53 protein-coding genes, 1 riboswitch and 1 other annotated feature (1 of these 55 running past the window's edge) are annotated in these 57,671 nt (G+C 44.7%); of the genes, 41 read left to right on the forward strand and 12 right to left on the reverse strand.

Annotation, left to right across the window (positions count from 1 at the left end; all coding sequences use genetic code 11):
* The coding region (locus AB4114_RS26095) for a transposase (RefSeq protein ID WP_441991143.1) at positions 1-130 on the reverse strand (130 nt) is incomplete at its 3' end.
* 500 nt (positions 131-630) lie between these two features.
* On the opposite strand from AB4114_RS26095, the gene AB4114_RS26100 reads away from it, so the two are divergent.
* Positions 631-1,968, forward strand: coding sequence for an ABC transporter substrate-binding protein (locus AB4114_RS26100; RefSeq protein WP_441991087.1), 1,338 nt, complete (start codon positions 631-633; stop codon positions 1,966-1,968).
* A gap of 83 nt (positions 1,969-2,051) precedes the next feature.
* On the opposite strand, the gene AB4114_RS26105 is transcribed toward AB4114_RS26100, so the two are convergent.
* The gene (locus AB4114_RS26105; protein WP_441991088.1) at positions 2,052-2,900 is read right to left on the reverse strand and encodes a helix-turn-helix domain-containing protein; all 849 of its coding nucleotides are present in this window, start codon (positions 2,898-2,900) and stop codon (positions 2,052-2,054) included.
* A gap of 177 nt (positions 2,901-3,077) precedes the next feature.
* Between AB4114_RS26105 and AB4114_RS26110 the strand changes: the two genes are divergently transcribed.
* Positions 3,078-4,562 carry a tagaturonate epimerase family protein gene (locus AB4114_RS26110; RefSeq protein ID WP_441991089.1) on the forward strand — a complete coding sequence of 495 codons (1,485 nt, stop codon included), beginning with the start codon at positions 3,078-3,080 and terminating at the stop codon, positions 4,560-4,562.
* Between the two features lie 61 nt (positions 4,563-4,623).
* Here AB4114_RS26110 and AB4114_RS26115 read toward each other — a convergent pair whose 3' ends face one another.
* Positions 4,624-4,935 (reverse strand): hypothetical protein, encoded by a 312-nt coding sequence (locus AB4114_RS26115; protein WP_441991090.1) that lies wholly within the window; start codon positions 4,933-4,935, stop codon positions 4,624-4,626.
* Positions 4,936-4,987: 52 nt separating this feature from the next.
* Positions 4,988-5,281: a DUF3055 domain-containing protein gene (locus AB4114_RS26120; protein ID WP_056609472.1), complete on the reverse strand. Its 294-nt coding sequence runs from the start codon at positions 5,279-5,281 to the stop codon at positions 4,988-4,990.
* Between the two features lie 205 nt (positions 5,282-5,486).
* Between AB4114_RS26120 and AB4114_RS26125 the strand changes: the two genes are divergently transcribed.
* Both AB4114_RS26125 and tyrS read left to right on the forward strand, forming a co-directional pair.
* The gene (locus AB4114_RS26125) at positions 5,487-6,500 is read left to right on the forward strand and encodes an HRDC domain-containing protein (protein WP_441991091.1); all 1,014 of its coding nucleotides are present in this window, start codon (positions 5,487-5,489) and stop codon (positions 6,498-6,500) included.
* A gap of 65 nt (positions 6,501-6,565) precedes the next feature.
* Positions 6,566-6,828, forward strand: a binding site (T-box leader).
* A gap of 61 nt (positions 6,829-6,889) precedes the next feature.
* Positions 6,890-8,146: a tyrosine--tRNA ligase gene (gene tyrS, locus AB4114_RS26130; protein WP_441991144.1), complete on the forward strand. Its 1,257-nt coding sequence runs from the start codon at positions 6,890-6,892 to the stop codon at positions 8,144-8,146.
* Between the two features lie 87 nt (positions 8,147-8,233).
* Here the strand turns inward: tyrS and corA are convergent, their stop codons facing one another.
* A complete protein-coding gene (gene corA / locus AB4114_RS26135) occupies positions 8,234-9,172 on the reverse strand; it encodes a magnesium/cobalt transporter CorA (RefSeq protein ID WP_441991092.1) in 939 nt (312 codons plus the stop codon).
* Positions 9,173-9,474: 302 nt separating this feature from the next.
* The gene (locus AB4114_RS26140; RefSeq protein ID WP_171630034.1) at positions 9,475-9,702 is read right to left on the reverse strand and encodes a hypothetical protein; all 228 of its coding nucleotides are present in this window, start codon (positions 9,700-9,702) and stop codon (positions 9,475-9,477) included.
* Between the two features lie 242 nt (positions 9,703-9,944).
* Positions 9,945-10,071, forward strand: a riboswitch (SAM riboswitch).
* Between the two features lie 113 nt (positions 10,072-10,184).
* Between AB4114_RS26140 and metA the strand changes: the two genes are divergently transcribed.
* The 9 genes from metA (at position 10,185) to AB4114_RS26185 (ending at position 21,800) form a co-directional block, all read left to right on the forward strand.
* A complete protein-coding gene (gene metA, locus AB4114_RS26145) occupies positions 10,185-11,129 on the forward strand; it encodes a homoserine O-acetyltransferase MetA (RefSeq protein ID WP_441991093.1) in 945 nt (314 codons plus the stop codon).
* Positions 11,130-11,164: 35 nt separating this feature from the next.
* Positions 11,165-12,334: an aminotransferase class I/II-fold pyridoxal phosphate-dependent enzyme gene (locus tag AB4114_RS26150; RefSeq protein ID WP_441991145.1), complete on the forward strand. Its 1,170-nt coding sequence runs from the start codon at positions 11,165-11,167 to the stop codon at positions 12,332-12,334.
* Positions 12,331-13,509 carry a trans-sulfuration enzyme family protein gene (locus AB4114_RS26155; RefSeq protein ID WP_056609485.1) on the forward strand — a complete coding sequence of 393 codons (1,179 nt, stop codon included), beginning with the start codon at positions 12,331-12,333 and terminating at the stop codon, positions 13,507-13,509. Before AB4114_RS26150 ends, AB4114_RS26155 begins: the two co-directional genes overlap by 4 nt.
* A gap of 136 nt (positions 13,510-13,645) precedes the next feature.
* Positions 13,646-14,782: a cyclic dehypoxanthinyl futalosine synthase gene (gene mqnC / locus AB4114_RS26160; protein WP_056609487.1), complete on the forward strand. Its 1,137-nt coding sequence runs from the start codon at positions 13,646-13,648 to the stop codon at positions 14,780-14,782.
* 543 nt (positions 14,783-15,325) lie between these two features.
* Positions 15,326-16,273: a putative sporulation protein YtxC gene (locus AB4114_RS26165; protein ID WP_441991094.1), complete on the forward strand. Its 948-nt coding sequence runs from the start codon at positions 15,326-15,328 to the stop codon at positions 16,271-16,273.
* A gap of 445 nt (positions 16,274-16,718) precedes the next feature.
* Positions 16,719-18,653 carry a threonine--tRNA ligase gene (gene thrS / locus AB4114_RS26170; protein ID WP_441991095.1) on the forward strand — a complete coding sequence of 645 codons (1,935 nt, stop codon included), beginning with the start codon at positions 16,719-16,721 and terminating at the stop codon, positions 18,651-18,653.
* 140 nt (positions 18,654-18,793) lie between these two features.
* Positions 18,794-19,492, forward strand: a complete 699-nt coding sequence (locus AB4114_RS26175; RefSeq protein ID WP_441991096.1) for a 3D domain-containing protein — start codon at positions 18,794-18,796, stop codon at positions 19,490-19,492.
* A gap of 325 nt (positions 19,493-19,817) precedes the next feature.
* A complete protein-coding gene (locus tag AB4114_RS26180; RefSeq protein ID WP_441991097.1) occupies positions 19,818-21,341 on the forward strand; it encodes a methyl-accepting chemotaxis protein in 1,524 nt (507 codons plus the stop codon).
* 78 nt (positions 21,342-21,419) lie between these two features.
* A complete protein-coding gene (locus tag AB4114_RS26185) occupies positions 21,420-21,800 on the forward strand; it encodes a hypothetical protein (RefSeq protein ID WP_441991098.1) in 381 nt (126 codons plus the stop codon).
* A 45-nt stretch (positions 21,801-21,845) separates the two neighbouring features.
* Here the strand turns inward: AB4114_RS26185 and AB4114_RS26190 are convergent, their stop codons facing one another.
* Entirely contained in the window at positions 21,846-23,135 is a 1,290-nt protein-coding gene (locus tag AB4114_RS26190; RefSeq protein WP_441991099.1) for an ammonium transporter, read from the reverse strand.
* Between the two features lie 271 nt (positions 23,136-23,406).
* Between AB4114_RS26190 and liaF the strand changes: the two genes are divergently transcribed.
* The 23 genes from liaF (at position 23,407) to AB4114_RS26305 (ending at position 48,385) form a co-directional block, all read left to right on the forward strand.
* Positions 23,407-24,465 (forward strand): cell wall-active antibiotics response protein LiaF, encoded by a 1,059-nt coding sequence (gene liaF, locus AB4114_RS26195; protein ID WP_441991100.1) that lies wholly within the window; start codon positions 23,407-23,409, stop codon positions 24,463-24,465.
* Between the two features lie 9 nt (positions 24,466-24,474).
* Positions 24,475-25,515, forward strand: a complete 1,041-nt coding sequence (locus AB4114_RS26200) for a HAMP domain-containing sensor histidine kinase (RefSeq protein ID WP_056609502.1) — start codon at positions 24,475-24,477, stop codon at positions 25,513-25,515.
* Positions 25,512-26,162: a response regulator transcription factor gene (locus AB4114_RS26205; protein WP_441991101.1), complete on the forward strand. Its 651-nt coding sequence runs from the start codon at positions 25,512-25,514 to the stop codon at positions 26,160-26,162. The genes AB4114_RS26200 and AB4114_RS26205 overlap by 4 nt, the downstream gene beginning before the upstream one ends.
* Before the next feature lie 102 nt (positions 26,163-26,264).
* Complete coding sequence (locus tag AB4114_RS26210; protein WP_441991102.1) at positions 26,265-26,678, forward strand: YugN family protein; 414 nt, start codon at positions 26,265-26,267, stop codon at positions 26,676-26,678.
* Positions 26,679-26,816: 138 nt separating this feature from the next.
* The gene (locus tag AB4114_RS26215; RefSeq protein WP_441991103.1) at positions 26,817-28,403 is read left to right on the forward strand and encodes a S1C family serine protease; all 1,587 of its coding nucleotides are present in this window, start codon (positions 26,817-26,819) and stop codon (positions 28,401-28,403) included.
* A 115-nt stretch (positions 28,404-28,518) separates the two neighbouring features.
* Positions 28,519-29,208 carry a response regulator transcription factor gene (locus AB4114_RS26220; protein ID WP_441991104.1) on the forward strand — a complete coding sequence of 230 codons (690 nt, stop codon included), beginning with the start codon at positions 28,519-28,521 and terminating at the stop codon, positions 29,206-29,208.
* 1 nt (position 29,209) lies between these two features.
* Complete coding sequence (locus AB4114_RS26225) at positions 29,210-30,700, forward strand: sensor histidine kinase (RefSeq protein WP_441991105.1); 1,491 nt, start codon at positions 29,210-29,212, stop codon at positions 30,698-30,700.
* 46 nt (positions 30,701-30,746) lie between these two features.
* Complete coding sequence (locus AB4114_RS26230; protein WP_441991106.1) at positions 30,747-31,703, forward strand: 4-hydroxy-3-methylbut-2-enyl diphosphate reductase; 957 nt, start codon at positions 30,747-30,749, stop codon at positions 31,701-31,703.
* 36 nt (positions 31,704-31,739) lie between these two features.
* Complete coding sequence (locus AB4114_RS26235; RefSeq protein WP_441991107.1) at positions 31,740-32,279, forward strand: DUF2062 domain-containing protein; 540 nt, start codon at positions 31,740-31,742, stop codon at positions 32,277-32,279.
* A 154-nt stretch (positions 32,280-32,433) separates the two neighbouring features.
* Positions 32,434-33,477, forward strand: coding sequence for a 3-deoxy-7-phosphoheptulonate synthase (gene aroF, locus AB4114_RS26240; RefSeq protein WP_056609517.1), 1,044 nt, complete (start codon positions 32,434-32,436; stop codon positions 33,475-33,477).
* 239 nt (positions 33,478-33,716) lie between these two features.
* Complete coding sequence (glnA, locus tag AB4114_RS26245; RefSeq protein WP_171630017.1) at positions 33,717-35,141, forward strand: type I glutamate--ammonia ligase; 1,425 nt, start codon at positions 33,717-33,719, stop codon at positions 35,139-35,141.
* A 95-nt stretch (positions 35,142-35,236) separates the two neighbouring features.
* Positions 35,237-35,791, forward strand: coding sequence for an NADPH-dependent FMN reductase (locus AB4114_RS26250; RefSeq protein WP_441991108.1), 555 nt, complete (start codon positions 35,237-35,239; stop codon positions 35,789-35,791).
* A gap of 116 nt (positions 35,792-35,907) precedes the next feature.
* Positions 35,908-37,236: a DUF1800 domain-containing protein gene (locus AB4114_RS26255; protein WP_441991109.1), complete on the forward strand. Its 1,329-nt coding sequence runs from the start codon at positions 35,908-35,910 to the stop codon at positions 37,234-37,236.
* A gap of 12 nt (positions 37,237-37,248) precedes the next feature.
* The gene (locus AB4114_RS26260) at positions 37,249-38,481 is read left to right on the forward strand and encodes a DUF1501 domain-containing protein (RefSeq protein WP_441991110.1); all 1,233 of its coding nucleotides are present in this window, start codon (positions 37,249-37,251) and stop codon (positions 38,479-38,481) included.
* A gap of 18 nt (positions 38,482-38,499) precedes the next feature.
* Positions 38,500-39,009 carry a G/U mismatch-specific DNA glycosylase gene (gene mug / locus AB4114_RS26265; RefSeq protein WP_441991111.1) on the forward strand — a complete coding sequence of 170 codons (510 nt, stop codon included), beginning with the start codon at positions 38,500-38,502 and terminating at the stop codon, positions 39,007-39,009.
* Positions 39,010-39,089: 80 nt separating this feature from the next.
* Positions 39,090-40,178 carry a 3-phosphoserine/phosphohydroxythreonine transaminase gene (gene serC, locus AB4114_RS26270; RefSeq protein ID WP_441991112.1) on the forward strand — a complete coding sequence of 363 codons (1,089 nt, stop codon included), beginning with the start codon at positions 39,090-39,092 and terminating at the stop codon, positions 40,176-40,178.
* 590 nt (positions 40,179-40,768) lie between these two features.
* Positions 40,769-41,128 carry a class Ib ribonucleoside-diphosphate reductase assembly flavoprotein NrdI gene (gene nrdI, locus AB4114_RS26275; protein ID WP_056609533.1) on the forward strand — a complete coding sequence of 120 codons (360 nt, stop codon included), beginning with the start codon at positions 40,769-40,771 and terminating at the stop codon, positions 41,126-41,128.
* Positions 41,115-43,199 carry a class 1b ribonucleoside-diphosphate reductase subunit alpha gene (gene nrdE, locus AB4114_RS26280; RefSeq protein WP_441991113.1) on the forward strand — a complete coding sequence of 695 codons (2,085 nt, stop codon included), beginning with the start codon at positions 41,115-41,117 and terminating at the stop codon, positions 43,197-43,199. Before nrdI ends, nrdE begins: the two co-directional genes overlap by 14 nt.
* A gap of 21 nt (positions 43,200-43,220) precedes the next feature.
* Positions 43,221-44,207, forward strand: coding sequence for a class 1b ribonucleoside-diphosphate reductase subunit beta (nrdF, locus tag AB4114_RS26285; RefSeq protein WP_441991114.1), 987 nt, complete (start codon positions 43,221-43,223; stop codon positions 44,205-44,207).
* A gap of 485 nt (positions 44,208-44,692) precedes the next feature.
* Positions 44,693-45,322 (forward strand): YhbD family protein, encoded by a 630-nt coding sequence (locus AB4114_RS26290; protein ID WP_441991115.1) that lies wholly within the window; start codon positions 44,693-44,695, stop codon positions 45,320-45,322.
* A gap of 12 nt (positions 45,323-45,334) precedes the next feature.
* Positions 45,335-46,015, forward strand: a complete 681-nt coding sequence (locus tag AB4114_RS26295; protein ID WP_441991116.1) for a polymer-forming cytoskeletal protein — start codon at positions 45,335-45,337, stop codon at positions 46,013-46,015.
* Between the two features lie 24 nt (positions 46,016-46,039).
* Positions 46,040-46,780 (forward strand): hypothetical protein, encoded by a 741-nt coding sequence (locus tag AB4114_RS26300; RefSeq protein WP_441991117.1) that lies wholly within the window; start codon positions 46,040-46,042, stop codon positions 46,778-46,780.
* A gap of 54 nt (positions 46,781-46,834) precedes the next feature.
* Positions 46,835-48,385, forward strand: coding sequence for an MDR family MFS transporter (locus tag AB4114_RS26305; RefSeq protein ID WP_441991118.1), 1,551 nt, complete (start codon positions 46,835-46,837; stop codon positions 48,383-48,385).
* Positions 48,386-48,462: 77 nt separating this feature from the next.
* Here the strand turns inward: AB4114_RS26305 and AB4114_RS26310 are convergent, their stop codons facing one another.
* Positions 48,463-49,176 (reverse strand): response regulator transcription factor, encoded by a 714-nt coding sequence (locus tag AB4114_RS26310; RefSeq protein WP_056624673.1) that lies wholly within the window; start codon positions 49,174-49,176, stop codon positions 48,463-48,465.
* A gap of 142 nt (positions 49,177-49,318) precedes the next feature.
* Here AB4114_RS26310 and trmL point away from each other — a divergent pair, with 142 nt between their 5' ends.
* Both trmL and AB4114_RS26320 read left to right on the forward strand, forming a co-directional pair.
* Positions 49,319-49,783: a tRNA (uridine(34)/cytosine(34)/5-carboxymethylaminomethyluridine(34)-2'-O)-methyltransferase TrmL gene (gene trmL / locus AB4114_RS26315; protein WP_236289492.1), complete on the forward strand. Its 465-nt coding sequence runs from the start codon at positions 49,319-49,321 to the stop codon at positions 49,781-49,783.
* A gap of 194 nt (positions 49,784-49,977) precedes the next feature.
* Positions 49,978-50,232 (forward strand): AbrB/MazE/SpoVT family DNA-binding domain-containing protein, encoded by a 255-nt coding sequence (locus tag AB4114_RS26320; protein ID WP_441991146.1) that lies wholly within the window; start codon positions 49,978-49,980, stop codon positions 50,230-50,232.
* 313 nt (positions 50,233-50,545) lie between these two features.
* Here AB4114_RS26320 and AB4114_RS26325 read toward each other — a convergent pair whose 3' ends face one another.
* The 4 genes from AB4114_RS26325 to AB4114_RS26340 are packed head-to-tail and all read right to left on the reverse strand — an operon-like array spanning position 50,546 to position 55,532.
* Complete coding sequence (locus tag AB4114_RS26325) at positions 50,546-51,619, reverse strand: phosphodiester glycosidase family protein (protein ID WP_441991119.1); 1,074 nt, start codon at positions 51,617-51,619, stop codon at positions 50,546-50,548.
* Complete coding sequence (locus tag AB4114_RS26330) at positions 51,619-52,050, reverse strand: hypothetical protein (protein ID WP_171630002.1); 432 nt, start codon at positions 52,048-52,050, stop codon at positions 51,619-51,621. The genes AB4114_RS26325 and AB4114_RS26330 overlap by 1 nt, the downstream gene beginning before the upstream one ends.
* A gap of 52 nt (positions 52,051-52,102) precedes the next feature.
* The gene (locus AB4114_RS26335) at positions 52,103-53,731 is read right to left on the reverse strand and encodes a response regulator (protein WP_441991120.1); all 1,629 of its coding nucleotides are present in this window, start codon (positions 53,729-53,731) and stop codon (positions 52,103-52,105) included.
* Between the two features lies 1 nt (position 53,732).
* Positions 53,733-55,532, reverse strand: coding sequence for a cache domain-containing sensor histidine kinase (locus tag AB4114_RS26340; RefSeq protein WP_441991121.1), 1,800 nt, complete (start codon positions 55,530-55,532; stop codon positions 53,733-53,735).
* 199 nt (positions 55,533-55,731) lie between these two features.
* On the opposite strand from AB4114_RS26340, the gene AB4114_RS26345 reads away from it, so the two are divergent.
* The 3 genes from AB4114_RS26345 to AB4114_RS26355 form a co-directional block, all read left to right on the forward strand.
* Positions 55,732-56,601: a carbohydrate ABC transporter permease gene (locus tag AB4114_RS26345; RefSeq protein WP_441991147.1), complete on the forward strand. Its 870-nt coding sequence runs from the start codon at positions 55,732-55,734 to the stop codon at positions 56,599-56,601.
* Positions 56,601-57,437 carry a carbohydrate ABC transporter permease gene (locus AB4114_RS26350; protein ID WP_171629999.1) on the forward strand — a complete coding sequence of 279 codons (837 nt, stop codon included), beginning with the start codon at positions 56,601-56,603 and terminating at the stop codon, positions 57,435-57,437. Before AB4114_RS26345 ends, AB4114_RS26350 begins: the two co-directional genes overlap by 1 nt.
* Before the next feature lie 159 nt (positions 57,438-57,596).
* Positions 57,597-57,671, forward strand: partial view of an ABC transporter substrate-binding protein gene (locus AB4114_RS26355; RefSeq protein ID WP_441991122.1) — the 5' portion only. Its footprint extends 1,248 nt past the window's final position; the window shows 75 of its 1,323 coding nt (coding positions 1-75); it begins with the start codon at positions 57,597-57,599; its stop codon lies off the right edge, out of view.

Below are 57,671 nucleotides of genomic sequence, written 5' to 3' on the forward strand. Positions count from 1 at the left end.
ATTGATGAAGCGTTCCCGCAGGAATGTTAAGTTCTTCAGCTATTTCCGTTACCGATTTCGTTTGTTCTTGAATAAATTTTACCGTTTGTTGTTTAAATTCATCATTGTACCTTTGCCGTTGTTCACCCATTGTGAACACCTCCTCGTTATGTCTATTATCTTAAATCTGTTAACGAGGTGTCCACTTTTTATTCTAGCTGCAAATCTACAGTTAATATTGCCGATTTATCTGAAATTTAATGAGTAGATGGAAAAAGTACATTTAAATTGAGGAAGATTGATAGTTTGGTGGTTTTTAGCAGTCATTAACTACAGGAAATCCAGCTATTGCTCCCAAATAGCGAGAATCAGCAAAAATAACAACATAAAATCCATTTAATTTGTTTGTGGCGGTGGAGATAGGTTCGGCTGTTGAAATAGGAGTAGGAGTAGGAGTAGGAGTAGGAGTAGGAGTAGAGGTAAGAGTAGGAGTAGAAGCGGGAGTAAGTTTGCTGAGTTTACACGTAGCGGAAACTGAAAATTGAACAAAGATGACGGTTTTTTTGATTACCGAATGTTAATTTTTAGCAGATAATAGAAATGTAAGCGATTACGGTTTCCGAAAATGTACGTAAAAAGGGGAGAAAAACCATGAAAAAGGCAGTAGTCACATTAATGTCATTATCCATGATTTTCACAGCAACCGCTTGTTCTTCGGGTACTTCTAGTAACCAAAGTGGAGGAGCTACAACAGCGCCAACAACAACGACTCCTAGTGCAACTGTCAGTGCAAGTAAGGATCCAGTAAAGCTTCGCATGGCCTGGTGGGGCGGTCAAGCGCGCCACGATTATACGCTGAAAGTTATCGAAATGTATGAGAAATCACATCCGAACGTGAAAATTGAAGCTGAATATGCAGCTTTTGATGATTATTGGAAAAAGCTAGCTCCTCAGGCTGCGGCTAACCAACTGCCAGATATTATACAAATGGATATCTCGTATTTAACACAATACGGTGGAAGAAACCAATTGGCGGATTTGACGCCTTTTACGAAGAGTAAAATATTGAACGTGGACGATGTTAGTCCAAATGCAGTTTCAGGTGGTCAAGTAGGCGGGAAGCTTGTCGCTATGAACTTAGGGGTTAATGCTTTGACCAGCATCATGGATTTCGAGATGTTGAAAAAGGCAGGTATTACGCCTCCTGAAAAGAACTGGACATGGAATGATTTGGATGCAATTACGGCCAAAGCAAAAGCTGCGGGCAAAATCACGGGCGGCTTTCGGGATGACGTTTTCTTCCCCTATTACCTGCGTACACTTGGTCAAAAAATGTATAACGCAGAAGGCACAGCCCTTGGTTATACCGATGATAAGCTGTTTGTTGACTATTTCAATCGCTCTCAGAAATATTATGACGCTGGAAGTGTACTGGCGCTTGATAAAGCTGCTCAAAAGAAAGGCACACCGGAAGATGACGAGTTGACATTGGGTAATTCCATTTCATCCAATGGTTGGTCTAATCAATTCATTGGTCTAGCTACAGCATCTAAGCGTGAGCTTGTGCTTCAGCCAATGCCAGGTCCTGATGCAAACAAAGGGTTATTCTTGAAACCAAGTATGTACTGGTCCGTATCAAGCAGTTCCAAAGTACAAGAAGAAGCTGCTAAATTTATTGATTTCTGGATCAATGATATTGAAGCAAATAAAATTATTAAAGGCGAGCGCGGCGTACCTGTTGCTTCTAAAGTGAAAGAAGCTTTGAAACCGCTGTTAACCCCGAATGAAATCAAAGTATTTGACTATGTCGCATGGGCTGAGAAAAACAGTGCGCCAATGGATCCTCCGAACCCAGTTGGTTCCATCGAAATCGAGAAGCTGCTTAAAGATACAGCTGAGAAAATCATGTACAAGAAAATAACGGTTCAAGAAGCGGCGGTCTCTTTCCGTAAGGATGCTACAGCAATTTTGGACAAAAACAAAAAGTAATACGTGATTCTAGTAACAGGTACTCATAATCGGATACTTCCTTAAGTGTTCAGATTGTGGGTACTTGTTTTTGTTCTACCTCACTATCGCACAACAGCTGACTGTCGATAACGCAACGGCGTCATTTTCGTCATTTGACGGAAAACCCGCCCGAATTGCACGAGGGAGCCGAAACCTACTTGCTCGGCGATCACGATGACTTTTAGCCTCGTCGTTGCCAGCAGCCTCTGAGCTTCTTGCACCCGAACGAGATTCACATATTCAACGAGTGAAAATCCGGTGATTTCTTTGAACATCCGACTTAAATAGGCGGGGCTGATTTCAAATTGTTCGGCAAGATCTTCCAGTCGCACCGGTTCATCGAAATGGGTGTTGATAAAACGCACGATGGTGGATATTTTCCGGTGTAAGGGCGAGACGTGTTCAGGTGAAATGATAGGATGTATGCGAACGAAACGTGCTGTGAATAACAGCAATTCAATTAGAAAGTGTGTGATGGCGAAAGTTTGTCCAATATGGGGATCCTTCGCTTCATGAATTAATTTGCCAAGAATATCTTCGACGAGTCTTCGAGTAGGCAGATCCAACCGCAGAACAGGCGTAGCATGTGTGAAGGCATCTAGCAGGAATGGAGCCTCTTCTTTCGTGTGGTCCAATAGGCTATCGCTAAAATTAATGACAACTCGCGCATGACCTAGTTTATCTGAATCTGAGGTGGCGTGAAGCTCACGTCGATTAATGAGGACCAAATCTCCTGGGAGAATGAGATACGATCGATCACGGATAAAATACATGCGTTCTCCTTCGTATAAATAATACAGCTCGTACATATCATGCATATGCTGAGTCCTCTCGAAAGGGCCCGAACGATGAATATGCTGAATGTAAAAAGGGCCTTCATCTTCATTGCCGAAGGTAACGGTACGCGACATATAGGGCAACTCCTTATTTGGAAATGAGGTAACTGAAGTATATCATGAAATTAGTGAAAAATATGAATAGTTTTTACTTGAAATAGGAATAGATGAAGAGAAAACGCTCCATACTTGCGATAAAATGAAGCTATAGTTTGATTAGCAAACGCTTGCACAAATAGGAGGAAATTTAATATGAACGCACTTATAGAGGCAGTACGCGCAGGACAAGTAAACGAGTTCTCATCCGATGTCATTAAAATTTATACATCTTCCCTAACGCAAGTGGGAGATACGACTCTGCTTATGGTACGTACAACAGAAGGTAAGCAACTAATCGTCGTAGGCTCAGGAGAATTGTTTGACCAACTGCAAGGTGAAGTTGTAGAAGGCGGTAAAGTAGCTCCTTTAACACATGCAAATCGACTGGTTATCAATCAATTTTTGCCTTATACAGCTCCTCAAGCCTTCGGTACACAAGTAGCGACTATGGGCTTAGGTGATCGACTTGGGATTGCAAGTCCTGGCCATATCCAAACGATCCGCGGCAAAGACATTCGTCCTGTTCTAGCGCAACAAAGTATTCGTGAGCTTGCTTTGACGGGCCGCACGTATGAGGATGTATTGGATGCAGCAGCTTATGCCGTTCTGCAAGAGGGCTACACAGATGGTTACGGCGCTGACGGCGACCACTTGAAGAAAGAAGAGGACATCGAGTACGCGTTGCGTCTTGGTTTTACGATGTTGACACTAGATTGCTCCGAGAATATCGACAACACGATTGAATCCATGAGCGAAGCAGAAATCGCGGCGAAATATGAGCAACTGCCTGCTAGCTTGCGCAGCCGCTATGAAGAGCGCTACCTTCAAACAGCACCCAATGTACCAGGAGCTACTCTTGCCTATACAGCAGAAGCTTTGAAGAAAGATGTATTGATCTATGATGCAGCTATTAATTTCATGGAAGCGATCTACCGCAAGTATATCGTTACACTTGATCGTGCGGTTGATTTCGAAATTTCCATTGATGAGACAGCGACGCCAACTTCCCCTGAGGCACACTATTTGGTAGCGAATGAGCTTCGTGATCGCGGCGTTGTGATTTTCAGCATGGCGCCACGCTTCTGCGGCGAATTCCAAAAAGGGATCGACTACATCGGAGATATCGCGCAATTTGAGCGTGAGCTAGCTAGTCATGCAGCGATTGCTGTTCATTTTGAATACAAGCTAAGCATTCATTCCGGCAGTGATAAATTCAGTGTGTTCCCATTGATCGGTCAATACACGAATGGCCTGTTCCATATCAAAACCGCGGGTACAAACTGGCTCGAAGCGGTACGTGTTGTAGCCAAAGTGAATCCTACACTTTATCGCCGCATGCACCAATATGCACTTGATCATTTTGTCGAAGCAACAGCTTACTACCATGTAACGACAGACATTAACGCTATCGCTCCACTTAGCGATGTAACCGATGCGCAGCTGCCTGATTACATGGAAGAAAATAATGCACGTCAATTGCTGCACATCACGTATGGTTTGCTTCTTCAAGCGAAGAATGAAGACGGAAGCCGCACGTTTGCGGATGAGTTTTTCCAAACTTTGGCGGATCAAGAGGATACCTTTGCAGAAGGACTTCGTCATCATATCGGCAGACACTTGGAATTGCTCGGTAAATAATGAAGTGAAAAAACGCCACAAACATCCCATTTAACGGGTGTTCGTGGCGTTTCTCATTTACCTAGGACAAGCCCTCGGTAGACTCTCCCATAGCATCATCTGCTCCAGGATAGTCCCTTGTAATACCTTCGTGCAGCTCACGATTCTCATAAGCAAAACGGTTGGTAGGGCGTTGATCCTCTCGCCAAGGGGTACTTTTCCCAAGGGATTCTGACAACATACTTGTGCCATAAGGCCCCTCGGGAAATTCCTCGGGGATCATGTCATTACGCTGTGATTCGACCGACTTGAGGTCTGTGTACGCAGCGAGGCGGTCTTCTGAGAGGAAGCCTAATCCCTCTACATTGTTGATGTGTGGTGACTTTTTACGCATGGATAAGCCTCCTTTTCAGGTTTTGCTTTTTCCAGTGTCCCCCGACAAACCCTTAAATATCCGTAAAATGTATGGATCCAATAATTTGGGATAAAAATTCGGTAAGCTCTTGAGCTTGTTCTTCGTTGATCTTGAATACATGCTCGAGGTAGCCTTCTTCGTTCAAATCGTCCGGTCCAATAACAGCACTGCGTCCCGATTGCAAATCGATGACCAGCTTCTTGCCATAATAGCGGGTAGTGGTCATGATCGCGAGGTCAAAACGGTGTAAAGCATTGCCAACGAAACAGACAAAACGCGTTGTTGTTTCTTCTTGATGATCATATAAAAAGTCATAATCAGACATGAGGGCCCTCCATTCTCTTTCTAGTATGGATCTATTATAACCGATAAGGGTCTGGGGGCAAAACGGTTCTTGCGCCTAACTGACAAACATGGTATGATTTGGATATTAGAAATGGGAAGCACCTTTTCTGTCCTGCGGGCAGAAGAGGTGCTTTTTCGTTTTTCTTAAACCTATTTCATATCAACGTCTGGAGGCATGGAAAGAGATGAACATTGTATTTCTGAACACGTTAGAGAAGAATTCAGGGGATCAGCAAGTGATTTCCGCACAGGTTTCGATTGTCGAAGAACAAGGGATTTGGAGTGTGTACTGGAGTGAACCTGACTTGACGGGTAAGCTGGAGCAAGACGAATGGTTCCAAGGAATAAGCTGGGATGAGATGCTTTTTGCTTTCCGTCAAGGCTTACGCGAGAAAATCAGAAGCGGCTTCCGTCCGTTGGTACACACAGAATTAGATCTTACGCAAGGACTTTCAGGTAAAGCGAAAATGACCCAAATGCTAACGTATTTCTGCGAGGAGAATCCGAATGAAGAGGTGTTCGAATCACTGCGTGCATGGCGCCGTGAGCAGGCTGCACGTGAGAAGAAGGCACCATACATCCTTGCTACGAACCGTGTCCTACGGATGATTTCAGTGTTCCTGCCGCAGACCAGGGAAGAGCTTCAGCAAATTCCTGGGTTTGGCGAGCAGAAAACGGCGCAGTACGCTGATCAATTGCTTGGACTGATTGGCGAGTGCATACGCACGAACGGATTTCCTTTAGATTGGGTTGCCAATTATGTGGATACGATGAAGTTTGAGGGTTGGCTGCTTGCTCAGAAGGAGCAGAAGCTGCGAATCGAGCTTGATCGTGAAGTCAGCAAACGCAAGCTGTTAGAAATCGTTGCTGGAGGCGGGAACTTGGCCGATCTTCAGGCGAATCTGACGATGCCGCGGAGAGAATTGCTGTTGTGGGTGGAAGATTTGGATCGTGAAGGCTACGATATGGATCCTCTCGTGGAAGCTGAACTTGCTTCGATTCCTGAGGAGGAGCAAATTAAAGCATGGAATGCGTATGAATCTGAAGGTGATCGCTATTTAAAGCCCGTTCTTAAGAGTCTCATCGGGACGGAAGAACTGAAGGGGAAAGAGTTAGACCGTGCCTATGAATGGCTGCGTTTGCTTCGGTTACGTTTTCGCAGAGAGAAGGAAAGAAATTCGATCCAAGCAGCTAGTTAATGTGCATTGACAAAGGCCTGTGGGATATGATTAAATGGTCAATAATCTAATATCCGTCAAAGCGATGACGAACATGGGTGAAGCCCGAAGTAGGAGAAATGCCGCTGCTGCAGAGAGTCGGTGGAAGGTGCGAACCGATGCAAGCATATTGTCCGAATTACAGTTCTGAGTTGGTGGAGGGAACATGCTCTATCGAGCACTAGTAGCTTACACCCGGCAAACTATTTGTCGTTAATTTTCTAAGTGAAAGAGAAGTGGCATGCCAGTAGGCGTGCAACCAATCTCTTTAATTAGGGTGGTACCGCGAGACAACCTTCTCGTCCCTTTGTGGGCGTTGAGGTTGTCTTTTTTGTATTCTTTTATAACTAATCGAATGGAGGGATCGTATGTTGTCATGGGAAAAGCTTACTGAGGAGCAGCAGCAACAAGTTGAGCATCAATGGGGTATCCTCAAACGCGGCGCAGCGGAAATCGTGCCGGAAGAAGCGCTGAAGATGAAGATTATGAAGGCGGTAGTGACAGGGACGCCGCTGAAAGTAAAGCTAGGATTGGATCCATCTGCACCGGATATCCACATTGGACATACGGTCGTCCTGCACAAGCTTCGTCAATTCCAAGACTTGGGACATGAGGTACAGCTGATTATTGGTGATTTCACGGGGCGCATCGGCGATCCGACAGGGAAATCCGAGACACGCAAACAGCTGTCGGAGGAAGACGTGAAGCATAACGCGCAAACGTATCAGACCCAGCTAGCCAAGGTATTGGATCTAAACAAAACATCCTTCTACTATAACTCCACATGGCTGGGTGAACTGCGCTTCGATGATGTGCTAAGACTTGCTGGTAAAGTGACGGTTGCTCGTATGCTGGAAAGAGATGACTTTGCCAAACGATATGCGGCGAATCAGCCGATACATGTGCACGAATTTTTCTACCCGCTTATGCAAGGCTACGACTCGGTTTCTTTAGAAAGTGATATTGAGCTCGGTGGAACCGATCAGACTTTTAATATTTTGATGGGGCGTACGCTTCAAGGGGCCTATGAGATCAAAGAGGGTCAGGTAGCGATCCTAATGCCTCTGCTAGAAGGGCTGGATGGCGTTCAGAAGATGAGCAAAAGCTTGCGCAACTACATCGGTATCGATGAGCAGCCGAATGACATTTTCGGCAAAACCATGTCCATCCCGGATACGCTCATGCTCAAATATTTCGAGTTAACGACAGGTTTGTCGAATGCCGAAATGGAAGAGCTGAGGCAAGGACTCGAAGCCGGTACGATCCATCCAAGAGATGCCAAGCTGAGGCTGGCGAAATTGTATGTTGAGATGTACCACGGTGTGGAAGCAGCTGAGGAGGCGGAGAAGCATTTTATTACTGTTTTTCAACAGCGCGCTTTGCCAGATGACATTGAGGAAGTAAATCTCGACAGTAGCCATCTGGAAGCAGGAAGCATGTCCATTATCAAGTTGTTAGTCAGCTTATCCTTGCAATCGTCGAATGGGGAAGCTAGACGGAGCGTGGAGCAAGGAGCTGTGAAAATCAACGAACAGAAGTTGACGGATATTCATGCGCAAATTACACCGGTGGATGGCGATATTCTGCAAGTCGGGAAACGGAAGTTTGTTAGAATCAAGCTATTGTAAGTTGAATGCCAAAAAGGGTGACTCCTCAGCAGATTTGCTACGTTTCTGCTTGAAGTCACCCTTTATCTATACATCGATCTGAGTCGATCATAGCCATTCTTTCTTACGGAACAGGACATACATGGCAATGCCGAGGACGCCCATAAAGGCGAGCACGATTTCATCCCCATGAGGGGTTAGGTGCAGCCCGAGAATATTATCGAAATTCATCCCGAAAACACCGGTAATGAAGGTCAAGGGCATGAAGATCGTTGTTAACGCGGTAAACACGCGCATGATATCATTGGCGCGGTTCGCGAGACTGGATTGATAAGCTTCTCGTAAGTTCCCCATCAGATCGCGCAGCGTATCGAACGTATCAACGATTTTGACGGCATTCTCATAAATGTCGCCGAAATACTTCTGGAGCTGATGATCGATCAATCGGAGCTCTTTTTTACCGAGCGTCCCAATGACGTCACGTTGAGGCGCAAGCACCTTTTTCAACCACAAAATTTCAGAACGAAGACCGATAATCTCATTCAAATGCGACTTCTTCGTCGCCATCAGAATATCTTCTTCCAGTTTCTCAATCTTGGCTTCAATTCGGTCACCGACCGCCACATAGTTATCGACGACGAGATCGACCAAATGATATAAGAATCGATCGGCACTGTTAACTTCTTCCTCCCAGAGGAAAGGTTTGAGTGCGCGCAGCTCATTAATTTTTTGTCGTGTTACCGTAATGATCACATGTTTGCTTAGAAATAGATTAAGTGCGCGTAAGAAAATTTCTTCATCATCGAACCGAATACTATTAATGACTATGAAATAATGAGAATCATAAAATTCAATCTTAGGACGCTGTTCTTCCTCACTAAGGCAATCTTCTACGGCCAAATCGTGCAAATGGAAAAGAGGCTGAAGTAATTCCAAATCCTCTATTCCCGCATCAATCCAATAGAAGCCTTGGCTTGGAGGTGTAAGCGCAGCAGTAACATCATCAACTAACGTAAAAATACCATTTTGAACCAACCGTGTTTTCATCTGCCCACCCCTTTGAATGGAATCAGCCGGTTAGTACATCTAGAAGAGCAATGCCCTGGATGATGGATTAACCGACTTCATTCCTACACTTTGAAATTGTTTATTCGCCTTGCAGGTTCTACTCCTCGGTTCTCCGTCCAAGCGTATGCCCTCCTTTTCCGTCCGTGTCGAATACTTGTCTAGTATACCTGTTCATATACCCTGTTTCAAGCCAAAAAGTTTGATGCAATAAGGGGAATTGTCGATAAGTTAGCTTATGGAGAATAGGCAAAGTCTGTGCCAAAAAAATAAACCGCCAAAACTTACTTGGCGGCATTTAAAATCTTATTTTTGACGTCTGTGTACATTTGAATGATCTCAGGACCGCCGCGCTTCATCAGATCATCTTCACTCTCAGCACCATAAACGAGATGAAGCTGTGAGACAGCGATTTCGGCTTGTTCAAGTGTAGGTTTGTCGGTTTCAATAAAGGCAAAATAACGATGTAAGGAGGCGAATGCAGAGAAATTATCCGATGTTTGGGTTGACATTATAGCCCTCATTTCTTCAAAAATTCTTATTCGTTTAGAAACATCTGCTATGAAACGCTAATCCTTAGTAATAACCTTAAGTACCTAAACTTAAACAGTTTACCACAATACAAATTGTATCATTTTAATGATAGCTTGGCTACAACTACTAATTTTTTTAGGATCACTGACATGTACAAGTCTAACCATCTTGACTTTCGTTAATTTTATAGTATGATAATGCTAATCGCATACGTTACGTTTTCTTATCAAGAGTAGGTGGAGGGACTAGCCCTATGACACCCGGCAACCGACAAACCTTTGCAAAAAGGGGAGCACGGTGCTAATTCTTGCGGAAACGCTGTTTACAGCGAATCTGGGAGATAAGAGAAGGACATTGACTTTGATTTTTCATGGCCTTTCTCTGATTCCAGGGAAGGTCATTTTTGCATTTCACATAAATTTTTCAACTAAACCTAAATTAATGAAGAGGAGTGAACAGGATGCCGATCAAGATTCCTGACAACCTGCCTGCCAAAGAAATTTTAAACCAAGAGAATATCTTCACCATGGACGAATCTGTCGCGTATCACCAGGATATACGTCCACTTCGCATTGCCCTGCTTAACTTAATGCCGACCAAAGAAACGACGGAGACGCAGCTGTTGCGCTTGATCGGGAACACGCCACTGCAAGTGGAGTTCGTGTTGCTACATCCGAAAACTCACACTTCCAAAAATACGTCCCTCGAACATTTAGATATGTTTTACAAAACGTTTGATGATATCAAAGACGATAAGCTGGATGGTATGATTATTACGGGTGCGCCCGTAGAACAAATGGATTTCGAAGACGTGAATTATTGGGAAGAGCTAACCCAAATTCTTGAATGGAGCAAGCGGAATGTGACTTCCACGCTGCATATTTGTTGGGCGGCTCAAGCAGGTTTATACCATCATTTCGGCGTACGCAAATATGCGCTAGAGAAGAAGGCATTTGGCGTATTCCCACATACGGTAAGTGTTCCGAACACGAAGCTGTTGCGCGGCTTTGATGAAGTGTTCAATGTTCCGCAATCACGTCACACTGATATTAATCGTGAAGATATTGAGCGATGTCCAGATTTAGAAATTTTATCAGAGTCCGATGAGTCTGGTGTATATATCGTCGCAACGCGCGATGGTAAGCATATTTTCGTGACAGGACATTCGGAATATGATGCTTGTTCCTTGAAATGGGAGTATGACCGCGATGTGGCCAAAGGGCTGCCGATTGATATTCCGAACAATTATTACCCGAATAACGATCCGAGTAGACTGCCTTACAACACTTGGAGAGCCCATGCGAATTTGCTGTTCTCGAACTGGCTGAACTATTATGTATATCAAGAAACACCTTTTGAGTTGACGGTAAACATAAATGAAAGCTTGGCAAGCTCGCAATTGTAAAATCGAACCCATACCCTGAGGAGGAAATTCTCTTGTTGAAAATCGAAAGTCGTCTCGCTCAAATTGGCTCTATTGAAGAACCTGTTACAGGTGCTGTTAGCTTTCCTATTTATCAATCAACTGCGTTTCGCCACCCTAAGCTGGGACAGAGCACTGGATTTGATTATGCGCGGACGAAAAGTCCAACGCGTAAAGTACTAGAAGACGCTATTGCTCAGCTCGAGTCCGGAGATGCAGGCTTTGCATGTTCCTCAGGAATGGCGGCATTGCAAACGATTTTCGCCTATTTCAGCCAAGGTGATCATTTGATTGTTTCCTTGGATTTATATGGTGGTACGTATCGTCTATTGGAAAGAATCATGTCCCGTTTCGGTGTAACGGCTACGTATGTAGATACGAATGATTTGGATGCACTAGAAGGTGCGTATCAGTCCAATACGAAGGGTCTTGTTATTGAAACACCAACGAACCCATTGATGATGATCACAGATCTTGAGCTTGTATGTACATGGGCCCGTAAAAAGGGCATCGTCTCCATCGTCGATAACACGCTGCTTACGCCTTATCTACAACGTCCAATTGAGCTTGGGGCCGATATCGTCATCCATAGCGCGACGAAATATTTGGGCGGACATAACGACGTATTAGCGGGTCTGATTGTTACAAAAGGGAAAGAGCTTTCGGAGCAAATGGCTATTCTCCATAACTCCATTGGAGCTGTGCTTGGACCGCAAGACAGCTGGCTTCTGATGAGAGGGATGAAAACCCTCGCGTTGCGTATGGAGCGTCATGAGCAGAATGCTACGGCGATTGCGAATTTCTTGCTCCAGCACAAGTTGATTTCAGACGTATACTATCCAGCGCTTGAATCACACCCTGGCTATGCGATTCAAAATAAACAATCCAGCGGCAATACAGGGATATTCTCCTTCAAGGTGAAGGATGCTCGCTTAATTGAACCAATTCTTCGGCATATTAAGCTCATTGCATTCGCAGAAAGCTTAGGCGGGGTTGAATCCTTGATGACCTACCCAGCTGTACAAACACATGCGGACATTCCGCTAGAAATTAGAGAGCAAATTGGTGTCGATGACCGTCTGCTTCGTTTCTCTGTTGGGATCGAGCATATTGATGATTTGATCGCGGATTTGTCGAACGCCCTAGATGCAGCACATGCCGAGTTGGAAGGAGCTTCACAATTATGAGCCATTCTTCTTCGGATAAAGAGAAACGTAAAGCACACGGCAAATTTGCCACAAGACTGATCCATTTTGGGGCTGAAATTGATGAGGCAACAGGGGCATCCAGCGTGCCTCTGTATCAGGCTTCAACCTTTCATCAGGCTGATTTGGAAGCAAACCAAGAATACGACTACACTCGCTCTGGTAACCCGACGCGTCAAGCATTAGAGGATTACATCGCATTATTAGAAGGCGGTACGCGTGGATTTGCGTTCGCCTCAGGGATGGCAGCCATCTCTTCTGCATTGATGTTGTTGTCGCAAGGAGATCATGTCATCTGTACGGAAGACGTGTACGGCGGTACCTATCGTTTGCTGACTACGATTATGAATCGCATGGGTGTGGAATCTACGTTTGTAGATATGACGAACATCGCTGAGGTGAGAGCAGCACTACGTTCTAATACGAGAGCTGTATTCATTGAAACGCCTTCAAATCCAACGCTTCGTATTACGGATATTGGTGAGATTGCTGCTTTTGCGAAGGAGCATGACCTGCTTACGATGTTGGATAATACCTTCATGACACCTTATCATCAACGTCCAATTGAGCTAGGCATTGACATCGTACTGCATAGTGCAACGAAATTTCTTGGCGGGCACAGTGATGTGTTAGCAGGGCTAGCTGTTGTAGCGAATGACAGCCTTGGTCGTCGAATGAAGCAAATTCAAAATGGCATGGGGAACGTGCTCGGCATTCAAGATTCATGGCTGCTCATTCGCGGTATGAAAACGTTGCAAGCCCGTATGGAAATGTCTGAGAAGGGTGCTCGCAGATTAGCACAATGGCTGACTGAGCAACCGGATATCGACGTGGTCTACTACCCAGGTCTGCCTAACCACCCAGGTAGAGAAATTCATGAGAAGCAATCGCTTGGCTATGGTGCTGTCGTCTCATTTGACGTTGGCTCTGGCGAGAAAGCGAAGAAGTTGCTAAGTAAAGTTAAAATCCCGCTCGTAGCTGTGAGCTTGGGTGCTGTAGAGAGTATCTTGTCCTATCCGGCCATGATGTCTCATGCTGCTATGCCGAAGGAAGTTCGCTTACTGCGCGGCATTACGGATGGTCTCGTGAGATATTCGGTGGGACTAGAAGATATCGAAGATATCATCGAAGATTTGGAACAAGCTCTGCGCGGTTAAGCACCGTGGTATTCAGAAATTATTCATATTTGCATAGGAATAACGACTGGAAAAAGCAGCCCCGTGCTGCTTTTTTGGCATGAGTATGGTACGATAAATGGATACGAGCCTTCAGAAAGTAAAGGAGTGAGTAGTAATGAAACCGATCGATCGCATTTTAAATAAAGCACAAGCAGGCGGGCGAATTGATGTAGAAGAATGCATTACGCTGTTCGAATCCGATCAAATAGAGAAAATTGGCGACACCGCTAATCAGATTATGAAAAAATGGCACCCAGATCCGATCACGACTTTTGTGATTGGGCGGAATATTAACTACACGAACATCTGTGATGTGTATTGCCGATTCTGTGCTTTCTACCGTCCACCAGGTTCCGCGGAAGGGTATGTACTGCCGGATGAAACGATTTTCCAGAAGATTCAAGAGACCTTGGATGTTGACGGAACTGAGATTCTTATGCAAGGCGGTACGAATCCGAATCTACCATTCAGCTACTATACGAATATTTTAAAAGAAATTAAGAAGCGCTTCGATATAACGATGCACTCCTTTTCGCCCGCTGAAATTATGAAAATGAAGGATGTTTCCGGCGGTTTATCGCTGGAGGAAATCGTTCGTCAATTGCATGAAGCGGGACTTGATTCGTTGCCAGGTGGCGGAGCAGAAATTCTTGATGACCGCACGCGTCGCAAGATCTCCAAGTTGAAAGGCTCTTGGCGCGATTGGATGGATGTCATGCAGACGGCTCACAAGCTCGGCATGCATACGACGGGTACAATGGTAATTGGCTTCGGCGAATCCATGGAAGAGCGGGCTCTGCATATGCTACGTATCCGCGATGCGCAAGACGATGTACTGCTGCAGAAGCTGAACACACCAGGTTTTCTGGCATTCATTCCGTGGACGTTCCAACCGGACAACACGAATATGAAGGCGGAGAAAGTTACGCCTGAAGAGTACTTGAAAACGTTGGCGATCAGCCGCATCATGCTGGACAACGTGCCGAACTTCCAATCCTCATGGGTCACCATGGGACCTGAGGTTGGCAAGCAGACGCTGAGCTATGGCTGTAACGACTTCGGCAGCACCATGATCGAAGAGAACGTTGTATCCGCGGCGGGCACCACGCACAAGGTTAACGTGTCCTCGACGCTGGACATCATCCGTCAAGCAGGCAAAATCCCAGCGCAGCGGAATACGAAGTATCAGATTCTGCGCGTGTTTGACGACGAGAATGTGAAGATTGATCGTGATTTTGTGATGCAGAACTAAAATGTGCTGAACCATGAGCGACAACGCTTATCTATTACAAACCCACTGGTGGGATTTGTAGGGATAAGCGTTTTTTTGTCTTCGAGGTCAACAGCCCCGAGATAGTCGATGAACCGACTAACTCCGTTACACCCAACGTCTACAAGATGAAATTGCTCGAAATCATCAAAGTTTTTACCAGTTTTTTCACCATTTTAAGTTTAAATTAAGCTAAGTTTCAGGTAACCGCAGGTCAATAAGAGTACAATGGGGGGACACCACAAATTCGAGATTGAAGATCGGAGTGATTTTTGTGAAACTGCTCAAAAGCTTTGTACAAGGATTTCTTTATGCTTTCGTCTCTATCGGTGTTCTCCCCTTCCTTCTTGTGAAGGCTTTGATCGAGCTGTAAATCGCCTCCTTACTTTCGAGAGGGGCAGCCGTGTGCTGCTCCTTTTTTGCATTTTCCCTTCTTCCGCAAATGGCAAATTGTTCGTTGTATATCTCCCTCGTATCGACCATATACTCTTAAGAGGAGGATGCATAGATGGAAGGAGTGAGCACATGGAACTGTTTGCAATTGCCCTAATCAATGTCGAGGAATCCTATGTACGTTCGCTAAGCGCACAGGTGAAGCAAGCGCTGCAGCATTTACATATCGCCCAAAATGGTTTGACGGCTACCTACATTTGGTGTGAAACACGTGCTTTTATTTATGTGGAAGCGGAAGCAGGAAGTGTGATCCACGATCCACATATTCATGAGGTTCAAGTACGAGCTTGCGTAGCTGAAGTGTTGGCGAGCCACATTGTAGCGGACAAGGAATCCAGCATTTTACGTAACTTGATCACCAAGGATTTTAAATATGAAAAGCAGTCAGACATCGAGGCCATCGAAGGTTACTGTAAGCAATCCTTGATCCAAGAGAGTGAGCTGGAAGGGTTGCCGCTGATGAATAGCAGCCCAAGTCGGCTTCGTCGTATTGGGCTGCTCAAGGAACAGATAAACGCATTGCTCGAGGAGAATCCGCAGATTAGCTTAGATGGCTTCCTCAAATTCCGCATTCAGGAGTATAGGGAAGAACTAAGGGAAATTGCCGAATATGCGATTGATGAGTTTATGATGGACCGCCAGTATCAGGAATTTATTTCGCTTCTACAATATTTCGTGTACATTCAAGAGGCCAAAATACCTGCAGCGCATCTCATTCACAAAGGCGGCCATGAGTTCGTCATTCTGAATGATCGGATGGAACCCATTGATGCGAATGAATTTGATGCCAGCTTTCGAATGGAGATGTTGGAGAAGGACATCAATTTCGAGGATATGATCGTGAGCACTCTGATCACTGTCTCTCCCGCCAACATTTATATTCATACACGGGATCCCGAATTAACGATTATTAAGACGATAGGACAAATCTTCGAAGACCGTACATCGGTGTGCAGTTATTGCCGTACGTGCGACCTTTATCTCGGAGATGCCAAAAAGCAGGATCAACTATCCCCTTGACCTTGTCCCTCTCGCCATTTATAATAGTGATCGAAGGCGTTAGTATCAAAGACAACAACTTTCTGTATGAACTGCTCAGAGAGAGGAGACCAGGCTGCAATCTCCTTCAGCGAATCGGATTGTTTACCCCTTTGTAGCCGTATTGTGGAATTCGACCTGACTTGCAGGTGCGATACTATACAGTACCGGAATCATTCCCGTTAACGAATGCTGATGAGGATTCGACTTTCCCTTGGGTTAGAGCGAATCGAACTAGGGTGGAACCACGAGCTGAGCGCACTCGTCCCTTTATGGGATGAAGTGTGCTTTTTTGCGTTCATTTTTAAGTTTATGTATTAAACTTGCTTTGCATGAACCAAGATAAACGCGTATGTCCAACAGGACAATGTAGCCGTTTATTCCGGTTCAATTCACTATTCACTTACACAATTAGGAGGCAGGAAAGATGGTTGTACAAGTAAAATTACCAGATGGCGCAGTGAGAGAGTATGCAGTAGGGACCACAATTGAGCAAGTAGCGGAATCCATTTCATCCGGTCTGAAGAAAAATGCAGTGGGTGGTAAAGTAAACGGGAAATCCGTAGATTTATCCTTCGCTTTGAATCATGATGCTGATGTTGAAATCTTAACGCTGGATAGCGAAGCAGGACTAGAAATGTACCGTCATAGCACAGCGCATTTGATGGCACAAGCGATCAAGCGTATTTATGGCAATAAAGCAGTTAAGCTAGGAATCGGTCCTGTGATTGAGGATGGCTTCTACTATGATATCGATTTGGAAACACCGCTGAACCCTGAAGATTTGATCAAAATCGAGAAGGAAATGGAGCGCATCTCAAACGAAAATTTGGCGATTACCCGACGTGTTGTATCCCGTGAGGAAGCAATTCGTATTTTCACCGAGATGGAAGACCCATTCAAGCTTGAATTGATCCGTGATCTACCGGAAGATTCCGTTCTTACGATCTATGATCAAGGGGAATTCTTTGACCTCTGCCGCGGACCTCATTTGCCGTCAACAGGACGCATTAAAGCGTTCAAATTGTTGAGTGTTGCTGGTGCTTACTGGCGTGGAGATGCAAAAAATAAAATGCTGCAACGCATCTACGGGACTGCGTTCCCTAAGAAAGCGCAATTGGATGAGCATTTGCACTTGCTTGAAGAGGCGAAGAAGCGTGACCACCGTAAACTAGGTCGTGAGCTTAAAATGTTCTCATTCTCACGTGAAGTTGGTCAAGGCCTACCACTTTGGTTGCCAAATGGCGCGAAGCTAAGACGTACAATGGAGCGCTATATCGTTGATTTGGAAGAACGTCTAGGCTACCAACACGTGTATACACCTGTACTTGCTAACGTTGAGCTTTACAAAACTTCTGGACATTGGGAACACTACCAAGAAGACATGTTCCCGAAAATGATCATGGACAATGAAGAGCTTGTCCTTCGTCCAATGAACTGTCCGCACCATATGATGGTGTACAAGAGTGACATGCGCAGTTACCGTGATTTGCCGGTTCGTATCGCTGAACTTGGCACGATGCACCGTTATGAGATGTCAGGTGCTTTGACTGGTTTGCACCGCGTTCGTGCAATGACATTGAATGACGCTCATATCTTCTGCCGTTTGGATCAAATTAAAGAAGAGTTCTCCCGCGTTGTTACATTGATCCGTCAAGTGTACGCAGATTTCGGAATTACTGATTACCGTTTCCGTCTATCTTACCGTGACCCGAAAGACACGGAGAAATATTTCCAAGACGATCAAATGTGGGAAACTTCCCAGCGTATGCTGCGTGAAGTAGTTGAAGAACTAGGCTTGCCATTCTATGAAGCAGAAGGCGAAGCAGCGTTCTACGGTCCTAAACTAGACGTTCAAATCAAGACTGCGCTCAAGAAGGAAGAGACGCTTTCGACTGCGCAAATCGACTTCCTATTACCTGAACGCTTCCAACTTGAATACACAGGGGAAGATGGTCAGAAACACCGCCCAGTCGTAATCCATAGAGGAATCATCTCCACAATGGAGCGTATGACAGCCTTCTTGCTTGAGAATTTCGCTGGCGCGTTGCCAACATGGTTAATGCCAACCCAAGCTAAGGTTATTCCGGTTTCACCTGCGTTCGAAGAGTTCTCCAATCAAGTTACGGAGAAACTGAGAGAAGCTGGTATTCGTGTTGAAGCGGACAATCGTAATGAGAAGCTAGGGTACAAGATCAGGGAAGCGCAGCTGGAGAAAATTCCGTTCATGCTTGTCGTAGGCGAAAATGAAGTGAAGAATGAAAGTTTGTCCATCCGTAAACGCGGTCAAGGGGATCTAGGTACACAGCCGATTAATGAAGTCATCAACATGATTCAAGAAGAAATCAAAAACAAACTGTAACTCCCATTTGTTACTATTAAGAAGCAGAGAAGTGCTAGTCACTTCTCTGCTTTTTTGCGTTCTCAAAATCCTTTTCGATGTGAATAAGTGGTTAAAAGATGGACATGTTATACAGTGAGTCTGTAAGTGGAGGTTTAGTGATGAAAGGAAATGGAAAGCCTACATTAGTAGGGGGAGGCTTAATTACAATGAAAATAACCGATACTTCGAAGCAATCCAAATGGATTTTGGCATGGATGGTGCTTACCGTTATGGTCGTGCTTTTCGGAGAAGAGGCAAGTTATCAGGGGAACTATAGGGCGGCAAATACCGATACCCATATACGAAATCAGCAGGACAATCAAGCGGGTGCGGTGATTCCGGTTGCACGCCCTGTTGCACAGGAGCATCAACAACAGGCAAGTTATCGCTTTATTCCCAACTTGGATTCTGATTTATCCAAATACACGGTAGTTGAAGTCACAGCGACCGGGTATTCTGCGGGTAAAGAATCAACAGGAAAGAATCCAGACCATCCTTCTTATGGAATCACGTATTCTGGTATGAAAGTCATGCGTGATGATAAGGCGTTATCAACTATAGCAGCAGATACAAGGGTATTCCCATTAGGTACTGTACTATTTATTCCAGGTTACGGTTACGGGGTTGTGGCAGATACAGGAAGTGCGATTAAAGGGAAGAAAATTGATCTTTATTTCAACACGAAGGATCAGGTATATAAAGAATGGGGTAAAAAGACGGTCAAGGTTTTCGTGGTGAAAAAAGGGAATGGCAAAGTCACCGAGGTCATTTGGAAGCAGTTGAAGGATGAAATATTGGCTCCAGCCAAAGCACTGTAATGGTTAATTTTGTGGAAAAAAGAAATTCATAAAAAGTCCTGTTTGGGAAAAGATACTCATACAGGAGGTGATTGACATGGCAAAGAACAAGAACAACAACAACAAGAAAGCAACGCAAGACACGGAATTTGCTACTGAAGTAGCGGTACCTAATAAGCAGCAACAAAACAACACACAAAACCAAAATAAATAACAAATAGCGTTGTTGGAAAGACGGAGATCCGAGAGGGTCTCCGTTTTTTAATTCTTTTCAAGCCCTCCTATATTCGATATAATGTAACAAAAACTAACATTTTGTTCCTTTTGGGAGGAGTTCCGGTTGCATATGTGGACGGATTCAAAGCAGAGAGCTTGGTTCTACGGTTTTGCACTTATTGGAATGCTTGTAAATGTATTCGCTTTATTTTCTGCTTCGAAATGGGTTGCCGTAGTTAGTGTCGCTGTTTTTATCTTAATGGGCTTAGGTGCATTACTAAGCGCTAGTGCATCTGGTAAACAGCGAGAACAAGGGGCTCTTGATCACGAAGAACAATTCCGTACCTTTATTCAAGAATCTCAGGTTGTTGCGGATCGATTAGCAGCGGCAGTAGAAGAGGTCAATCGTTCCATCGGACATCTTCTTCAAATTGCGGATGCCTCTATTCAAGGAGAAGAGGAATTGAAGGGGCGAAGCCAACATGCCGCTGGACAGCTCCAAGAAGCTTTTGCTGCGATTCAGCAAGTGGCTGCAGCTGCTGATCAGATCCTGGATTCGTCGTTACATATGCATCGTGAAAGTGAACAAACCAAAGATACCGTAGTGGACGTCTGTCGCTCCTTGAATGCAACAGATGAAGTAATGAACGATTTGCATGTGAACAATGATACGATGCAGAAGAAAATTCAAGATTTGACCGAGCATACGTCGAAAATTGAAGAGATCAACACGTTCATTACAGAGGTCGTTGCCCAAACGTCATTACTTGCCTTGAATGCATCAATTGAAGCGGCTAGAGCTGGTGAGAATGGAAGAGGCTTCTCCGTGGTAGCGCAAGAAATTAAGAAACTAGCTGCCCAAAGTCATGAAGCCGTTCAGAAGTCGTCTGAGCTACTTGCTGATATTGAAAGTGGGGTCGCGCAAGTTGTCGCTGCAGTGGCAGAAGAGAAAGCCTCAGTGACACATGGGATTGATGAGATGAAGGTGATGAAAGGCAAGATCGATACGATCTTTTCTTTGATCCTGCATGTGAATAGCCTAGTTGCAAGTACGACGAGTTCAACGAAGCACCAATCCTCTCTGGTTACTGGGACCAGAACTTCCCTAGGGGAAGTCGTCGATTTGATGAATGAGACGATGTCGAGCGTTGAGCATACGCTGGATCAAATGAAGAAGCAGCGGCACGAGGTTTCGAGATTGCAGCATATTAATCAGAATTTAGATCGTTCTTCCGCTGAGTTGATCACGGCCATACAAGCTGTTGGCATGAAGAGCAAGCAGGGAACTATTCATGTCAACATTGAAGAAATGAAACAATTATTGAATGCGCTTGTTCGCGTACCTGACATCAAATCTTTGGTCGAAGATAAGCATGCCTCGCATTTACATGGGATTTTGAAGAAAACAGCAGGGATAGAAGCGATATGGTCGAATCGCGGAGATGGTACCTTCATCTACTCTCAGCCAGAAGCAGGGCTAGTGAATGCCAAGGGGAGAGAGTGGTGGAAGCGTGCAATGGCAGGTGAGCTCTTCATTTCGGAAGAATACGTGTCAGCTATTACGAAAAAACCATGCATCACGTTGTCGAAATCCGTTATAGATGACATGGGAACGCCTATTGGTGTCGTCGGAATTGATTTAGTGTTAAATTAATAGTTCTCAAACCACTCTTTTTAGTGTAAAATAAGATTACTGTTATAAATCTTGACACGGAGAGATAGGTGATGGAACATGCTGCAAGCATTACGATCGGATGGTATACCCTTAAGAACAACTAGGAAAGCTGCGGAGGTACTTCCCTTCTTGGAGGCTTTTATTACGCGGAAAGAGCAGCAAGCTCGGGAAATTGAGCAGGTTGTTGAGCGATATGAAGTGAAGAGAATGAAAGAAGAACGGGCTTATCAAACCATGTCATCTTTTCGGCGCATGTTGTCCGGTAAGAAGCCTGATCATCATCTAGCTGTTGAATATATTCATTATGTGAAGAAACCTATGGAGCAAGTTAGAAAGCTCCGTGCCGAAATCGAGCAAGCTAGACAAATTATGAATGATTCTAAGCCTGGGGACGATATTACGGTTCCAGAGGAATTTGAAGACATATTCTCATCCTAAAATAAAGAAGAGGACACTGCGTGTGCGGTGTCCTCTTCTTCCTTTTCATTGGTTATTCTTCAAGTGTTGTAGATCCAAGAATCCTTCTTCTTGGCTGTATGCTGGAACCCCATGTGAGCCAACATCTAGCCCAATTAACTCTTCGTCGCGACTCACACGTAATGGAACGATACGTTTAATGAGCTTCAAGAAAACCCAAGTGATGAAGAAACCCCACGCGCAGACGGTGACAAGTCCAAGTGCTTGAACACCTAGAAGGTGGAAACCTCCGCCGTAGAATAAGCCAGCTGTTCCTTCGCGGATCGCATCCGGCTTCGCACATAAGCCAACAGCGAGGGTGCCGATACTTCCGCTAATTCCATGTACGGGAAAAGCGCCAACGGGATCATCAATCTGTCTAGCTTCCAGTATTTCCGTTGCGTAGACCATAGCAATCCCGCAGATTGCACCAATGCAGATCGCTGCTGCATCACTGACGAATGCGCAACCTGCCGTTATTCCGACGAGTCCGGCGAGTGCGCCATTAATCACCATGGGCGGGTCCGCTTTGCGATAACGCATCATGGTAAACAGAATGCAGGCTGCACAACCGGCTGCGGCGGAAAGCATCGTGGTAACCGCGATGTGGCCGATCGATGTATTGGTAGCGCTTAACGTGCTCCCAGAGTTAAAACCAAACCAACCGAACCATAAGATAAATGCGCCTACAGAGGCTAGGGGCAAATTAGATGGGGGGACAATGTTAGCTTTACCATCGGCAGAGAATTTACCAATTCGGGGACCGATAATCATGGCTGCGGCGAGTGCGGAGAAGCCGCCAAGTCCGTGGATGACAGCGGATCCAGCGAAGTCAACCATCCCAAACTTGCCGAGCCAACCGCCAACACTCCAAACCCAATGGCCAGCAATGGGATAGATTAATCCGGTCATGGCTATTGTATAAAGAATATAAGCACGAAAATTAATGCGTTCTGCTACAGCACCGGATACAATTGAAATAACGGCAATAACAAAAGCACATTGGAACAACCAATAGGTATCATGTGAGATTGTCAACGCGATGTGTGATAAATCTCCGCTCATGAAAAAGCCTGTTGTACCGATGATGCCTCCGATGTCTTTACCGTACATAAGTGCAAATCCAAAAAAGTAAAAAATAAGCGCACCGAATGAGATATCGACAAATACTTTCATGATAATACTGACGGCATTCTTTTGTCTGACAAAGCCTGCTTCTAGTAAGGCAAAGCCGCCTTCCATTAATAAAATCATCGCAGCAGTCAATACGACCCAAATTGTGTCTAGGCCAGAAGTGAGTTGTTGGATTTGATCCATTCCTGTAATCTCTCCTTATAATACTTGCGTTCTCTGCCCAATTATACGGTTCTGATGACATGGGTGTCAACGCGATACGTAAGAATACATGACATATGCGTCAAAATGTTCGTCTTATACGACACTCATGTTAGGTTTGCTAGTGAAGTCTTTTGTAATATCGGTCTTGAGGCGGAGATCGCCTTCAATCTACCGTCTCTTTTCATTCCCCCTTGTATCTTATAAACTAGAGTTATCTTAACAACGCTTTACACAAATGGAGGAAGAACGTATGAATCCGCATATGTTTCAAAGAATGATTTGGGGGCTAGTGCTCGTATCCGCGGGCACACTCTTTTTACTAAATCAATTAGGAATCATTCAAATTGATATCGGCTATTTAGTATCTACGTATTGGCCTGCGATTCTGATTTTTTATGGGCTCATTGGCTTTGTCTCACAGCGAAAGTACCATTGGGGTGGATCCATAGGCAGCTTGATGATGTGCGGCGTAGGAACCATATTTCTTTTGAAAAATCTAAATGTAACCGACCTTTCTATTGGAGAAATGTTTAAATTTCTTGCGCCAGTTGCTTTAATACTTTTTGGTTTAAATGTGATTTTTAAACCGGGCAAGAAAGAGTCGCCTGAGTGGCCTTCCATTAAGAAAGCAAAAGAGGAAGAAAGACAAGCTCGGCGAGAAGCGAATCGAGCACGACATTCTGGATATAAGAAACATTGGGAGTCTGGAAATTGGAACGCGTCTGGCGATCTCTCCAGCAATTCGAAAGAACACATGGATCATACTTCGGCGAGTAGTATGAAACACGGCCTTACTGCTGAAGAGAAGGAAGTGCTGAAGGATATCCACGGCACGTATCCAAAGGACGAGGAGCATGGAGAATGGACAGACTCCCAACACAAACACCAACACAAATATGATGGCTTCGTTCATAATTTCGATTCAGGTAATGTTCTACACCGTCATGGTTTTATTGGCGATGTTCACCTTGGACAAGAGGCTTGGGAATTAAAGCCTATTCAGATTTCTCACTTTATTGGCGATTCTGTTATCGATCTTACGCGTGCGTCAATTCCACGTGGCGAAACAACGATTCATGTTACGGCATTTATTGGCGATGTGAAAATTTTCATCCCGAACGATATGGATGTTGAGGTTCGAGTTATGGCAAGCTCCTTTATTGGGGATATGAAGGTTCTTGATCGGCGTGAAAGTGGATTTCTACGCAACATCAGAACGCAAACCTCACATTATGAAGAGGCGGAACATAAAATCGTCGTAACAACAAGTATGTTTATTGGCGATATTACCATTAAAAAGATAGGTTAAGGATGGAGCATGTACAAATTGCGAATGTTCAATATGAAGTGGCAGCTGCTGAATTACTTTCTAATCTCAAGCGTTGTAACGGTTTCGGGTATTTATATCGTACTTGAATATTACGAGAAGGAACTGAGTTCTTGGGAGTTCCGTTTGTGGTTCGCTTTCGCGATTCTTGTAGTGAGCTTGTCCGTAGGTTTCATTGCAACTAGAAGGTGGCAGCGCAAGGTTGACGAGCTTCATGTCGCAATGCTGGAATTGTCAAAAGGGAACTTCTCTGTTCGAATTGATATGGAGCCAGTAGAGCCCTTCTTATACTTGTATGATGCTTTTAACTCCATGGCAACTTCCATTGAAGAACGCGTGCAGCTGATGCAAAAGCTAGGGGAGGCCGAAGCCATTCGGGATCAGGAGCTGACAGAGAGCGCTGTGATGGAAGAAAGACGCAGGCTTGCGAGAGATCTTCATGATACAGTGAGCCAAGAGCTATTCGCGATCCATATGTCGGCTTCCTCACTTCCCAAAATATTAGAAAGAAACCCAGCGGCTGCACCATCGCTAATGAACCAGCTCATTGAGATGTCCCATCATGCTCAGAAGCAGATGCGTGGCCTCATTTCACAACTACGACCGATCGAATTAAAAGATATGAGCTTACAAGAAGCCTTGGAGAAATGGTTCCCGGAATATTGCCGGACCCATGAACTTCAGGGTCAACTTGATGTTTCGCTGCCTGAAATTATTTCGGAGGCGATAGAACATCAGTTTTTTCTCATTATCCAAGAAGGACTTGCGAATGTCATTAAACATGCCTCGGCTAAACAGGTTCGATTGGCGATCTACGAGAGAGAGCATCAATATGTGCTGCAATTGCAGGATGATGGTCAAGGTTTTGAACGAAGAGATATCCCATCTGCTTCCCACGGCCTATCAACCATGAGAGAACGAGCGCAAAAGCTAGGCGGAGAAGTAGAGATTGATAGCAAATTAGGCTCAGGAACTCGCGTACGCGTTCGTATTCCGCGATTTTCAGGGCATTCAGGGGGAAAACAAGAATGAATCCGAACATTAAAGTAATGATTGTGGACGATCACGACATGGTGAGAGTGGGTCTGCGCACTTACATTTCATTGGAGCCTGGTTTAGAAGTAGTGGGGGAGGCGCCCAATGGTCAATCTGCCTTAGATCAGTTGAAGGAAGAAAGCCTTCCATCATTGCCTGATGTCATTCTAATGGATTTAACGATGCCCGTGTTGGATGGGATTGGAGCGACGAAGCTCATTTGTGATCAGTTTCCACAGATAAAAGTAATCATGCTGACCTCTTTTCTGGAGGAAGCCAAGGTGCTGGAAGCTGTTGAATCCGGAGCTATTAGCTATATGTTGAAGACGGTTTCTTCCGATCAGTTGATTCACGCGATTCAGAGTGCCTACCGCGGCATGCCAGTCATGAATGCTGAAGTGTCGCAAGCGTTGACTAGAGGCATTAGACAGCGGAGTGAATTACCGGAGCAGGAAGGGCTAACAACGCGGGAACGTGAAGTCCTCCTCTTAATTGCTGAAGGAAAAAGCAACAAGGATATTTCCGAAGAGCTTTTTATTAGTATCAAAACAGTTAAAACACACGTTAGCAACCTGTTGATGAAGTGTGAGCTTGATGATCGTACACAATTAGCCATTTTCGCACATCGAAAAGGATGGGTTTAACAGCACGAACAAATTGAGGGACTATCGCACATAAAAATGTCAATTTGGCACATTCTATGCGTAAGTAAAATAATATGAGCGCTTAAGGAGTGTAGAGTCGCTATGAAACCACTAACTTCCTCACTGGAGCAGGTACAGGAAACATTTGATAAGGTGCGTGCCCAGCTAGAACAATTTGATTTTAATTTAGGTGGCGGTTGGGATTATGACCATGGCTACTTTGATCGATCACTGGATGAGGCGAATAAGGTTTGGTTACGAATTCCCGTTCAAGTCGTCACGGGCAGAATAGAAGGCGATGTGGAGGAGACGGATGCCGTCGTTGAGGTCGGTACTCCTTTTGTTCTGAAACATGTCTATAATGAAGGATTAGATTCGGAAGCTGACATGGAGACAGCAGGCGCATTGGTTGATCAGTTCCAAGCACCATTGGATTCTGATGCTAGTATTGAGGATAAATGGGTAAAAGAAGCCGCAAGCGTATTAAAATCAGTTGAAAGTGCATGGATTCATTAATAAATGTCCTATTTTTACCTCCATTTTATTGTTTTTTAATATTCGTTTAAGGTTGTGAGTGCATGATAGACACATAGAGAACAACAAGATCCTTCAAGAGAACATGCACTTATAACTTTAATTATGGAGGTAAGACCCATGGATGAGAATAAAAAAGACTACAGCGACTTTTTCAAGCCGCAGAATAATGATAACAACGAGCAGGAGCAATCCCGCAGTAACGAGGCGCAAGAGCCTAACAAAGAAAGACCTTCCTACTATTACTCCTATGGGCCTTACAAATCTGCTTTTAATGAAGAAAGTGAAGGTCAATCCTTAACAACTTCTTCTACAAGTTCGGAAGGCACTTCAAATGTTGAAGTAACACCGCCTAAGACGCTGCGTCCCTTCAGCTTTGGTTCGGAGAATGCACCTCAAGGTCCAGCGGCGTGGGATCCTAATGCGAAGAAGCGTTCTTCCGTAAAAAGCATTTTTGCAGCATTCATGGCAGGAGCGCTCGTTGTCGGTGCGTTGATGTTTACAGCGGATAAAACGAACATGTTTTCAGGTAATCAACCGTTAGCTTCTGGTTCAAGTTCAGCGACAACTGTAGCAAGCAGCTCGAATAGTAATGGCGGTGAAGTGAAGAATGCTGCTCTTGATGTTGTTCGTCCTGGCAATATTGCCGCGATCGCTCAAAATGCAGGACCTGCCATTGTAAAGGTTGAATCACTCGTGAAGCCGAAGACATCGAGTCGCAGCAATGGTGGAAACTCACTGTTCGATGATCCATTCTTCCGTCAGTTCTTTGGCGATAATGGTGGTGGTCAAACGACACCTAAGAGTGGTCAAAATGACGCAGGAAGCGGACAATTGCAACCAGCGGGTATGGGAACTGGCTTTATTTTCGAGAAAACAGGATATATCCTAACGAACGAGCATGTGGTTGACGGAGCGGATGAAATTCAAATAACCGTAGAAGGCTATGATAAGCCGTTTAAAGCGAAATTGCTGGGTAACAGCTACGATTTGGATTTGGCGGTACTGAAAATTGAAGGAACGAAAGATTTCCCGATCCTTCCTCTTGGTAAAGCGGATGACGTAAACGTAGGTGATTGGGTTGTTGCAATCGGTAACCCTTACGGATTCGATCACACAGTAACCGTCGGTGTACTTAGTGCGAAAGAACGTCCAATTAGTATCCCTGATGAGAAGGGGACGCGTGAGTATAAACATTTACTGCAAACAGATGCTTCCATTAACCCTGGTAACTCAGGTGGTCCTCTCTTGAACCTTAACGGTGAAGTTATTGGGATCAACACAGCGGTAAGCTCACAAGCGCAAGGGATTGGTTTTGCAATTCCGACTAGCACAATTTCTTCTGTTCTAGATAACTTGAAGAATAATGTTACGATTCCGAAAGAGCCAGTTCCTTATATTGGTGTTGGTCTGCAAGATATTGGTCAAGATTGGGTTAGTGAATTGAAACTTTCTAACACAGACGGCGCTTTGGTTGGCAGTGTTCAACGTAAGAGCCCAGCATTCACTGCAGGCTTACGTCAATATGATGTCATCGTTGAGCTGAATGGTGCCAAAATCAAGAACTCACAAGAGTTGATTACGAAAGTTCAAGCAACGAAAGTTGGCGACAAAGTAACGTTAGGTATTATTCGTGATGGTAAGAAAACAGAAGTTCCAGTTACGGTAGGAGACAAAAATACACTCGCTGAGACACCAGCTCAGTAAGTTCCAAGCACTTAATTGAAGGGAAGTAGAGTCCGCGGCCTCAAGCTTGCAGGCTCTGCTTCTTTGTGCTAATCGGTTATTTTGCTACAATAGAAGATAGAATGGGGGCGAACCAATGAGAGAGAATATTATGGTTATTGACGATGACGAGAAAATCACATCCATGTTAAGACGTGGGCTTGCTTTTGAAGGCTATTTGGTTACCACAGCAGCTAACGGTTTAGAAGGTCTCAAGCAAATGCTGGTGACAGAGCCGCAGCTTATTATTTTGGACGTCATGATGCCGCACATCGATGGCTGGGAAGTTGTTCGTCGGATTCGTGAAAGCGGCAGCGAAGTGCCGATCCTCATGCTGACTGCGAAGGACGATATTAGTGATCGTGTCAAAGGTTTGGATCTAGGCGCTGATGATTATTTGGTCAAGCCTTTTGCTTTGGAAGAGCTGCTTGCGAGAGTGCGAGTATTACTTCGTCGAAGAACGGAACGACCTGAACAGGCGAATAATCGGCTTAGCTTTGAAGATGCGATCTTAGATTTAGATACCCGTGAGGTTTTCCGTGGCGAGAAGCTAATTGAATTAACGACGAAAGAGTTCGATTTATTGCATCTATTCATGCAGAATCCGAAGCGAGTTCTGTCGAGGGATATTATCATGGAGAAGATTTGGGGCTACGATTACAGCGGCGAGTCCAACGTCTTAGAGGTTTACATAGCTTTGTTACGCCAGAAAACAGAAGAGTTTGGCCACAAACGTTTGATTCAAACGGTCAGAGGAGCAGGCTATGTATTGAGAGGGGAAAATTAAGATGTCGCTTCGCCTGCGGCTTACGCTATGGTATTCAGGCATTTTGGCTATCACGATGCTGCTTTTTGGCATTGTTCTCTACTTCTTCTTGAACTATTTCCTTTATGATCAAATTCGTCAAGATGTGAAAAGGGAGGCCGTCAACAGCTCCACTCGTATTCAGAAAAGCATCGCTCTTTCTCAGAAAGGGCTCGTTGTTGATCTTGAATTAGAAAGCAGAGATTTCAATTCCACCAATACCTTTTTACAATTATATAATATCGCGCTAAAGAGCTATAACCGATCAGCAAATTTACTATATTATGATCAGACGCTGCCTATTGGCCAATCGACAATCGATAAACTGCAACGCCAAGTAGAAAAACAGGAAAATGAGATTGGGTATTTTGAGAAGACGAAAATTCTTAATCAGGATTTTCTGATCTATCACCTAGGCATAACGGATAATAAAGCACGGCTCATTGGCATTCTGCAATCAGCTATACCGATCGGCAGTTACGAGAGAACGGCCGTCACGCTGCGTTACACGCTGATCATTTGGGCTATTTTAACCATTATTGTCGCTGCCTCCCTAGGCTGGTTCTTAGCACGTAAGGCATTAAAACCGATTGAGCGAGTCATAGATGCCGCGAATCAAATCGAAAGTGGAGACGATCTTGAGAAGCGGATTCACTATGATGGACCTCTAGATGAAATAGGCCGTTTGACGAATACGATTAATGGCATGCTATCCCGTATTCAAATTACGTATGTGGAATTAGATGAAGCCTATCGCGCACAGCGGCGATTCGTCTCAGATGCGTCGCATGAGCTTAGAACACCGCTAACGACGATTCGTGGGAATGTGGATCTGCTGGAGAAAATGTGGAAGCAAACGTCGGGGACTAAAGAGTTAGCTACGCCAGATCAGGTTCAAATGTCCTTGGAAGCTATGCACGATATTGCCGGGGAAGCGCAGCGGATGAGCAGGTTAGTCAATGATTTACTCGCGCTTGCGAGGGCTGATGCTGGCGTTCTTATGGAGAAACATCCGATTGAGTTCAAGCCACTAGTTCACGAAGTAGTAAGGAGAGCGCAGTTGCTCGAGCATAGGGCTGAATGGCAAGTGGGAGATCTTGATGCCCTCGAAGATGCCATTGTACAAGGAAACCGTGATTACTTGCAGCAATTGTTGTTTATCTTTATTGAAAATGCTTTTAAATATACACCAACGGGTTCTGTAACCATTGAGGCGATACGCAGAAACAGCTTTATTGGCATACGAATCTCGGATACTGGCATAGGGATGGATAAGGAAGATATTCCTCATATTTTCGATCGGTTCTATCGAGCGGATTTATCCAGAGGAGTTACGACGGGGACGGGGCTTGGTTTATCGATTGCCAAATGGATCATTGATGAGCATGACGGGTCTGTTGAAGTCACCACTCGGAAGGACGAAGGAAGTACCTTTTTAATCTGGCTGCCGGCAAACTTCCCTCATGCCATATAATCAGATATAATTAGAAGAAATACAACGGTTTAGGTAGGTGGAACAGATGGAAGTTGTTCGAATATCCCCCCGAGGTTACTGTTATGGGGTTGTTGATGCTATGGCGCTCGCCATGCAAACGGCTAAAAATTTAAATCTTCCCAGACCTATATATATCTTAGGCATGATTGTTCATAATGCGCATGTGACCGATTTCTTCAAAGAGGAAGGAGTCATTACGCTGGATGGCGAGAATCGCCTTGAGATTTTGCAGCAAGTGGAGACAGGGACTGTTATCTTCACTGCACATGGGGTTTCTCCTGAGGTAAGACGTTTGGCGCGTGACAAAGGCCTTACTGTTGTGGACGCAACATGTCCGGACGTAACGAAGACGCATGATCTGATTCGTGAAAAAGTAGCAGACGGTTATGACATTATTTATATCGGGAAAAAGGGGCATCCTGAGCCAGAAGGTGCTATTGGCGTAGCTCCAGATCATGTGCACTTGATTGAGAAGCTGGAAGATGCTGAACACCTTAACCTGGAGTCGAATCGAATCATCATTACGAATCAAACCACGATGAGTCAGTGGGATATTAAACATATTATGAATCGGTTATTAACGCTTTTCCCAAAAGCTGAAATTCATAATGAAATTTGCTTGGCAACGCAGGTTCGTCAAGAAGCCGTCGCGGAGCAGGCGAAAGAAGTTGATCTGGTCATTGTCGTTGGCGATCCGAAAAGCAACAATTCGAACCGTTTGGCTCAGGTTTCACAAGAGATCGCTGGCGTCATGGCGTACCGTATTTCAGATGTTTCAGAACTAAACAGAGAATGGTTGGCGAATGTTCGTAAAGTAGGTGTAACTTCAGGGGCATCTACACCCACACCGATCACCAAAGAGGTCATTACCTATTTAGAAAATTACGATGCGAAAGATGAAACCAGTTGGGAAATAAAACGTACTATTAATATGAAGAAACTAATTCCCCCTGTTAAATCCAAAGCAGCAAGTACCGTGTAATTCCTGCTTATTCCACTCGACGGGATTGAAACTAGCATGCAAAGTACTCAGAAGGTGAAAATGATGAAAGCTCGCTACGATTGGAAAAGTACTAAACGTTGGTTCAAATTCAAATATTTACTTCTTTTACGTGCCAAGGGCGGTCCTTCCATGGTAGCAAGAGGCTTTTCGATTGGACTATTTGTTGAGATGTTCACATTACCGACTGCAGGGTTTGCGTTTGTTCTTATTTTTCCATTGGTTTATCTACTGAGAGCAAACTTGCCTGCGGCTTTAATTGGCTTTGTGTTCGGTAAAGTCATCTATATACCTTTTTCCATTCTTAATAAGCAGGTCGGGGAATATTTAGTGCCGAAGCATTTTAAGATCTATCTGATCCACCATCTACCGCATCTCCTCTCTAATATTATTCGTAGCGGTTTGGATTTAATTGTCGGTGGGATGGTCGTAGGTCTTTTCCTTGGTATTATTGCTTATTTCCCAGTCGTGCTTCTGCTCAAGTACCACACGAATCGCCGTAAAGAAAAACGTAGAATACGTAAAGATCAGTTAGCTCCGGGTGAAGCAAAAGAATAGGTAATAAATTAGCGCTTGACGAAATCTCGTCAAGCGTTGTATATTTACTTTAGCGGTTAAAAGCATAAAAGCATAGAAGCGAACAAGCGTTGAAGCGTGTTAGTGAAATGATAATCAAATACCCCAAAATAAATGAAATAGGAGCGTGGATCACATGATCGCAATTACATCAAACAAAACTTCGGATGAGCGTATTCAGGAAATTGTGCAATTTATCGAAAAGCAAGGGGTTCAAGCGCATGTTTCCAAAGGTGAGGATCGTACAGTAATTGGGATCATTGGTCAAGCGGATCCGAAATTAGCGGAACAGCTTCGCCAAATGTCTGGTGTTGAGCAAGTTGTGAAAATCTCGAAGTCCTACAAGCTGGCTAGTCGTGATTTCCATCCTGCCGATACAGTTATTTCTATTAAAGGTGTTGAAATCGGCGGGGAACAACTGGTTGTCATGGGTGGCCCTTGCGCAGTTGAAACACCAGAGCAAATCGATGAGATTGCTCGCTTGGTGAAAGCAGCTGGCGGACAGGTGCTGCGCGGCGGTGCTTTTAAACCAAGAACAGGTCCATACAGCTTCCAAGGTGTTGGTGTTGAAGGTTTGATCATGATGGCGGAGGCGGGTAAGAAACATGGTCTTCTTACCATCACAGAAGTCATGACACCGGAGTACGTGGATGTATGTGCGGAATACGCGGACATTCTGCAAGTAGGTACGCGTAATATGCAAAACTTTGATCTCCTTCGCAAATTAGGAACAATTCAAACGCCAGTATTGCTCAAGCGTGGATTTAGCTCTACGTATGATGAATTCTTGAATGCAGCTGAGTACATTCTCGCTGGCGGCAATCCGAATGTTATGCTTTGTGAACGCGGAATCCGTACATTCGAGACGTACACACGAAATACGTTAGACTTGTCAGCTATTCCAGTCCTTAAATCGTTGAGTCACTTGCCGGTTATCTCAGATCCAAGTCATGGAACAGGACGCAGAGAGTTGGTAGTTCCAATGACAAAAGCATCTGTAGCAGCTGGTGCGGACGGATTAATCATCGAGATGCATACAGATCCGGACAATTCAATGACAGGAGACGGCGTACAATCGTTGTTCCCAGATCAATTTGCCCACTTGCTATCTGATCTTGAGAAGCTTGCTCCACTACTTGGTAAGAAGTTTGATACGAAGAAAGAAGCCATTTTGGCGTAATATATGGTTTTCATAGAGCGGGTTTCTCCAGAAAATGGGGAAACTCGTTTCCTGTTTTTGGATACATGTGAAAATTGTGTGTGAGTGTAAGAATAGCTTACACTCCTTTAAAAAATACCTGACATAAGTATTGACTGTGTTAGAGGAATCGCTATATAATATGTGAAAGAAAACAAGCAAAAGAAGAACATTAATCATGCAAAGTACGTTGAATGTACGGAAATGGGAGGGTTTTTTAAATGTCAGTTCAAAACGTGTTGAACCTTATCAAGGAAAAGAATATTGAGTGGGTAGATTTTCGTTTCGTAGGTCTTGCCGGTAAAGCACAACATATCTCACTACCAGCTACTGAAGTAGATGAAGAAACTTTCGTGAATGGCGTAGCTTTCGACGGTTCGTCGATCCCAGGATTCCGTGGTATTGAACAATCTGACATGGTAATGATGCCAGATACGGAAACCGCTTATGTGGATCCTTTCACAGCACACCCTACTTTGATTATTATGAGCAACATCCATACACCTGAAGGCGACCGTTATGACCGTGATCCACGTAGCATCGCTCAAAAGGCTGAAGAATATTTGCAAACAACAGGCGTTGGTACAACAGCATACTTCGCACCAGAATCCGAATTCTTCATCTTTGATGATGTTCGTTTCGAAAATGGTATGAACAAATCCTACTTCGAAGTTGATTCCGAAGAAGCTGGTTGGAACACAGCTCGTAAAGAAGAAGGCGGCAACCTTGCTTATAAAGTTCCAGTAAAAGGCGGTTACGTTCCAGTAGCTCCTATGGATTCTCAACAAGATATCCGTTCCGAAATGTGTAATAAGCTTGCTGATGCAGGTCTTCGCATTGAGCGTCATCACCATGAAGTAGCAACAGCTGGTCAAGCTGAAATCAACTTCCGTTTTGACACTTTGACTAAAACAGCAGACAATCTACTTAAATACAAATACATCGTTGCTAACACAGCGAGAGAATATGGTAAAGTTGCAACTTTCATGCCGAAACCACTATTTGGTGACAACGGTAGCGGAATGCACGTTCATATGTCCATCTTCAACGAAGGTAACCCATTGTTCTACGAAAAAGGCGCATATGCGAACCTTTCCGAAATGGCTATCAACTACATCGGTGGTATCCTGTATCACGCTCCAGCGTTGATCGCGATCACGAACCCAAGTACAAACTCCTTCAAACGTCTAGTTCCTGGTTACGAAGCTCCGGTAAACCTTGTATTCTCCAAAGGTAACCGTTCAGCAGCAGTTCGTATTCCAATCGCGGCTGTGACACCTAAGGGTTGTCGTATTGAGTTCCGTACACCAGACAGCACAGCTAACCCGTACCTTGCTTTCGCAGCAATGTTGATGGCTGGTCTTGACGGTATCAAAAAGAAAATCGATCCACGTGCTCTTGGATACGGTCCTTTTGATACAAACATCTATGAAATGTCTGATAGCGAGAAAGCTGAAATCCGCAGCGTTCCTGGTACATTAGACGAAGCTTTGGATGCTCTTGCAGCTGATTCCGACTTCTTGCTTGAAGGCGGCGTATTCACACAAGATTTCATCGATAACTACATCGACTTGAAACGCGGCGAAGCGAAACAAGTTGCAATCCGTATTCACCCACACGAGTACAACCTTTACTTCGATTGCTAATCTTTAGCACTTATAGGATATGATCATAGGAACTGCCCCTTCATAGGACGCTATGGAGGAGCAGTTTTCTTTTATAAAGGAAGGATGAATTTACGATGAAAATAACGATTGTTGCAGGAAGCAATCATGGAGCTGCTACGAGTACAAGACTTGCCACATATATTGAGTATTTGGCAACACAAGATCAACATGAAGTAACACTAATAGATCTATATAAGACGCCATTACCTTTCTATACACCTGAAGATAATGGTAATGATCACCAAGCATTAGGGGCGTTTAAACAGGCGATGTTGTCCGCCGATGCCATTGTCTTGGCAACGCCTGAGTATCATAGTGGAATGTCCGGTGTGCTCAAAAATGCGCTTGATCATGTTGGACAGGATCATTTCCATAACAAAGCTGTGCTGTCCGTCAGTTCCGCAGGTGGAGCGGTTGCTGTCAGCTCGCTGACACAGATGCAGACGACAGTCCGAAATCTACACGGGATTAACAGTCCAGAATGGATTTCGATTGGTGGCGAGCAACGCAAGAGCTTCCATGTAGACGCCAACTTCGAAGACATTCATCCGGATGTCGATAAGCGAGTGCGACGTGTTGTTGGATCCTTCCTACAGCTTGCCGGGCAGCTCGTGGGATCAGTGAAATAGAACGTTTCGAACCCGAGTTCAGAGAACCAAGTCACTAGACTTGGTTATTTGTATTTCTACATACTTTTGACACATTTATATGGTACAGTATGGAAAAAATGAACGGTGGGGAGATCATGGGAGACCAGTGGACCAACAAGGAAGTTGTTCATCTTTTACTGCGTGCGGGATTTGGTGTGGCGAAGGAAGAAGTTGCAGCTTGCTTAGCGTTAGGGCGGGAGGAAACGGTTCGACGTTTAGTATCGGGTGAAGCGTTGATCGACAAGGCCCCGAAGCTAGCCTCCTTCGACGAGTTTCATGCGGACGGGAAGAAAGCCTTGGATCCGCTCTTACTAGTAGATCAACAGATGTACTGGCTTTATCGGATGGTGAACTCACCTGCGCCGCTCATCGAGAAGATGACGTTGTTTTGGCATGGGCATTTCGCGACGGCGAATTATAAAGTGAAAGATGCGTCGCTCATGGCGAAGCAAAATGAACTGTTCCGTCAATATGCATTGGGGAATTTCAAAGAGCTGCTTATCGAAATCGGCAAAGACCCTGCCATGATGATCTGGCTGGATGTGAATCAGAATAAGAAAGGCAAGCCGAATGAGAATTATGCCCGTGAGGTGATGGAGCTATTCACACTTGGCATCGGTCACTACACCGAAATGGATGTGAAGGAATCTGCGCGCGCTTTTACAGGCTGGACGTACAATAAAAATGATCATAAGGTCAATTACAATGCCAAACAGCACGATAACGATCCCAAGACATTGCTCGGGGAAAGCGGCAAATTAGATGCAGACGATGTGATTGATATCCTATTTCACCAAAAAGCATTGCCAACCTTTCTAGCGACGAAGTTGTTGAACTATTTGGCAACTGACACACCTTCCGATCGTTGGATTCAGACCATAGCTGGATTAATCACTCAGAAGAATACGGTGGGGGAAGTGCTTCAGGAACTATTTCTCTCCGATGAATTCTACGCAGATACCAATCGGATGTCGCTTATTAAAACACCAGCAGATTATGTAGCGGGTATCCTGAAATGCTGCAATCTCTCTGTCGCCAAGGGGCATGCACAAGCGATGAGAAAGATGGGGCAGGAACTATTCGTCCCTCCTGATGTTGCAGGCTGGAGAGGGGGCGCCTCTTGGCTCACAACGAACTGTTTGTTGGCAAGGTATCAGTTCGCCGAGGGCATCGCGAAGCAAATGAACGGACAACAGCTGAACGCGCCAGCGTTCCAACCCAATCAAGCGGAGTCACCTATCGAGTGGACGAAGCGCTATGCAGAGCTCATGGGCATCTCGGACTTATCCGAGCAAACGCTAGCGAGTTTGCGTGCTTACGCCGATGACACCATTGTACATACAACTCAAACAAAGCAAAAATTAACAGGCTTGCGAGGTCTCCTGCAGCTTGTATTGATTAGTCCTGAAGCTCAAATGAAATAGGGGGGGAAACTTGTGAAATTAACGAGAAGAGATTTTCTGATCAAAGGTACGGCGTTATTCGCAACCCTTGGGCTTGGCGGCGCACTTTTCACAGAAACGGGTAAATCCCTATGGGCAGGGAGTCCCGAACCTAGCGTGGAGGAGCCGGTGTTGGTTGTTGTGCAGTTAAGCGGCGGAAATGATGGGATCAATACTTTGATTCCATATGGACAGGGCCTCTATTATGATTCTCGGCTTACGCTTGCTTATGAACAGAAGGAAATACTGGCGCTCGATTCTCACGTGGGCTTACATCCTAGTCTCACAGGATTAGCCGCATTGTATAAATTAGGTAAAGTGGCTATTATACAAGGAGTTGGATATCCGGAGCCTAATCATTCACACTTTCGCTCTATGGAAATTTGGCAAACCGCTGAGCCTGCGAAAATGAGCCGCAGCGGCTGGTTGGCACGGTATGCGGAATCTTCCTTACAGAAGAATCCGAATCCGCTAAAAGTGATTCAAATAGGCGGATCAGGCAGCAAAGCCTTCGCCTCTGATCAATCAAGCTTTCCCGTGATTCAATCTCTGGAGTCCTATCATGTATTTGATCCTAAGACAGCGTTGATGGACAAGAATAGAATAACCAAAGCGTTCTTGGATATGTACGGGGCATCGAATTCACCCAATCAATTGCGAGTCATTTCTGCTCGAGGATCGGAAGCCTATAAGAGCGTTGAAGCGATCCAATCGCTGGCAGCCACTTATACGAAGAAAATTGAGTATCCCAATACGAATTTTGCAAGGGACTTACAGCTTGTAACGAAACTGCTGGCTGGCAAATCAGGGACGCGGCTCTTTAATGTAGAAGTAGGGGGATTCGACGATCATGCGGATGAGAAACTGCAACATGCACAAATGCTGACGCAGGTCGATGAAGGGCTAACTGCATTCTATCAGGACTTACAGGCACAAGGGTTGCAGGATCGCGTCGCTGTCATGGTGTTCTCCGAGTTTGGACGTCGTGTTAAGGAGAACGGCAGCGGTGGAACCGACCACGGAACAGCGGCACCGATGTTGGTCATTGGCGGCAAGGTAAAGGGCGGTCTATACGGCGCCTATCCGAGCTTGAGTAACTTAGATAATGGAGATTTGAAATATGAGGTTGATTTCCGTTCTGTCTATAGTACATTAATTGACTCATGGTTAAATGGGGATGCAGCAACAGTGCTAGGTAAAACGTATGAAAATTTAAAGTTCATTTAACTTGTAGGAGGTGCACGGTTGGAACTAACGGCAATTTCAGATCATATTGCGGAGGGGATGCAAATTCTCTTCGTTGGCTATAATCCGAGTATTCGATCAGGGGAAACCGGGCATCATTATGCGAATCCCAACAATCGATTCTATCGTATCTTGTTTCAGGCGGGTTTAACGCCAAGGCTCTACAAGCCGCAAGAGGATGGCGATCTGCTTGAAATTGGTTATGGCTTCACGAATATCGTGGCACGCCCTTCTTTGACAGCAGCAGAAATTACGGCAGACGAGTATCGAGAGGGCAGATATATTCTGAAAGCGAAAATTGAGGCCTACCGACCCAAGGTAGTTTGCTTCGTGGGGAAGGGTGTCTATGAGCAGTATAGCGGGCGAAGAGGCATTTCCTGGGGGAGTCAACCGCAGCCAATGGTAGAAGGCGTTATTGATTATGTGTGTCCGTCTTCTAGCGGACTTGTGCGAATGAAGCTGGAAGATATGGTAGCGATTTATCGAGGAATTCTGACAAGTCTCGTATAGCCTGTTTGAGGTTTTACTTGATGCTTGCACAGAATATTGCTATCATAGCCATAATACAAAACGAAAAGGTGTGGTCACTCATGGGAAACAGGGCCTATAACTTTAACGCAGGGCCTGCGGCTTTACCTCTCGAAGTACTTCAGAGAGCACAAGAAGAGTTTGTTGATTTTAAAGGCATTGGCATGTCCATTATGGAAATTTCTCACCGGAGTAGCGAATATGAGCAAGTGCACAATGAAACACAAGTGTTATTAAAGCGTATTTTTGGTATTCCAGATGGGTACCAAATTCTCTTTTTGACAGGTGGAGCGAGCTCTCAGTTCTCCATGATCCCTATGAATTTCTTGAAGGCAGGCAAGGTTGGCAGCTATGTGCTGACAGGCGCTTGGGCCGAGAAGGCTGTGCAAGAAGCAGCGCTATTCGGAGAAGTTTCTCTGGCGGCTAGTTCGAAAGAACAGAAATTTATGAAAATTCCTGCATTGAGTGACATTAACTTAGATCCGAACTCAGCTTATTTGCACATCACGTCCAATGAGACGATTGAAGGCGCGCAATTCCAAAGCTTTCCGGAAACAGGCAATATTCCTCTGATTGGTGACATGTCCAGTGATATCTTGAGCCGTCCAGTCGACGTTTCCAAGTTCAGCATGATCTATGCGGGAGCACAGAAGAACCTTGGACCATCTGGTGTGACCGTTGCGATTATTAAAGACGATCTACTTGTTGATCTACCAAAAACAATCCCAACCATGATGCGTTATGAAACGCATAGCAAAAACAATTCCTTGTATAACACACCGCCAGCATACTCCATTTATATGGTAAATCTGGTGTTGAAATGGATTGAAGAGCAAGGCGGATTGACGGTTATTCAGAAGAATAATATAGAAAAATCAGGCCTTATTTATAACGCAATTGATAGCAGCAATGGCTTCTACCGTGGACCCGTAGATCTAGGAAGCCGTTCTGCGATGAATATTACGTTCCGCTTGCAAGATGAAGAGCTAGAGAAGAAGTTCATTAAAGAAACCGAACAGCAAGGGTTCGTTGGCTTGAAAGGTCATCGCAGTGTCGGTGGTCTACGTGCTTCCACGTATAACGCAGTTCCTTACGCATCATGTAAAGCACTCGCTGATTTCATGACGGATTTCCAACAACGCAACAGTTGAGAAAATGAATTAAGCTATTCATGGCACCCTCGTGTGCGCGTGAATAGCTTTTTTTGTGCTGAGGCATGTAGTTTCGATCGAATGGTTTAGAAGCCTGTAGAGAGTCTCTGAGCAGCTTTAAAAGCGGTAATTGGAAGATGAGTTTGGACTAGATCTAGTAGAGGATGAATGTCCCAGTCATTTCGACATTTCCGAAAAAATCAAGTAAAAAACGAAAAAATTTTTTCTAAACCCAGCGAGCCACGCCCCGTCTAGGATTGCGTGTTTTGGAATTGTAAATAGGTCGTATTGCTCGTTGACAAACACAATATATTGATATAAATTTGAATCTATCAACTAGATGTCGTGATAAAAAGCGCATTGCGAGATTGCTAGCAGAAGGCTCAAAACAAGCCGGAAATCAAGCAAAACCGCAGGTTTCAAGCTTTTTTGACCGCTTACGGAGTCGTAAAGCAAATGCAGATTCTGTCGATTAATGGGTAGATGAACTCGCGAATGACAGACGATAGAATTAGTATCTTTACTACATATAGGTTACCCTCAAGTGATGGCACAAGATAGAGAATTGACAATGATAGGAGACGGAAGCTATGTTGATTGCTTACGATTCGAAGACTGGAAATGTTCGCCGTTTTATTGCGAAGCTCCAGATGCCCGCGGTTCAAATAGAGGAAGCGATGACAATGGACGAGCCATTCGTACTCGTGACGTATACAACTGGCTTTGGACAAATTCCTCCCAAGGTAGCTTCTTTCCTAGAAAGTAATTCTTCTCGTCTTCAAGGCGTTGCAGCAAGCGGTAATCGCAACTGGGGAGACGGCTTCGCCAAAAGCGCAGATACGATCTCAGCTCTTTATGATGTTCCCGTATTAACCAAATTCGAATTATCCGGCACTAAAAATGATGTAGAACGATTTGTTCAGGGGGTACAAGCAATTGCGGCACATTGAACTTAATAATGAATTAATGCAACGCGGTACGGATGGTTTTTTTCAATTAGAGAAGGATAAAGAAGCTGTTAAGGTGTTCATAGAGGAAGTCCACAGCCGAAGCCTCACATTCCCCGATACCTCTTCGAAGGTTCGTTATATGATCGACAATAACTTCTACGAGAACGTTTATGACAAATACACCGAAGATGAAGTTAACAGCGTGTATCAAGTGGCACATGACAATCAATTCGAGTTCGCATCGTATATGGCAGCTTCGAAATTTTATACAGATTACGCTTTGCGCAGTGATGATAAGACGTTGTACCTGGAGCATTTCCCTGATCGCGTAGCGATCGTAGCCTTGTACTTGGGTCGCGGAAACGCCGAAACAGCACGCGTGCTTGCCCTATCGATGATGGAGCAGCGCTTGCAGCCAGCGACACCTACGTTCTTGAACGCAGGCAAGAGCCGTCGCGGTGAATTAGTATCGTGCTTCTTGTTAGAAATGGATGATTCCTTGAACTCCATCAACTATGTATTAGCAACGTGTATGCAGCTTTCCAAAATTGGCGGCGGTGTAGCGGTGAACTTATCGAAGCTTCGTGGGCGCGGTGAAACGATCAAAGGCGTTGAGGGCGCAGCGAAAGGAATTATTCCTGTTCTTAAGCTGATGGAAGATGCGTTCTCCTATGCGGATCAAATGGGCCAACGCAAAGGTTCAGGCGCGGCGTATTATAACATTTTTGGCTGGGACGTCATGGAGTTCCTTGATAGTAAGAAAATTAACGCGGATGAGAAATCCCGTTTGAAAACACTCTCGATTGGTCTTATCGTACCGAATAAATTTTATAAGTTAGCGGAGGAGAACAAGCCTCTACATATTTTCGCTCCTTACACGGTTCTGCAAGCCTATGGCAAGCACATGGACGATCTGGACATGGATGAGATGTATGATGAACTCTTAGCGAACCCGAAAGTAAAGAAGAAAGTCATCATGAATGCACGTGATATGCTGACCAAAATTGCGACTACTCAACTGGAATCCGGTTATCCATATATGATGAATCGTACGAATGCGAATAAGGATCATGCTTTGAAGGGGATTGGGACGATCAAGATGTCCAATCTGTGCACAGAGATTTTCCAACTGCAGGAAACGTCCGAAATCAATGATTACGGTCAAGAAGACACTATTCTTCGAGATATCAGCTGTAATCTAGCTTCGATGAATATTGCCAATGTGATGGATCGTAAAAAGCTGCGCGAAACTGTGCACGAAGGCATGATCGCCCTAACTTCGGTGAGTGATATGACGACGATTCACAATGCGCCAGGTGTTGCCAAAGCGAACCGTGAGCTGCACTCTGTCGGTCTTGGCGTTATGAATTTGCACGGCTATTTGTCCAAGAACAAAATTGCTTATGAAAGTGCTGAAGCGAAGGATTTCGTTCGCACCTTCTTCGCAGCGATGAATTTCTATTCCATTGAGAAAAGCATGGAGATTGCCAAAGAATCCGGACAAACGTTTGAAGGCTTTGAGCTATCGGAATATGCGAATGGGAACTATTTTACCCGTTATACAGAAACAGATTACCGTCCACTCTCGGATAAAGTGAAAGCATTATTCGAAGGCATGCCGATTCCGTCACCTAGTGATTGGAGAGCACTGCAAGCTGACGTTCAGAAGCACGGTCTTTACCATGCGTACCGTTTGGCAATAGCGCCGACGCAAAGCATCTCGTATATCCAAAATTCAACATCCAGCGTTATGCCAATTGTTGAACCGATTGAGACACGTACGTATGCGAATTCGACAACGTATTATCCGATGCCATTCATGGCTCGTGACAATTTCTTCTACTATAAATCCGCTTATCAAATGGATCAATTCAAGATTCTTGACCTCATCTCGGAGATTCAAACACATGTGGATCAAGGGATCTCGACCATTTTACACGTAAACAGTGATGTTTCAACAAGACAACTTGCTAGATTATACCTGTATGCGGCACACAAAGGACTTAAATCGCTCTACTACACACGAACCAATCAGCTATCTGTTGAGGAATGTGTAAGCTGCTCAGTATAATTAGGAAGGGGACTACCACTTATGACAAGTGCACCAACGATCAATAAACCAATCGTCAAAAAAGCGGTGAATTGGAACCGGCCCGATGATGATTTCACGATTACGTTTTGGAATCAAAATATTATGCAATTTTGGACAGATGAAGAAATTCCATTGTCTGATGATAAAATGTCCTGGATTACACTAAGCAACGTTGAACGTGAGCTCTATATGAAGGTGCTTGGCGGTCTAACTTTGCTGGATACCATGCAAGGCGGCGTAGGGATGCCGAAGATTCTTGAGCATGTGGATGGGTTGCAGCGCAAAGCTGTGCTTAGCTTCATGGGGATGATGGAGCAGATCCATGCGAAGTCTTACAGTTCGATTTTCACAACGCTGTCTACGACAGAAGAGATCAACGAGCTGTTTCAATGGGTGGAGCGGAATCCACACTTGCAATTTAAGGCGAATAAGATTTCACATTACTATGAGAATATTAATACGACCAAAGAGCTGTATCTAGCGATGGCATCGTCTGTTCTACTGGAAAGCTATTTGTTCTATAGCGGTTTCTATTATCCGTTGTACTTAGCTGGCCAAGGTAAAATGACGAGCAGCGGTGAGATCATTGACTTGATCTTGCGCGATGAGAGCATCCACGGGTTGTACATAGGCGTGCTGGCACAAGAGGTCTACGCGGAGCTAAGCCCTGCCGAGCAAGACGAGGCGTACGCGACGTTGTGTGCGCTGTTGAAAGAGCTTCATGCGAATGAAGAAGGCTACACGGATAGTCTGTACGGACCATTGGGTCTGGCAGACGAAGTGAAAGCATTCCTTCGCTACAACGCGAATAAGGCGTTTATGAACTTGGGCGTTGAACCGATGTTCCCGGAAGAGGAGATCAACCCGATTGTATTGAACGGACTGAGCACGAAGACGAAGCAGCATGACTTTTTCTCCAAAAAGGGCAATGGTTACGTGCGCACGATTCACGTTGAGGCTCTGACGGACGATGACTTTGTATTTTAAGATGTAAGCATATAGATGATGAATGAACCACTCGGCGGTTGCTGGGTGGTTTTTTTTTGATGTTCTAGGGTAAGCGAAGCTTTACCCTTACCTAATATGTTGTGGTGATGGTGCCTTACTGGTTGTTGAGAGTAGAGAGGAAGTAGAAGTAGTGTGGTCAGTTGAGTAGCTAGATCTTCAAATAAATGTAAAATATACAGCTAATATTGCTGATTTTCCTTGGATTTAGTGAAAAAATGGAAAATGTACAGCTAATTGGAGGACGATCGGCCGTTTGGAAGAATATAGCAGGAATTAACTGTAGGAAATCCATCTATTGCTTCAGAGAGCCGAGAATTGGCAAAAATAACTACATCAAATCCATTTAATTTGTATATGGCGGTGGAGATAGGTTTGGGTATTCTAGGTTTGGGTATTCAGTCTCAAGGCTGATTTACTGCGTAACAATGTTATGTTAACCTGAAATGGCGAAGGAGGGATGTACGTTGGATGATGATTTGATATCGAAAAAGGAGCTTCTCGAGCTAACAGGGATATCTTATGGTCAATTATATCGCTGGAAACGCAAAAATTTAGTTCCTGAGGAATGGTTTATACGAAAATCAGCGTTTACGGGGCAGGAAACGTTCTTTCCGAAGGGGCAGATGCTGGCGCGAATCGATAAAATAATAAATATGAAGGATGATTTATCGCTGGATGAATTAGCGGATGTGTTCTCTATCGTGCCAAATGACATGAAAATAGACAAAATAGAGCTAATAAAACGAAACATTGTTTCTCTGCAAACCATAGACTATGCATCTCCATTTTTGGGGGGGACCGCGGTATTCAGCTTTGAAGAAACGTTGTTTCTGTTCCTTTTAGAAGATAGCTTACAATCCGGTGAAATGAGCCTGGATGAAGGGAAACACTTGCTTCTGACGATGCAAGAGCAATTTGCCAAGTTCGAAGGCAAGCCTTGTGATCTGATTCTTATACGTAAGATGGGCTTAACTTTATTTCTACTCGTTACGACAGGCAGTGAGTTGTTCTTCGAGCAAGGCGTAAAGGTCGTACTCCGGATACAGGTTGCGAAGAAGATTGAAGAACTGAAGCTGAAAATAACAACAACGTGAGGAGGTGACACGATGCATACAGCAGAATTGAAGCGTAAATTGATGATTTCCGGAATAGGATCTTCTAATGGTGGTAGCTTTCGTTCGGTTAAAATAGACGGCATGGGGCGTCTGGAAGGGGACGTCATATGTTCCGATTTTACGCTAAATGGGCGCGCAGAAGTGAATGGCAGTATTACATCTGAAACGGCAGAATTGCATGGAACGCTAAATATTCAGGGGAATCTGAAAGCCAAGCGTACCCGAATTCATGGTAAAATCAAGATTGAGGGCAATTATGTTGGCGAGAACCTTGAAATTAATGGAGCTTCAATAATAACAGGCAACTGTGAGGCGGAGAAGTTTAATGCCAACGGCAAGCTGCAGGTTGGCACGCTTAATGCAGATACGATTCTTGTTACTTTGCATGGGCATAGTAAAATCTCAGAGATCGGCGGAGAACGGATCCAAATACGTAAGCAGCGGGGTATTGGCTTGGCAAGTTGGCTGAAGATTCTGCCTCTGGGAATTGGTAATCATTTGACGGTTCAAACCATCGAAGGTGACCATATTTACTTGGAATATACAACGGCTGATGTCGTAAGAGGAGCGGATATTACAATTGGACCTGGTTGTGAGATCGGGCTCATCGAATATACCGCAAAGCTCGAGCAAGATAAGCAATCTAAGGTGAAACGCAGTGAAAAAGTGTAGCAAGAGAGGAGGTTTTGAGGTACAATGGGAATAGATGCAAACAAACGTTCGCTAATTAGTAATTTGAAGATTACAGGCAGCTCTACCGCGGCAGGGGGCCTGTATGATCGAATGAAAATTGTTGGAGAAGGCATCATTGAAGGCGATACGAAATGCCGGCTTCTGAAATGTATCGGAACATTAGAGATGGAAGGTAACTTGCAGGCAAGCGAAGCGGGCATTGTGGGCACCTTTGCATTGAGGGGAAATGTTCGAAGCGATAGAATGAAAAATTCGGGGACGGTGAGTATCGGTGGTGATGCAGAAATTGGGTCATTTACTGGTTCAGGGACGATTGAAGTGAAAGGGCATATGCAAGGCACCAAGATCGCACTTAAAGGGCATATCGCTGCAGGAGGGGATTGCGAAGTCGATGTGTTTAATCTAAAGGGAATGTTTGATGTTGGGGGACTCCTGAACGCAGGAGAGATCGACATCAGGCTTTTCCAAGATTCAACGGCGAAAGAGATTGGCGGCGAGAAAATCAGAATTCGCAAAGCGAGTCTGCTTCATCCGTTTAGCTTGTTCTTCAGACCCTCACCGCATGCCAAGGTAACGGTATCGGTTATTGAAGGGGATGATATCTACGTGGAGCACACGAGAGCGAAAGTTGTTCGCGGCAACCAAGTTGTCATCGGTCCTGGTTGTGAAGTCGATCTAGTAGAATACAAGGTACACTTAGAGAAGAAGAAGGGTGCCATTGTGAAAGAATCACGCAAGTTGTAATAAGTCTGTAAGTGTAGGGTTAGGCGAAAACAAATCGTAAAGGAATGTGTACGAATGACGAGTTCAAATAATAAAGTAGGCTTCGTCTTAGCAGGTCTACTCTTGGCCATGTTAATGGCATCAATGGATAATACAATTGTTGCCACAGCGATGGGAACCATTGTAGGAGATCTCGGTGGACTAGATAAGTTTGTATGGGTAACATCGGCCTATATGGTCGCTGAAATGGCGGGTATGCCGATTTTTGGGAAGTTGTCCGATATGTTCGGACGTAAACGGTTTTTCATTTTTGGATTAATTGTATTCTTGATCGCTTCCATCTTGTGTGGTACGGCAGAAAGCATTGTACAGCTTAGTATCTACCGCGCACTGCAAGGGATCGGTGGCGGAGCGCTGATTCCAATTGCGTTCACGATCATGTTTGATACGGTACCCGTCGAGCAACGCGGGAAGTTAGGCGGTTTGTTCGGTGCGGTATTCGGTTTGTCCAGTATTTTTGGACCGTTGCTTGGCGCCTATATTACGGACTATATTAACTGGCATTGGGTCTTCTATGTCAATATTCCTCTTGGTATTTTGGCACTAATTTTTATTGCGATCTACTACAAAGAATCACCGATTCATACGAAGCAGAAAATCGACTGGTGGGGTGCCGCTACGCTTGTTGGTGCCGTTGTCAGCATGATGTTTGCCCTTGAGCTTGGTGGAAATAAATATGCGTGGGATTCCAGCTTAATTATCGGACTGTTTGCAGCTTTCACTGTGCTAACGATTTGCTTTATCCTCATTGAAAGAAAAGTAATCGAACCAATAATTTCATTCCCGATGTTTAAGAACCGTTTGTTTACGACGAGTAATGCTCTTGGATTATTGAGCGGGATGGGCTTTATCACGGCATCTGTGTATATTCCGATTTATATTCAGGGTGTACTTGGCGGAACAGCGACCAATTCAGGGCTCGTACTCTTGCCTATGATGGTAGGCTCTGTATTCTCAGCGGTAGGCGGCGGTTTCTTAATGAATAAGATGCCATACCGGAACATTATGATGGTCTTTGTTGTCATTCTAGCAGCAGGTATGTTCATGTTGACACAGCTTGAACCGGATACAAGCCGCTTGTATGTGACAATGTGCATGATTGTCGTTGGTGTGGGTATTGGTGCGAGTTTCTCCGTACTTTCCAATGCAGCGATTCATCACTTTGATCCGTCGCAACGTGGTTCTGTGAATGCAACAGTCTCTTTCGTTCGTTCCCTAGGTATGACGTTAGGGATTACACTATTCGGAATCATTCAACGGAATGATTTCACAGCGCAGCTCAAGGAAATTTTCGCTGGAAGCGGGCAAGGCAACATGGCTGACAATCCGGCGTTTAGTGATCCTAGGGTGCTCCTCGCACCTGAAATGCGCGCTCAAATCCCTACACCTGTACTTGATAAAATTACAGCGGGCTTATCTTCCTCAATTTCATATACATTCATGTGGGCACTGATTCCAACAGCTTTGGCTGTCATAGCAGCAGTTCTCATGAGTAAAGAGCGCTTAACCGAATCATTGGAGCATAAGCAAGCTGAGCAAGCCGCAGCAGAACTGAAAGGTCAATAGAAAGAGGCCTCATCCAAGTAGGATTTCTACTGGATGAGGCTTTTTCATGACCTGCGTGATGGATTCCTAAACTAAGCTTAAGCGTAAGACTCCTTAATAACAGGCTCCGTCAATTTATATCCGACGTTGCGGATGGTCATGATATATTCGGGGTGACGTGCATTTTGCTCTATCTTGTCACGGAGATGAGAGATATGGACATCAACGATGCGCGTATCCCCGAGGAAGTGATAGTCCCAGACGCCGTGAAGCAGCTGTTGTCGACTAAGCACTTTCCCACGATGTTTGCAGAGGAATAGAAGCAATTCAAACTCTTTCGGTGTCAACTCGATTGGAGCGCCATTCATCGTCACTTCGCGTTGCTCGGCTTTGACGGAGATTTGGCCGATGGCAATCGGTGCTTCTTCCGTCGTAGAAGGCAGGGTCTGGATACGGCGATGAATCGCTTGAATGCGAGAGACGAGCTCTAGCGGTGAGAAGGGCTTCGTCATGTAATCATCTGCACCGTTGTCCAAACCTGCAATTTTATCGGTAAGATCCTGCATAGCCGTTAACATAATAATCGGAACAAGGTTATTCTGGCTTCTCAGCTTGCGGCATACTTGTAAGCCGTCCATTTTGGGCAGCATGAGATCAAGGACAATGAGATCAGGGCGGAAAGATTGAATAGCACCGAAGACAGCTTCTCCGTCGAACACGCAGTGTACTTCGAATCCGGCAAGCTTCAAGTTAAATTCAATCAGCATGGAGATGGAAGGTTCGTCATCAACAATTAGAATTTTCTTTTTCATTTTAGGTATGCTCCTTTTAATGAAGGATATCTCTAGTATGACGTACCTCTATCATCGCGATATTAAGATAAAGTTAACGCTGTGTTAAATTGCATTCCAGAACAGGTTATAATAGGATAGAGAATGAGGTGAATGAATAGAGATGGCTTTTCATATTGTATTAGTAGAACCTGAGATTCCTGCGAACACAGGCAATATTTCTCGCACATGTGCGGCAACAGGTGCTCATCTTCATTTGGTGAGACCACTTGGCTTTGACACCGATGATAAGACCCTGAAGCGAGCTGGCTTAGATTACTGGCATTCGGTGAAGATTCACTACCACGATTCTTTCGATGAGGTTATGGCAGCGTATGAGGGGCATAGATTCTTCTTTGCGTCGACAAAAGCAAGCAAACGTTACTCTGATTTTGCTTTCCAAGATGGCGATTTCTTCGTGTTTGGTAAAGAGACCAAGGGGCTGCCAGAGGAGCTGCTGCGTCAGCATCCGGATACCTTAATCCGTTTGCCAATGTCCGACGCGGTAAGATCCTTAAATCTTTCCAACTCTGCAGCTATTATTTTATATGAGGGATTACGCCAGACAGGGTTTGTAGGTCTCGAGTAGGGGGACTTACATCCTATGTTTATTGGTGCTCGACCGACATATTTGACAAGAAAAGAAAGTTTTTAGGGCTTTAGCAGAAGGAATTTCATGATTCACGGCGAATAGTATCGGTAAGCTCGATATGGAAATGTTGGTCGATGTGAAATTACCGGAAGTGTAGAAAACGTCTGGGAAAAGAGAGGTGAAGTCCTATGATGAAGCCAGCTGGAGTCGTACGTAAAGTCGATCAATTGGGACGAATCGTATTACCTAAATCGTTAAGAAAGCGGTACCAGATGAACGAGGGAGATCCTGTAGAAATTCTAGTACAGGGTGACCATATCATTCTCGAGAGATATCGTCCGAAATGTGTGTTCTGCGGTAGCATGGAAAGTGTCAGTGAATTCAAAGATCGTTATATTTGCGGCGTTTGTGTAACTGAAATGAACCTGCTTAAGGCGAGAGCCTAGTAGTTAAAAAAAAGAAAAAGCATCGCTTCCTCCAAGTGGAGAAGGCGATGCTTTTTTTCTTGGCTTATAGGCCTTTTGTTTTGTCCTCGTTATAGGAAGCCGTCAACATAGCAACGATGAATAATAGAAAAACGGAATTAACGAGCCAAAATGTTGTGGATAAACCGAACATTGCTGCACCTCCTAAAGTTTTCGGCAGAAAACTGACTTCGTAAGCATCCCCTATAGGGTTAAACGTTTATTTTGCATAGTTAACGCTTATTATACCCAACCATCTCCAAAAAAGAAACGAATATTGTGTGAATAATTTGGGTCATTTGAAAAACAAGAAGTTCGTAGCAAGCGGACGGAGTCTACCATCCGAAGGGCGATTGATCACGCTGCCACCCCAGACCAGCGTGGTTGAGCCGCCGCCATCCAAGTTATAAGCATCCACCACGCCTAGTTGCTGCATTTTATCCTGCAGTTCAGCAAGCGTAGCGCCTGAGTTGCCGCTCTCATCGTAGCCATCCGTGACAAGGAATAAGAGCTGGTCATGCTTATAGTTGGCCATCACGGTTCGAGCTGCTCTTGCTGGTGAGCTTTGCCATTGATACGGGATGGACGTCTTGCTGCCGTTTTTCATCAGCACAGGAACGAAGGTCGAACCCATCAGCGGATTCAGCTTATCGAGCTCCGATTGTGAGCTGAATTTGCCGCCAATCAGCTTGCGATCTTTGTTCAAGCCGATGAAGGCTGTATCATTGTTGGTGGGGAAGAAGCCGTTGACATATTTCCCGTTCATCACGGTTGTGTCGAGCGGATAGCGTTTACCGCGGTTATCGTCCGCGAAGCCGCCAGCATTAATGCCAACAACAGCGCCATAGCGCGAAGCTGCGGCCAAAGTCGTTTCACTGGAGCCGAGCTTATCATTCCCCAATACGAGCTTGATGGCTTTATCGCTTTTGAGGTTCACTTTAAGAGCATAACCTGAATAATGTTTTTCATTCAAAGCGAATAGCTGAATGTCGATATTGCCAGAGGTGGCTTGACGGATCGGACTGCCAAGCTTAGCTGTAATCCGTGCATCATAGATAAGTCCGGGTTTGGCGATTTGGGAAGCTGCGCTTTGGAGCATAGCGGTAACTTCTGCCGTGCTCTTCTCGTACAGCTGGAAATACTGCTGAATAACGGTTTTCGTTTGGACCGCATCCGAATTCGCCTGTGTCAACAGGCTGTTAAGAGTGGTCGTCTCTTGCGCTAGATTGATCGGTGTTGAAGTAACTGGAGACTTCACTGGGATGGAAATATCCAGGGAGACGAAGAGCAGCCAAATCAGCATACCTAGAAAAGGTGCGCAGGCCAGCAACATAACACGATTGATTTGCTGAAACGAATTCGCTGTCATTATTTCAACACATCCAGATTTTTGGTCAGCTCATCTAGCTTCTTCTTGACGTCTGCGAGCTGGGTATAAAGTTGATTACTATTATCGGTCTTGCTGTTAGCGCTATCCTTGGTGAATGCCAGTAATTCATTCAATGAATCTACCTTGGCTTGCAAAGTCTTCATATCGGTAGATACACTATCCTTCAACTGAGAGACTTGATTCTGATAATCTTGCTGAATAACTTGTAATTGCTGCTGGGTTTGCTGTGCGATATCGGTCGATATTTGTTGCCTCAGATGTTCAGTGTACATCATCGTAGCTGTTACTCCGACTGCGATCAGCATGACCCAACCCACGAATAGGAAGACATACGTTTTCTTCTTGACCCGGGTTGCTTTCGACGTGCGGGGAAAAGAATTCGCCGTTGCGCTCTCTATGGGCATACTCATGAAAATCACCTCTGACTACTAGTATAGCATATTCCATTATTTTCTCGGAACTTTAGATAGAATTCGCCGTTTTTCGATACTCACCTGGGGTAATACCCGACATTTTTTTGAAAACTTTGCTGAAATACTTCTCATCCTGATAACCAACCATCTCAGCAACCTGGGAAATGCGAAGATTCGGATTGCAGAGCAGCACCTTGGCCTTGCTCATCCGAATTTGTCCTAAGTAATCAGAGAGATTGACGCTAAACTCCTGTTTGAATTTGCGCGAGATGTACTCGCGGCTAAGATAAAACCGACTGGCAATATCCGCAAGCGAAATATCCTCGTGATAATGCTTTTCGAGAAAGCTAGCGATTTCGAAAATGACATTGTTATCTTTATGCTGGCTCTCCAGATGGAGCTTGGACACTTGAATGAGGCTGCGGGTCAGCTCTTGCTGCCAGAGGGTTAGGGACAATAGGCCTTTCTCGTCAAGGGTAATAATCGCGGCTGCGTTATCTTCAAGAAGTAACGGCTGTATGTCTTCCTCACGGCTATCCGGAATCAATTGCTGGATCCAACGGCGCATCATCACCCGATATTCCCCCCACCAGTGCTCGAGCTGCGCAGGTGTAATGACATCACAACTTTTGATGGCATCCATCAAGTGCTGAACGATATACTGGATTTGCTCGACATTTCCACTGCGCAGGGCAAGATGAATTTGCTCATCAAATTGATGAAAAGTTAACGTTTGTTGAGATCCCTTGCTCGGGAGCCAGTTGGTATGAATCCACGTTTCTTTGGTTGTCAGGTTACGCTGCCGCAAGGCGTCTCGAGCCTCCTGATAGGATAGCTTCAATTGAATAGGGAAGCTGTGGCAACTTCCAATCCCGAAATCTACTCTGGCATGCAAGGCGGTGCGAATACCATCATTAATGGTTGCCAACAGTTCTTCTGCCATGGCTGGCGCCGCCCAGATGAAGAGCACAATTTCATTCGAATTGTGCAAGTGCCGGAAGGCATAGCCGCGCTTATGCGGAACAAGAAATTCATTGCAAATATTAATCAGAGAAAAGAGAAGGAGATCGATATTTTGACTGAATTTATTTTTAATACTAGCTTCCATCGTATCTAAAGAGAGAATCGCAACACGGCAGCTTGCAACACTTCGGGATAAATGCAGCTCACGCTCCAGTTGGTCAGCCACTGGCTCATAGGTAGTAGGCTCGGCTATTAACGCGGAAAGCAGCTTATCCCAGTAAATAGGCTTGAATTGGTTAACCTCGATATTCAGCTCGCGATTGGCATGCCTCTGCTCCTCATCTTTGAGCCAAGTTTGAATCGCTTTGTCCAAAGCTTCGTTCAATTGATCCGGATCTATCGGCTTCAAAATATAATCCGTCCCACCATACTTCACAGTGTGCCGCAGTAAAGAGAAGTCGTCGTGACCGCTGATGACAATGGTCTTGGCGTCAGGCGCATGGCGATGCAGCCATTCAAGAAGCTTGACGCCGTTCATAATGGGCATCATCATATCGGTCATAATAATCTCCGGATGTTCACTGCTTACCAGGGCAGTCGCAGCTTCTCCATCGGACGCTTCTAGGATGGTATCGATCCCGTATTGCTTCCAATTCACCAGTAGTCGGATGGCATCGCGCACGTGCTTCTCATCATCTACGAGTAGTACTTTCATATCAGGTAACCCCCTTTTTCATCGGAATATGGATGACGATCCGCACACCTTGGGGATGAACATGGTCAATCTCCAAAGTTGCCTCATCATTAAAATAGAGCTGGATACGCGTTAGGACGTTACGTAAACCGATATAGGAATCATCAGCAACGGATGATGCTTTCAGTCGACTTCGGACCTCATGGAGCCGTTGATCTGTCACCCCTATACCATTGTCCGCCACGGTAAGCTTCAAGTAGTCTCCTTCAGGGGTAGTCAGCTTCTCTGATTCGATGTGCAACAGACCGACGTCTTGCGACTGGCTAGGTTTAAAACCATGCTTGAAATAATTTTCGACAAGCGGTTGAAGAATCATTTTAGGAATAGAAATGGTCCCAGTCCCCTCTTCAATCGCATAGACAATATCAAATTGGTGTTCAAAACGCTGCTTCTGCAGCTCCAAATACGCTTTAATATGATCAATTTCTTTGCGAAGAGGAACGACAGATTCGTTCGTGTTCATGCTGTAATGCATCATTTTAGCTAACGAATTAATGAGGGTGTAGATCTTAGGTGCTTCATGTTGCAGGGCCAATGTTCCGATCGATTGTAAGGCATTATTCAGAAAATGCGGATTAATTTGCGCCTGAAGCGCCATCAACTGATTCGATTTATTCGCTAGTTCTAACCGATATTCGCGCATCACCATTTGATTCAAATCCTGCATAAGTCCGTGGAAACGGTTCGCAAGTATCCCCATCTCATCGGTTCTGGTCAACTCAATGTCGCTCTGATGATCACCTAGTCCAGCTTGTCCCGTTTGAATGCGTGTAATGTAACGAATCAGTTGTTTGATTGGAGCTGTAAAACGAATGCTAATATAGACCGTGCCAGCCATAACAATGAGCATCGAAAATGACAGAATGAGAGCGTTAATGAAAGTCAATTGGCGAGCGTTCTTGGTGAGCTGCTCATACGGAAGACGCTTTACAATCGTCCAGTTCAAATAGTCTGTACGCATTTTCTCATACATATTAATCCCTGCAAAAGCACCTTTCGACCATTCATAGCTCCCCTTGTCAAGGGTACTGTGAACAGCTTCATCCCCCCAATTATCATCTAATTGAAGTCCCCACTTGCTTGGATCAGGACCGAAAACGATACGTCCCGTTTCATCTAAAATGTAAAGTTCCTCTTGATTATGGGTGAATAAGCCTTGAGAAATATTAGAAACGAGGTCCAAATTCAAATCAATAATAAGCTCACCAATGGATTGATTACTAGGTGAGTACATGATATTACGGTGCATAGAAATAACGGGTGTTGGGTTAGAATATGCAGAGAGTGACATGCCATACAAATTGTTCTGATGTTTGATTTCGAAATACACAAGCTTGCCCGCAGGGAACGGCTGCAGTCCCTCATATTTACCAGCCATGCTTACTTGAATGTCATTGTGGGTAAGAAAAGAACTGTTGCTAACAGCGGCATACAGGTAAATTTGTTTGATTTCTTTAACCGAATGTGACATGACCTGTAGACCGCTTTTGATCACTTTATCGCTCTGATAGTTAATCTCCGACTGCGTTTGAATGATCTCATAAAATTGGCCAAGCTCAGCAATATTCCTGCCTGTGTAAATCGTGGAGGAGGCTTGAACGACCCCATCCAGATAGTTCACGAGGTTCGTTTTACCTTGTGAGAGCAGGGCGGAATTGTTAGTCAGCGTATCTTCTGTCACCTTCTGTTTGGTGAAGAAATAGGAGACGCCAAGGGAGGTAAGGAAGGGCACAAGAGTGGCAATTAGCAGAAATAAGATCAATTTATTACGAATACTGTGTCGTATCAGACTTCATCAGCTCGGTTTCTATAATGGGATTTTCCCCTACATTGTAGCAGGAGAGGTCAACAAATTCCACCTAATGGGTCACGATCGTCTGTGTTTTGGGGTACTGCGGCACTCTATACTTGGGGTATAGTAGCAGAATGGTAAGGGGGACTTCCCAGTGAAAACAAAAAGAATGCTTTCCGGATGGCTTCAGCAATGGGTATTTATCGGACCTGCGTTAGTCTTTTTTGGCATCGTGGTCTTGATTCCATTTCTGATGAGCATCTATTATTCGTTTACCGAATGGAATGGCGTAACAACGAATGTGACCTTCAATGGACTGGAGAACTTCAAACAAATTCTATTCCATGATAAGGACTATCGCAATGCCTTTAACTTTACTTCTCGATTGACCGTGACGAACGTGATTCTGACGAATCTTGTAGGCTTCTTATTGGCGTTATTGCTCACGCAATCGCTGAAAACGAGGAATGTATTACGTACAATCTTTTTTATGCCGAACGTAATCGGTGGTTTATTGCTCGGTTTTATCTGGCAGTTTATCTTTGTAAAAGGGTTTGCAACCCTTGGCAATCTCACGCATATCGGTTTCTTCGAATTGCCTTGGTTAGGTGATTCACCGACCGCTTTCTGGGCGATCGTAATCGTTAGTGTGTGGCAGGGCGCTGGATATCTCATGATTATTTACATAGCGGCCTTGTCGAATGTGCCAAAGGATATGCTCGAGGCAGCGTATATTGATGGCGCATCCCGCATGCAAGTATTACGAAGCATCATCGTTCCGCTCATCATGCCAGCCGTCACCGTGTGCTTGTTCTTGACGATTTCGTGGTCATTCAAAATCTTTGACTTGAACTTCTCCTTGACGAAAGGCGGACCGTTCAATTCCACAGAGTCGGTTTCCATCAATATTTATCAAGAAGCTTTCCGTAACAATCGGTATGGTTTAGGTACGGCCAAAGCTCTCGTATTCTTCATCGTAGTTGCCATCATTTCAACCATCCAAGTGATGTACACCAAGCGCAAGGAGGTTGAGGTCTAATGGCTTCCGTCAAAAAGTATACAGGCCGATTATTTGCTCTTGAAGTTCTTGGCATTCTAGTTGCCTTACTCTTCTTGATTCCGTTCTACTTCGTCATCGCGAATTCCTTAAAAACGTTCCCTGAATTAGCAGCGAATACGGCGAAGCTGCCAAGCTCTCTATATCTAGATAACTACACCAAAGTATGGAGCATCATGAAGTTCCCGAAGGCGTTCTTCAACTCTTTGTTCATTACTGTTTTGAGTAATGTAGGACTCGTAGTCATTTCCTCAATGGCGGCGTATCGCATGGTGAGAAAAGCAAGTAAATTTAATAATCTTGTTTTCTTAGCTTTCGTTGCAGCCATGGTTATTCCGTTCCAGTCGATCATGATTCCACTAGTTCGCGTAGCGAGCCAAGTTGGCTTTATGGATAGTAAGCTGGGATTGGTAGCATGTTATTATGGATTCGGCGTTTCCTTAAATGTCTTCTTGTACCATGGATTTATTAAATCCATTCCACTCGAAATTGAGGAATCAGCCAAAGTTGATGGCAGTTCAGCGTACGGTGTGTTTTGGAAAATTGTATTTCCACTGCTCAAGCCAATGTCGATTACCATCATCATCTTGAACAGCTTATGGATTTGGAATGACTATCTACTTCCATCTCTCGTACTTGGTAATCCAGAGCTGCGGACCATTCCGCTTGCTACTTTCTCGTTCTTTGGACAATATACGAAACAATGGGATTTAGCGCTTGCTGGGTTAACACTAAGCGTATTGCCGATCGTCATTTTCTTCTTGTTCTTGCAGAAGCACATCGTAGAAGGGATTACAGCGGGTTCAGTAAAAGGGTGACATAATTGCAAATATGTTCAAGATATTCCACCTTTATGTTCAATATACTCGGTGTTAAGCCAGGATGTAAGTGTTTACAATGAATCATGTAAGGAAGCAAGGCAAGAATAAGTAAGCGAGTTTAAATGAAGAAACAAGTTAAAGGGAGGCATTACCTACATGAAAAAATTAACAATGGTTTCAGTGGCAGCAGTATTATCCTTATCCGTACTAGCAGCTGGTTGCGGGAAAAAA

The organism is Paenibacillus sp. 2RAB27, assembly GCF_052115445.1.
Taxonomy (GTDB): Bacteria; Bacillota; Bacilli; order Paenibacillales; family NBRC-103111; genus Paenibacillus_E.

Coding starts and splice junctions, on each gene's coding strand:
- AB4114_RS26100 (WP_441991087.1), top strand. CDS start 631: ATGAAAAAGGCAGTAGTCACATTAATGTCATTATCCATGATTTTCACA.
- AB4114_RS26105 (WP_441991088.1), bottom strand. CDS start 2,900: ATGTCGCGTACCGTTACCTTCGGCAATGAAGATGAAGGCCCTTTTTAC.
- AB4114_RS26110 (WP_441991089.1), top strand. CDS start 3,078: ATGAACGCACTTATAGAGGCAGTACGCGCAGGACAAGTAAACGAGTTC.
- AB4114_RS26115 (WP_441991090.1), bottom strand. CDS start 4,935: ATGCGTAAAAAGTCACCACACATCAACAATGTAGAGGGATTAGGCTTC.
- AB4114_RS26120 (WP_056609472.1), bottom strand. CDS start 5,281: ATGTCTGATTATGACTTTTTATATGATCATCAAGAAGAAACAACAACG.
- AB4114_RS26125 (WP_441991091.1), top strand. CDS start 5,487: ATGAACATTGTATTTCTGAACACGTTAGAGAAGAATTCAGGGGATCAG.
- corA (WP_441991092.1), bottom strand. CDS start 9,172: ATGAAAACACGGTTGGTTCAAAATGGTATTTTTACGTTAGTTGATGAT.
- AB4114_RS26140 (WP_171630034.1), bottom strand. CDS start 9,702: ATGTCAACCCAAACATCGGATAATTTCTCTGCATTCGCCTCCTTACAT.
- metA (WP_441991093.1), top strand. CDS start 10,185: ATGCCGATCAAGATTCCTGACAACCTGCCTGCCAAAGAAATTTTAAAC.
- AB4114_RS26155 (WP_056609485.1), top strand. CDS start 12,331: ATGAGCCATTCTTCTTCGGATAAAGAGAAACGTAAAGCACACGGCAAA.
- mqnC (WP_056609487.1), top strand. CDS start 13,646: ATGAAACCGATCGATCGCATTTTAAATAAAGCACAAGCAGGCGGGCGA.
- AB4114_RS26165 (WP_441991094.1), top strand. CDS start 15,326: ATGGAACTGTTTGCAATTGCCCTAATCAATGTCGAGGAATCCTATGTA.
- thrS (WP_441991095.1), top strand. CDS start 16,719: ATGGTTGTACAAGTAAAATTACCAGATGGCGCAGTGAGAGAGTATGCA.
- AB4114_RS26175 (WP_441991096.1), top strand. CDS start 18,794: ATGAAAGGAAATGGAAAGCCTACATTAGTAGGGGGAGGCTTAATTACA.
- AB4114_RS26180 (WP_441991097.1), top strand. CDS start 19,818: ATGTGGACGGATTCAAAGCAGAGAGCTTGGTTCTACGGTTTTGCACTT.
- AB4114_RS26185 (WP_441991098.1), top strand. CDS start 21,420: ATGCTGCAAGCATTACGATCGGATGGTATACCCTTAAGAACAACTAGG.
- AB4114_RS26190 (WP_441991099.1), bottom strand. CDS start 23,135: ATGGATCAAATCCAACAACTCACTTCTGGCCTAGACACAATTTGGGTC.
- liaF (WP_441991100.1), top strand. CDS start 23,407: ATGAATCCGCATATGTTTCAAAGAATGATTTGGGGGCTAGTGCTCGTA.
- AB4114_RS26200 (WP_056609502.1), top strand. CDS start 24,475: ATGTACAAATTGCGAATGTTCAATATGAAGTGGCAGCTGCTGAATTAC.
- AB4114_RS26205 (WP_441991101.1), top strand. CDS start 25,512: ATGAATCCGAACATTAAAGTAATGATTGTGGACGATCACGACATGGTG.
- AB4114_RS26210 (WP_441991102.1), top strand. CDS start 26,265: ATGAAACCACTAACTTCCTCACTGGAGCAGGTACAGGAAACATTTGAT.
- AB4114_RS26215 (WP_441991103.1), top strand. CDS start 26,817: ATGGATGAGAATAAAAAAGACTACAGCGACTTTTTCAAGCCGCAGAAT.
- AB4114_RS26220 (WP_441991104.1), top strand. CDS start 28,519: ATGAGAGAGAATATTATGGTTATTGACGATGACGAGAAAATCACATCC.
- AB4114_RS26225 (WP_441991105.1), top strand. CDS start 29,210: ATGTCGCTTCGCCTGCGGCTTACGCTATGGTATTCAGGCATTTTGGCT.
- AB4114_RS26230 (WP_441991106.1), top strand. CDS start 30,747: ATGGAAGTTGTTCGAATATCCCCCCGAGGTTACTGTTATGGGGTTGTT.
- AB4114_RS26235 (WP_441991107.1), top strand. CDS start 31,740: ATGCAAAGTACTCAGAAGGTGAAAATGATGAAAGCTCGCTACGATTGG.
- aroF (WP_056609517.1), top strand. CDS start 32,434: ATGATCGCAATTACATCAAACAAAACTTCGGATGAGCGTATTCAGGAA.
- glnA (WP_171630017.1), top strand. CDS start 33,717: ATGTCAGTTCAAAACGTGTTGAACCTTATCAAGGAAAAGAATATTGAG.
- AB4114_RS26250 (WP_441991108.1), top strand. CDS start 35,237: ATGAAAATAACGATTGTTGCAGGAAGCAATCATGGAGCTGCTACGAGT.
- AB4114_RS26255 (WP_441991109.1), top strand. CDS start 35,908: ATGGGAGACCAGTGGACCAACAAGGAAGTTGTTCATCTTTTACTGCGT.
- serC (WP_441991112.1), top strand. CDS start 39,090: ATGGGAAACAGGGCCTATAACTTTAACGCAGGGCCTGCGGCTTTACCT.
- nrdI (WP_056609533.1), top strand. CDS start 40,769: ATGTTGATTGCTTACGATTCGAAGACTGGAAATGTTCGCCGTTTTATT.
- nrdF (WP_441991114.1), top strand. CDS start 43,221: ATGACAAGTGCACCAACGATCAATAAACCAATCGTCAAAAAAGCGGTG.
- AB4114_RS26295 (WP_441991116.1), top strand. CDS start 45,335: ATGCATACAGCAGAATTGAAGCGTAAATTGATGATTTCCGGAATAGGA.
- AB4114_RS26300 (WP_441991117.1), top strand. CDS start 46,040: ATGGGAATAGATGCAAACAAACGTTCGCTAATTAGTAATTTGAAGATT.
- AB4114_RS26305 (WP_441991118.1), top strand. CDS start 46,835: ATGACGAGTTCAAATAATAAAGTAGGCTTCGTCTTAGCAGGTCTACTC.
- AB4114_RS26310 (WP_056624673.1), bottom strand. CDS start 49,176: ATGAAAAAGAAAATTCTAATTGTTGATGACGAACCTTCCATCTCCATG.
- trmL (WP_236289492.1), top strand. CDS start 49,319: ATGGCTTTTCATATTGTATTAGTAGAACCTGAGATTCCTGCGAACACA.
- AB4114_RS26320 (WP_441991146.1), top strand. CDS start 49,978: ATGAAGCCAGCTGGAGTCGTACGTAAAGTCGATCAATTGGGACGAATC.
- AB4114_RS26325 (WP_441991119.1), bottom strand. CDS start 51,619: ATGACAGCGAATTCGTTTCAGCAAATCAATCGTGTTATGTTGCTGGCC.
- AB4114_RS26330 (WP_171630002.1), bottom strand. CDS start 52,050: ATGAGTATGCCCATAGAGAGCGCAACGGCGAATTCTTTTCCCCGCACG.
- AB4114_RS26335 (WP_441991120.1), bottom strand. CDS start 53,731: ATGAAAGTACTACTCGTAGATGATGAGAAGCACGTGCGCGATGCCATC.
- AB4114_RS26345 (WP_441991147.1), top strand. CDS start 55,732: ATGCTTTCCGGATGGCTTCAGCAATGGGTATTTATCGGACCTGCGTTA.
- AB4114_RS26350 (WP_171629999.1), top strand. CDS start 56,601: ATGGCTTCCGTCAAAAAGTATACAGGCCGATTATTTGCTCTTGAAGTT.